This is a genomic window from Arthrobacter sp. Y3222053, from assembly GCF_059092805.1.
Genome location: NZ_JBNHIA010000002.1, coordinates 514,096 through 570,104 on the forward strand (window position 1 = coordinate 514,096; position 56,009 = coordinate 570,104).

The following is a 56,009-nucleotide window of genomic DNA, read 5'->3' on the forward strand; positions in this document are numbered from 1 at the left end:
GGTGGTCAACCACACCTCCGACGAGCATCAGGCCTTCCAGGTCTCCGCCTCCTCACGGCAGAACATCTCCCGGGACTCCTACTTCTGGCGGGAGCCCCGGCAGGGCTTCTCCCCCGACGAGCCCGGCGCCGAGCCCAACAACTGGGGGTCGTTCTTCGGCGGTTCGGCGTGGACCTACGATGCGCGGACCGAGCAGTACTACCTGCACCTGTTCAGCCGCCACCAGCCGGACCTGAACTGGGAGAGCACGCGGGTGCGGACGCGCATCTACGAAATGATGAACTGGTGGCTGGACCGCGGCGTCGACGGGTTCCGCATGGACGCCATCAACTTCATCTCCAAGGTGCCGGGACTGCCGGACAGCTCCGTCCAGGGCACCGGAATGTACGCCAACGGCGCCCCGTACTTCACCTCCGGGCCCAGGGTCCACGAGTTCGTCCAGGAGATGGTGCGGGCCGTGTTCGCTTTCCGGGACGAGGGCTACCTCGCGGTGGGCGAGACCGAGGGCGTCACCGTGGACGAGGCGGCCCTGTTTACCGATCCCCTTCGCGGTGAACTGGACATGGTCTTCCAGTTCGAGCACATGCGGGTGGACCAGGGGCCCGGCGGGAAATGGGAGCACCGCCCGCTGGATCTCCTGGCGCTGAAGGCCGTGTGGAACCGCTGGCAGCGCGGCCTTGCCGAACGGGGCTGGAACAGCCTCTACCTCGGCAACCACGACCAGCCGCGCCCGGTGTCCCGGTTCGGCGACGACGGCCGGTACCGCTACGAGTCCGCCACCCTGTGGGCCACGCTCCTCCACCTGCAGCGGGGCACCCCCTTCATCTACCAGGGGGAGGAAATCGGCATGACCAATGCCGGCTTCACCGAGATCGGGCAGTACCGGGACCTGGAGTCCATCAGCTACTACGAGGAGGCCCTGCGCAGCGGGATCAGTTCCGCCTCCGCGCTGCGGACGCTCGCGCGCAGCAGCCGCGACAACGCGCGGACACCGATGCAGTGGTCCGACGCCCCCAATGCCGGGTTCACGAACGGCACGCCCTGGATCGACGTCAACCCGAACTACCGCCGCATCAATGTCGCGGCGGACCGCGCAGCGGAGAAGTCGATCTTCCGCTACTACCGGCGGCTGATCCGACTCCGGCACAAGTCCAGGGTGGTCTCCCTCGGCGAATTCCGGCTCGTCCAGTCAGCCCACCCGCGGCTGCTCGCCTATGTGCGTTCGCTCCAGGGCGAGGAGCTGCTCGTGCTGGGCAACGTGTCGGCGGAGGACCTGGAGCTTCCCGCCGGCCAGCGCACCGGCCGCCGGATGCTCGGCAACTATGCGGACAGCGGCGACGCCCGTGTCCTGCGCCCATGGGAGGTGCGGGTGGAACAGCTTGCCCCCGCCCCGGCCTCCCCTGACGCCGAAGGGCGGGACGACGTCGGGCGCCGAACCCCGGACGCAGGCGCCGGCTCCTAACCAGCCGGTGCTCAGACGGACGGCCCCGGAAGGGGCGCCGCGGAGCCCGGTCCGCTTCCGGGCTCCGAGCCCAGGTCCAGCGCCTCGGGGACGAGCCCCACGCCCACGGAACGCCGGACGTCGAGTTCCCCGATCCGCAGCCGCTTGACGACGACGTCGCCCAGGGCGGCCCGGCGGATTGCCAGCTTGCCGATCGCGGCTGCCCCAACGGCCAGTCCTGCGAATGCGACCCCGCTGACGGCCAAGCCGCCGATCATCACGCCGCTGAGAAAATCCGATCTGCTTTCCATGACTTCTCCTGTTTCCCTGTTCGTCGGTTCCTCTTCGTTCCGGTGGTATGGCTTTCCCCTGCCCGGGGAGGCAGGAGGCCGTATTCTCCGGCACCCCACGGGCATTGTGCCCCTCGACTGCGCCCTTGCCCACCGCGTCCGTTCTCCCGCCGGGTGGAACCGGCCATCAGGCCGCTGCCGGACGGGTACGCCTAGAGCCGGTCGAACCTCTCGACGCTGGCGGCGGGACCGGCCACCAGCACCGTGTCGTCCGCCTCGAGCACGGTCCGCGGCGTGACGAAGCGCCAGGCTCCCGTCCCCTTGCGGACAGCGACCACCGCGACCCCGTAGCGGTCCAGGATCGCGGCCTGCTGCAGGGGAATATCGCGGATGGCCCGGTGGGGCGCCGTCTCCACCACGGCGAAATCCCCGCCGATCTGCGAGTAGTCAAGCACGCCGCCGCTGACCAGGTGGGCGACCCGCCGCCCCATGTCGGACTCGGGGAAAATCACATGCCGGATACCCAGCTGGTCGAGGATGGTACCGTGCGCTTCGCTGACCGCCTCCGCCCAGATCTGCGGGATCCCGAAGCGCAGCAGCAGCGACGTGGTGAGCACGCTCATGCCGACGTCGCTGCCGATCGCGACCACCACGCGTTCGAAGTCAGGGATGGAAAGGTCGCGGAGGACCTGTTCGTCGGTGGCATCGGCCGTCACAACGTAGGTCAGCCGGCCGTCCAGCGCCTGGATAACCTGGGGGCGATGGTCGATGCCCAGGACATCCGTGCCGTTCGCCATCAGTTCCAGTGCCACCGAGCGGCCGAACCTGCCGAGGCCGATGATCGCGACCGCGTCCGTCCCCGCCATCCGGGCCGGCCGGTTTCCCGGCAGGAGCCTGCGCTTAGCCAATGATCGGCCTCTCTTCCGGCAGCTCGTAGAGGGACCTGCGGCTGCGCAGGGCGAGGCCCGCCGCCAGGAGGAGCGGGCCCAGCCTGCCGATGAACATCAGCACGACCAGCACGGACTGCCCGACCGGCCCGAGGGCGGCGGAGATGCCCGCGCTGAGCCCGACTGTGCCGAAGGCGGAGGTGGTTTCGAGCAGCAGCACGTCCAGCCCGAAGTCAGTCACGGCCATCAGGAACGCGGTTGCGGCCAGGACCAGGCTGACCGCCGCCAGCAGCAGGGTGATCGCCTCCCGCGGTACCTGGCTGCCGAGCCGCTTGCCGAGCATGGCCACGGACGCACCGCCGCGCAGCTCGGCGGCCACGACGTAGACCAGCACCATGAAGGTGGTGACCTTGATGCCTCCGGCCGTGCCGGCCGGGCCGCCGCCGATGAACATGAGGAGATCCATGCCGAGCCAGGACAGTGGATCCATCTCGGCGATGTTGATGCTGGAGAACCCGGCCGTGCGCGTCTGCACCGATTGGAAGAAGGCGGCCAGCAGGCGGGCCGGCCAGCTCAGCGGTCCCAGGGTCCGCGGGTTGCCGCTTTCGACCAGCAGCACCAGCAGGGTGCCGGCCGCCAGCAGCACTCCCGTTCCCAGCAGGACAAGGCGGGTGTTCAGCGACCAGGCCAGCGGCGTGAACAGATGGCGGCGCAGCTGCATCAGCACCGGGAAGCCCAGTCCGCCGAGGATCACCGCGGCACTGATGGACAGGCAGACCACCGGATCCGCCGCGAAGCCCGCAAGGTTGTCGCTGAACAGGGAAAAGCCTGCGTTGTTGAAGGCCGAGACGGCGTGGAAAACCCCGTACCACAACGCCTGCCCAAAGGGCATGCGGTAGGTAAGGCCGAACTGCAGCGTAAGGATCACCGCGACGGCGGCCTCGGTCAGCAGCGTGATGCGGACGACGCCGAGGATCACCGCAGGCGCGTTCACCGGCCGCCCGCCGCCGGCTTCGGCCGCCGCGGTGAGCCTGGTGCGGAGGCTGAGCCGCCTCGCGACCGCCAGGCCGATGACGGCGCCGGTGGTCATCACCCCCAGCCCGCCGATCTGGATCAGCACGAGGATCACGGCCTCGCCGAAGCTGCTCCAGTGTCCCGGGGTGTCGACGACGATCAGTCCGGTGACGCAGAGCGCGGAAACCGCCGTGAACAGCGCCTCGATGAACGCAGCCGCGCCGGGCCCCTCGGTGGCGCCGGGAAGAAGGAGCAGCCCTGTTCCCGCCGCGGCCGCGGCTGCGAATCCCCCCAGCACGGTCCGGGCAGGAGGAGGACGGCGGCGGGGATGTCCGTGGAGCACGCCCGGGGGTCTGGCCACGTTTTGACGCTACCGCGGCCCGCCTCCGCAGTCAGCGCGAGGCGGGCGCTTCCCGTGGAGGAAGGCTCAATCCGTCCCGAGACGGCGCTGCGGCACGTCGAGCGGATCACTCCCGCACGATGCGGTCAAGGGCAGGCCGTAATCTTTGCCGCCGAAGCGAATCCGGGCGTTTCGCAGACCCGCAGCCCGAACTCCCGACCTGACCTGCGACGACGTTTCGAGTATCGTGCAGACGGTACCGCGTCAAGTTCTGAGAGCTTAATAACAAACCCGATATCCAATGGTTATCAAACCGTGATCGATGTGTAGTGTTCTTCAAGTGCCGCTCCCCCAGCGCGGCGCCCTCGGCCGGATACCGAACCTTGCCACCGGTTCCGAGGTCCAAAGATCAAAACCATGGCAGGGGCGGGGGAACCAGTTCCGGGTTCCACGAATCCTAGGGGTTAAGCTTGCCGGCCTTCCGGCAGCCGGGTGACTCCCATCCGCATCCGACAGCTCACCTCGCAGGTACAGGGAGAGGTAACAACATGTCCAATACCCGTGCACGCCACCGCGCAGAGACTTCCGCCTGGCTGACCATCTCCAAGGCCGCCCTCGGCCGCGGACGCACCATCGGAGGAACCGCTGCCGCAGTTGCCGCAGGGTCCGGCCTGATGCTCGGCATGGCCGCCCCGGCCCAGGCCGGCGTCATCGCCAACGATTCCTACACCCCGGCTCCGGCTGCGGCACCCGCCGCTCCCGTGGCCGCCGCACCTGCCCCGGCCGTGGAGACCGTCGCCGCGGAAACAGCGCCGGCCGGCACCCACACCGTGGTTTCCGGAGACACCCTCGGCCAGATTGCCGCCACCTACGGCGTGAGCCTGGACAGCATCTTCAGCCTGAACGGGCTGGGCATGGAGTCCATCATCTACCCGGGCGACGTCATCACCTACGCCGGCGAGGCCACCGCCGCACCGGCAGCGGTCGAGTACGCCGCCGCCTCCTACACCGAGACCTACGCCGCTCCGGCGCCTGCGGCTGCTCCGGCTGACCTGGGCACCTTCAGCACCCAGTCCGTCGACGTGACCCCGGCCCCCGCGGCCACGGCTGCCTCGGCCACCAATCAGGTCATCCTCAACTCGGCCTACGCCCAGATGGGCGCCGTCCAGGACTGCACCGTCCTGGTCGAGGTGGCGCTGCGCGCCGCCGGCCACTCCGTGGGCGACCTGGCCCCGGCCCAGCTGGCTGCCTACGGCACCCCCGTGTCCGACCCGCAGCCGGGTGACCTGATCTACTACGCCGACGGCGGCATGGGCTTCGCCCACATCGCCATCTACATCGGCGACGGCCAGGCCATCCACAGCGGCTGGAACGGCAACCAGACCGTCATCAACTCCGCCAACGTCGGCTCCGGCGCGGCCTACTACCGCGTAGCGTAGCTGCTGCTCCGACGCCCCGGCGCCGGAACAGCAGGAGCAGGAAACGGACATTCGGTCCCTTCGGGGCCGGGTGTCCGTTTTCGTTTAACCGCCGTTCCGGTGCGACCGGCGTTCCGGCTCAACAGCCGTGGGAGCCCCGCCTTCACCCGGCCGGCTCCATTGCCCTGACCGCGTCGAATCACGCCCGCGGCTTGGTGCTGGCCGTCGCCGGCACCGACCACGGGTCCTCCGGCCAGGGATGCCGGGGGTACCGTCCACGCATCTCGGCTCTGACCTGCCGGTACGGACCGTTCCAGAAGGACTCCAGGTCATCGGTGACCGCCAGCGGCCGCCGTGCCGGTGAGAGCAGGTGGAACAGCACCGGGACCCGACCACAGACCAGCCGCGGGGTCCGGGCCCATCCAAAGCATTCCTGCAGCTTCACCGCGACGACCGGCCTCGCCTGCGGGTCCCCGGGCTCCGGGTAGGCGATCCGCACCCGGGAGCCGCTGGGTACCTGAAGCCGTTCAGGCGCCAGCTCGTCGAAGTCCGCCGCCTGCGGCCACGGCAGCAGGCGGCGCAGCGGTTCCGTCAGGTCCACGTCCGCGGCCGTCCGTCCCTGCGCCAGGGCTTCCAGCTCAGGGAGCAGCCAGTCCTCGAGGTTGCCCAGCAGTGCGGTGTCGGAGACGTCCGGCCACGGCGCGCCAAGCTCCCGGTGGAGCAGTGCCATCCTGCGGCACAGGCCGTCGGCTGCCTCCGAGAAGCCGATGATGTCCAGGCCGCCCTCGCGCAGCGCCTGGGCGACGGCGGACCGGCCCTCCTCCCGCGAGGCGCGCACCGGCGTGTCGGACAGGATGATGGCGCCCAGCCTCCGCACCTTCCGGGCGGTCACCCGTCCATCGGTGAAGCGTGCGTGCACCTGCTCGGTCATCAGGGTCCGGGCTGCCGCTTCGGCGTCCGCCGGTTCGATCGGGGCCGCGGCCCGGATCAGGGCTCCGGTGCCGGCCGCCGACCTGCCGGCCGCGCGGCTGACCTCGGCCACGGCCAGCCAGGGCTGCCCGGCGAGGCGGCTGCCGGCAGGCAGGCCTGCACGCGTGCCCGAGGCCAGCAGGTATTGTTCCGGCCCGTCACCAGGTACCCGGCGGGCCACCCGGTCCGGGAAGGCGAGGGCCACCACCCGGCCCGCAGCGTTGCCCGCTGTGGACCGCTGCCCGCGCACGGAGCCGGCAAGGTCCGACAGGCGGCGCACGTCCCCGCGCCACCTCTCGGCTCCCGGTTCGCTGCCGCGCCGGAGGGCCGCCAGCAGTCCGGGCAGGTCGGCGCCGTCCGGGCGGAAGTCCGAGGACACCATGGCTACCACTTCGGCCGCCGCCGTCGCGCCCACCGATGCGGCGCCGTCGAGCAGGGCGCGGGCAAGGCGCGGGTCGGCCGGAACCTCCGCCAGCCGGCGGCCCAGCGGCGTTGCCAGGCCCGACCCGTCAACGGCACCCAGTTCCCGCAGCACGGCCACGGCGTCGGCCATCGCGGCGGCGGGCGGGGCGTCCGGCAGCGCCAGGCCGCGGCCCTCCGGCGTGCCCCAGCAGGCCAGCAGCAGGGCCGCGCCGGCCAGGTCGGCTGCGGCGATCTCCGGCGTCGGGTGGGCCGGGGCTGCCGCGTAGGCCGCCTGGTCGTAGCAGCGGATCACGGCCCCCGGCCCCTGCCGGGCGGCACGGCCGGCCCGCTGGTCCGCGGAGGCCCGGGACGCGGACACCGTGACCAGGCCGCTCATGCCCCGCGCCGCATCCCTGCGCACTTCCCGGGACAGTCCGGAGTCGACGACCAGCCGTACCCCCGGCACCGTCAGGGAGGACTCGGCCAGCGCCGTCGAGACGATGATGCGGGAGGGATCGCCCTCCCCGCGACCGCCGACCGCGCGGTCCTGGAGGGCGGCGGCGACCTGGCCGTGCAGTTCCAGGACCTCGACGGCGCCGGAGGCCCCGCTGCGCAGCCGGGCGGCGACGTCGGCCACCTCGCGCGCACCCGGAAGGAACACCAGGGTGTCAGCGCCCGGCTCAGCGAGGCCCAGCTCTGCGTGCCCGGCCGCGGCCGTGGCAGCCACGTGCGCCAGGAACTCCCGCCGCACGCCGCGTTCATCGAGCCGCGGGCCCCGGCCCGGCGTCCATCTGATCTCGAGCGGATACAGCGCGGCCGGACTGTCAACCACCGGCACCGCCTCGGGCTCCCCGTCGCCGAGCAGCGCGGCAAAACGGGCCGCGTCGAGGGTGGCGGACATCGCGGCCAGGGTCAGGTCGGGGCGCAGCTGGCGGACTTCGCCCAGCAGGCCCAGCAGCAGGTCCGTGTCCAGGCCCCGCTCATGGACCTCGTCAAGTACGACGGCCGACGCGCCGGCCAGGCCGGGATCCGCCAGCAGCCGGCGCAGCAGCAGGCCCGGAGTGAGGAATTCAACCAGCGTCTCCGCGCCGGCACGGTGTTCCCCGCGCACGCTGTAGCCGACCCGACCCCCCACCGCGCTTCCGTCGAGAGCGGCCAGCCGGCGGGCGGCGGAGCGCACGGCCACCCGCCGGGGCTGGGTGACCAGCACCCTGCCGCCGCCGCTGCCCCGGCCTGCTGCGAGGTTCGCCGCCAGCGGTGGTACCAGGGTGGTCTTTCCCGTGCCGGGCGGTGCCTGCACCACGGCTGCTGAACCGGGCGTTCCAAGGGCCTGCGCCAGCTCCGGCAGGGACCGGGCGAAGACCAACCCGCTGCCGATGCGGGGAAGGTCGAAGGGGCCGGGGACGGAGTTAGGCTGCGGGAACACCCTTCCATTCTGCCCGAGGCCGTACGATCAGCCTGGCCGGACGGACCGGCGGGCAGGAGGCACCATGGCCGTGCAGAGCGCCGGAATCCTGTTGTATCGGCTGCGGCCCGACGACCCGGAAGTCTGGCTGGGACATATGGGCGGCCCGTTCTGGGCCCGCAGGCAGGAGCATGCCTGGTCGATTCCCAAGGGCGAGATCCTTCCGGGCGAGGATCCGCTCACGGCGGCCCGGAGGGAGTTCGCCGAGGAGATGGGCCACGCTGCCCCGGAGGCGGACTACGTCGGACTCGGGGCGTTCCGGCAGTCCTCCGGCAAGGTCGTCACCGTGTTCACGGCCCAGGCGGACTTCTCCCCCGCGGTGATCTCCGGCAACACCTTCCAGCTGGAGTGGCCCCGCGGCTCCGGCCGATTCCGCGAGTACCCGGAAATGGACGACGCCGGCTGGTTCGCGGCGGCGGATGCCCGCAGGATGCTGGTCAAGGGCCAGCTGCCGGTCCTGGCTGCCCTGCTGCGCAGGCTGGGCGGATAGCACTGCGGCCGACGGCGGCGACCGGGGCGGCGGCCTCAGTGCTGCTGCAGCATCGCCGCCGTGCGGTTCCACAGGGCCAGGTCGAGGGTGCCGCTGCGCGCCTGCCGGTTCGGCCGGGCCGGCCGGCAGCGGGCGAAGTAGCGGCCGGTGGGGTAATCCTCGCCGGGGGTGCCGTCGGCCAGGAACACCAGTGTCCGGGCGCCCTTCTCCGGGGTGCCGAGCAGCCGGCGCAGCGGCGTATGGTAGGCCGCGTGCATGGCCGATCCGGCCGCCCCGGAGAAGTTGCTCGCAATGACTCCCGGGTGGAAGGCGGTGGAGGTCAGCCCGTGGCTGCGGTACCGCCGGTCCAGCTCGAAGGTGAACATGATCTGTTCCAGCTTGCTGTTCCCGTACGCGCGGCGCGGCTCGTAGTTCCGCTCGGATTCCAGGTCGTCCAGGTCCAGCTTGCCGAAAAGCCGGTTGGCGGTGCTCGAGGTGTTGATGACGGTGCCGCGGGATTCGATCAGCCGGTCGGTCAGCAGCCGGGTGAGCAGGAACGGTGCCAGATAGTTCACCTGGAACGTCATCTCATGCCCGTCGGCGCTCACCTGGCGCTCCCGGCCGAAGATCGCCCCCGCATTGTTGGCGAGCACGTCGATGCGCGGATAGCCGGCCAGCAGGTCCACGGCCAGCGCACGCACTGAAGACAGGTCCGCGAAGTCGGCCAGATGCCAGGGCGCCTCCAGCTGCCCGGCCACCTGCCGTGTCTTCTCCGGGGAACGGCCCACCAGCACCACCCGGTGTCCGCGTCGGCGGAGCTCAGCGGCAGCGGCGGCGCCGATCCCGTCGCTGGCTCCGGTCAGGACGATCGTCTTTGCGGCCATTGACCCACCTCACTGCATTCGACGGCACTTGGCAAGATGCAGGTACGCCCGGCAGGCAGCCGGCAGGTCGGGCTCAGTCCCCGCGGGCCGCCCGCTGCGCCGCCGGCCTGGAGGCGAAGAGGTTCAGCCCAAGCCGGGCGGAGAGGAAACCTGCGGCAAGCTGGCCGCGGACGCTGGTGCCGGCGTCGTCCAGCGGGGCTGAGTACGTGGCAAGCCCGCCCTTTCCCGGTGCCACGGTGACGACGCCGCCGGACACCCCGCTCTTGGCCGGCAGCCCGATCTCGAACAGCCAGTCCCCGCTGGCCTCGTACATTCCGGTGGAGGCGAGCACGGCCAGGGTGTCCCGGGCGACTTCGGGTCCCACCACCTCGTCGCCGGTGACCGGGTTCACGCCGCCGGCGGAGAGGGTGGCTCCCATGGCGGACAGGTCCTCAGCCGTCACGAGCAACGAGCACTGGCGGGTGAAGAGGTCGGTGGCGTCGGCGGCGTCGAAATCCATGCGCCCGTGGCTCTCCAGCAGCCTCGCGATTCCGGTGTTGCGCTGGTTGGCCGCCTGTTCCGAAGCCCAGGCGTCTTCGTCCAGCTCCAGCCTCCGGCCGGCGAACCTGCTGAGCCCGTCCCGGATGAAGGCCCACTTCGCCTCGAGGTCTTCGCCGGGCACCAGCGCGGAGGTCGCCAGCGCCCCGGCGTTGACCATCGGGTTCATGGGGTGGCCGCCGTTCAGTTCCAGGGCCATCACCGAGTCGAACGGCAGCCCGGTGTTGTTCACGCCCACGGTGCTGCGGACCGGCTCGTGGCCCAGCTCCCGGCAGGCCAGCGCGAAGACAAAGGCCTTGGAGATGGACTGGATGGTGAAGGTATGGGCCGTGTCTCCGACGCTGTAGACGTCGCCCTCGATGCTGGTCAGGCTGATGCCGAAGAGGCGGGGATCGGCCTCCGCGAGGGACGGGATATGGTCCGCCACCGCGCCGTCGTCGTCTCCGGCGTATCTGCGGTAGGCCTCGCGCAGGAGGCGGCGGATGGTATCGGCGTCGGGCAGGCTTCCCGTGGAGATGGTTTCGGTGGCCTCGTGGTCATCCACTTCGCCCAGCTCGTCGTGCGCCTGCACTGGGTTATCCGCCACGCCGACCTCCGGGATTGGGAACCTGGTGCCCGAAGTGGGACTCGAACCCACACACCTTTCGATACCGCATTTTGAGTGCGGCGCGTCTGCCAATTCCGCCATTCGGGCGCGTGATGTGGCGCGGATCAAAAAAGGATCGCTGCCGCTCTTACGCAGATCCACTGTACATGGCGATAGGCTGAATGGGAGAAACCGGCGGCAGCGCCGGCCAGTGACGAATCCGCACCTGAGGAGCACCTGTGTCCGAGTCTTCCGAAACCCCCGCCGCCGCGGCGCCGGCCCGCCGCGTCCTCGTCGCCGAGGACGAAACCCTGATCCGCCTCGACATTGTCGAAATCCTCCGCGGCGAGGGCTACGAGGTCGTCGGCGAGGCCGACAACGGCGAGAAGGCCGTGCAGATGGCTGAGGAGCTCAAGCCCGACCTGGTGCTGATGGACGTCAAGATGCCGGTCATGGACGGGATCAGCGCTGCGGAGAAGATCGTCAAGGCCCGCATTGCCCCGGTGGTCCTGCTGACCGCCTTCAGCCAGAAGGAACTGGTGGAGCGCGCCCGCGAGGCCGGGGCCATGGCCTATGTGGTCAAGCCCTTCACGCCGGCGGACCTGACCCCCGCCATCGAGATTGCCCTGTCCCGCCACGAGGAGATCCGTGCTCTGGAGCAGGAGGTCGGCGACCTGAAGGAACAGTTCGCCACCCGCAAGCTCGTGGAGCGCGCCAAGTCGCTGCTGACCACCAAGATGGGCCTGACCGAGCCCGAGGCGTTCCGATGGATCCAGAAGACCTCCATGGATCGGCGCCTGAGCATGCGCGAAGTCGCCGAAACAATCATCAACCAGGTCAACTAGCACCCGCCCCGCTCCTCCGCCGCCGGCGCGGACGCACGAAGAGCCCCGTCCGTAAGGGACGGGGCTCTTCGCGTACCTGCCCTGCCTTAGATGGGGCGGGCCTTGGTCTTCTTGGACGGCCAGGGGCCGACCTTTTCCTTGACCTTCTGCTGGCCTTCGAACCGCTGCCCGGCATCGGCAATGTCGCCGACCTTGTGCACCTTCAGCGAGTTCGTGGAGCCGGCCTGTCCGGGCGGGGACCCGGCGGCGATGACCACCAGGTCATCGAGCTCGACCAGCCCGCCCTCGTAGAGAGTGCGGTCCACCTGGGCGGTCATCTGGTCGGTGTGCTCGGCGAACTCGACCAGCATCGGCTGGATGCCCCAGAACAGCGACATGTAGTTCAGCGTCGACTCCATCGGAGTGAAGGCGAACACCGGCTTGACCGGCCGCAGGCGGGCCAGGCGGCGGGCGGAATCACCGGACTGGGTAAAGGTACAGATGTACTTCGCGTCGAGCTGGTCGGCAATCTCGACGGCGGCACGGGTGATCGCTCCGCCGCGGGTGCGGGGCTTGGAGCCCAGCGGCGGCACCCGGTTCAGGCCGTGCTCCTCGGTGGACTCGATGATGCGGGCCATCGTCTTCACGGTTTCGATCGGGTACTTGCCCACCGAGGTCTCGCCGGAGAGCATCACGGCGTCCGCGCCGTCGAGCACCGCGTTGGCGCAGTCCGAGGCCTCGGCGCGGGTCGGCCGCGGGGACTCGATCATCGATTCGAGGACCTGCGTGGCGACGATAACGGGCTTGGCCCAGCGGCGGGCCAGTTCGATGGCACGCTTCTGGACGAGGGGGACGTCCTCCAGGGGAAGCTCGACCCCGAGGTCGCCGCGGGCCACCATGATGGCGTCGAAGGCGTCGATGATTTCCTCGAGGGCATCGACGGCCTGGGGCTTCTCAATCTTGGCGATGACCGGGATCCGCCGGCCTTCCTCGTCCATCACTTCATGCACGCGGCGGACGTCGACGGCGTTGCGGACGAAGGACAGGGCGACCATGTCGACGCCGCGGCGCAGGGCCCAGCGCAGGTCCTCCTCGTCCTTGTCGCTCAGGGCGGGGACGTTAACGGCCACGCCGGGCAGGTTGATGCCCTTGTTGTTGGACACGGGCCCGGGGACCACAACTTCGGTGACGACCTTGGTGTCGTCGACGGCGGTGGCCCGCAGCGAGACCTTGCCGTCGTCAATCAGCAGGATGTCGCCGACCTGCACGTCCTGGGGCAGGCCCTTGTGCGTGGTGGAGACGATCTCGGCCGTGCCGGGAACGTCTTCGACGGTGATGGTGAAGGTGTCCCCGACGTTGAGGAAATGGGGACCGTCCTCGAACCGGCCGAGCCGGATCTTCGGACCCTGCAGGTCCGCAAAGATTCCGACGGCCTTGCCCAGCTCCTCCGCGGCGCGGCGCACGTTCTCATAAGTGTTGTTGTGGACCGAGTGGTCGCCGTGGCTCATGTTCATGCGGGCCACGTCAACGCCCGCGCGCAGCACGGCCACGGTGTTCTCGTAGCTGGCGATCGCAGGACCGAACGTGGCAACAATCTTTGCGCGTCTCATAGCCTCCACCCTAGTCCGGATCGCGCATTTGTGCAGGCTGTGCGGGGCCCCTCCGGGCGTGTCCGGGCAGTTGCGGCGCCCCGCCGTTCCGGGCCCGGGCAGCACAATTCACGGTCGGCGCCGGGAGAACCCCGGTGCCGGCCGTGATGTCCGCTCCGGCCGGGGCCGAGGAGGCGCAGGCATACGCCTGTGCCTCCTTCGATCCCGTTCCGCCGGTGCTACAGCGGGGCGATGGCCTGGTCGGTCGGCGCCACCGGCGCCGGCAGCCGGGTGGAGCCCATCAGCCACTTGTCGACGGCGGCCGCGCAGGCCCGGCCCTCGGCGATCGCCCAGACGATGAGCGACTGGCCGCGGCCGGCGTCGCCCGCGGCGAAGACGCCGGGGCGGCTGGTCATGTAGTAGCCGTCGCGGACCACGTTGCCGCGGTCATCGAACTCGGCGCCCACCTGCTCCGCCAGGCCGGCCGGCTCCGGGCCGGTGAAGCCCAGCGACAGGAAGACCAGGTCCGCCGGGATGATGCGCTCGGTGCCGGCCTTGGGGAGGCGGCGCCCGTCCACGAACTCGGTCTCGGCGACCTTGACGCCGGTCAGCACGCCGTTCTCCCCCACGAATTCGACGGTGGAGGCAAGGTAGGTCCGCTCGCCGCCTTCCTCGTGGGCGCTGGCGACCTCGAACAGCGTGGGGTACATCGGCCAGGGCTGGTGCGCGGGGCGTTCCAGCGGCGGCTGCTTGCCGATGGCCAGGGTGGTGACGGAGGCCGCCTGCTGCCGGTGCGCGGTGCCCAGGCAGTCGGCGCCGGTGTCGCCGCCGCCGAGGATGACCACGTGCTTGCCCTCCGCGCTGATCTGCCGCTTGACGGTATCGCCGGCGACGACGCGGTTGGCCTGCACGAGGTAGTCCATGGCGAAGTGCACGCCGTCGAGTTCCCGGCCCGGGATGGGCAGGTCCCGCGGAACGGTGGCGCCGGTGGTGACCACCACGGCGTCGTACCGGCGGCGCAGCTGCTCCCAGCTGATGTCGCGGCCGACCTCGACGCCGGTGCGGAACCGGGTGCCTTCGGCGCGCATCTGCTCCAGGCGGCGGTCCAGGTGGACCTTTTCCATCTTGAAGTCCGGGATGCCGTAGCGCAGCAGCCCGCCGATCCGGTCGTCCCGCTCGTAGACGGCGACGGTGTGCCCGGCACGGGTCAGCTGCTGGGCCACGGCCAGGCCGGCCGGGCCGGAGCCGACGACGGCGATGGTCTTGTCCGTCAGCCGTTCGGGGATGTGCGGCTGCACCCAGTCCTCGTCGAAGGCCTGGTCGATGATCGAGACCTCCACCTGCTTGATGGTCACCGGCGGCTGGTTGATGCCCAGCACGCAGGAGGCCTCGCACGGTGCCGGGCAGAGCCGGCCGGTGAACTCGGGGAAGTTGTTCGTGGCGTGGAGCCGCTCGATGGCCTCCTCGCCCTTGTCCCGCCACATCAGGTCGTTCCACTCCGGGATCAGGTTGCCCAGCGGGCAGCCCTGGTGGCAGAACGGGATGCCGCAGTCCATGCAGCGTCCGGCCTGGGCCTTGAGCACGCCCTTGTCCTGTGCCTCATAGACTTCCTTGAAATCCATGATCCGCACGGGAACGGGCCGGCGGGGCTGGGTCTGGCGCTCGCGCACCTTCAGGAATCCGCGGGGATCAGCCACCGGTAACCTCCAGAATCTTGGTCCAGGCTTCGCTGCCGTCGGGGTCCAGCCCCGCGTCCACAGCCGAGGCCCGGGCGTCGAGCACCGCCGCGTAGTCGCGCGGCAGCACCTTGGTCATACGGGACACGGTCTCCTCGAAGCGCTCCAGCAGTTCCGCTGCGAGCCGGGAACCGGTCTCCTCTGCATGCTTGATCATCAGGGCACGGACAATCTCCGTGTCCTCGGCGTCGAGCGGCTGCAGCAGCAGCTCGCCCGAGTCCAGGGCCTCCTTGTTGACCCGGACTTCCGGCAGGTCCAGCACATAGGCCGTGCCGCCGGACATGCCGGCGCCGAAGTTACGGCCGGTGCGGCCCAGGATCAGGGCCTGGCCGCCGGTCATGTATTCACATCCGTGGTCGCCGATGCCCTCGACGACGGCGGTGGCCCCGGAGTTGCGCACCAGGAACCGTTCTCCCACCTGGCCGCTGAGGAACATCTCGCCGCTGGTGGCGCCGTAGCCGATCACGTTGCCGGCAATGACGTTCCGGTCCGCTTCAAAGGTGTTGGCGCGGTCCGGGCGCACAATGATCCGTCCGCCGGAAAGGCCCTTGCCCACGTAGTCGTTGGAGTCGCCGAACAGCCGCAGCGTGATGCCGGCCGGCAGGAACGCCCCGAGGGACTGCCCGGCCTGTCCGGTGAGGGTGACGTCGATGGTGTCGGTGGCCAGGACGTCGGTGCCGAAGGTCTTCGTCACCACATGGCCGAGCATGGTGCCCACCGAACGGTCGGTGTTGATCACGTCCAGGGCGATCCGCACCGGCGCCCGGCGCTGCAGCGCGTCGGCGCTCATCTCGATGAGCTTGTTGTCGAAGTGCGCGTCCAGCTCGTGGTTCTGGCCCACCATGTTGCGCAGCGGGGCGCCCGGATCCACCTCGTGGCCGCGCAGGATCGGCTCCAGGTCCAGCCCGTCGGCCTTCCAGTGGTCCACCGCGGCCTGCACGTCGAGCATCTCGGAGTGGCCGATGGCCTCCTCCAGGGAGCGGAAGCCGAGCTCGGCGAGAATCTCGCGGACCTCTTCGGCAAGGAACTCGAAGAAGTTCACCACGAACTCCGGCTTGCCGGAGAACCGGGCCCGCAGCTCGGGATTCTGCGTGGCCACGCCCACCGGACAGGTGTCCAGGTGGCAGACACGCATCATGATGCAGCCGGAGACCACCAGCGGGGCGGTCGCGAAACCGAACTCCTCACCGCCGAGCAGGGCGGCGATGACGACGTCGCGGCCGGTCTTCAGCTGTCCGTCCACCTGGACCACGACGCGGTCGCGCAGGCCGTTGAGCATCAGGGTCTGCTGGGTTTCCGCCAGGCCGAGCTCCCACGGCGCACCGGCGTGCTTCAGCGAGTTCAGCGGGGAGGCGCCGGTGCCGCCGTCGTGCCCGGAAACGAGCACGACGTCGGCCTTGGCCTTGGTCACGCCCGCGGCCACGGTGCCGATGCCGGCCTCGGAGACCAGCTTCACGTGCACCCGGGCGCTCGGGTTCGAGCGCTTGAGGTCGTAGATCAGCTGGGCGAGGTCCTCGATGGAGTAGATGTCGTGGTGCGGCGGCGGGGAGATCAGGCCGACGCCGGGGGTGGAGTGCCGGGTGCGGGCCACCCAGGGGTAGACCTTCTGCGCCATCAGCTGGCCGCCCTCGCCGGGCTTGGCGCCCTGGGCCATCTTGATCTGCAGGTCATCGGCGTTGGTCAGGTACAGGCTGGTCACGCCGAACCGGCCGGAGGCGACCTGCTTGATCGCCGAGCGGCGTTCCGGATCCAGCAGCCGGTCCACGTCCTCGCCGCCCTCGCCGGTGTTGGACTTGGCGCCGAGGCGGTTCATGGCGATGGCCAGCGTCTCGTGCGCCTCCTTGGAGATGGAGCCGTAGCTCATGGCTCCGGTGGAGAAGCGCTTCACGATGGACTCGACCGGCTCCACCTCCTCCAGCGGCACCGGCGGACGCTGCCCGGCGCGGAAACCGAGCAGGCCGCGCAGGGTCATGAGGTTCTTCGACTGGTCGTCCACGCCGCGCGTGTAGGCCTTGAAGATGTCGTAGCGGCGTTCCCGCGTGGCGTGCTGGAGGCGGAAGACCGTCTCGGGGTTGAACAGGTGCGGCGGGCCTTCGCGGCGCCACTGGTATTCGCCGCCGTTCTCCAGGGCGCGGTGCGGCTGCTCCAGGCCGTCGGACGGGTACGCCTCGGCGTGCCGTGCGGCGGCTTCGGCGGCGATCACGTCGAGGCCGACGCCGCCGAGCTGGGTCTGGGTGCCGTGGAAGAACTCGTCCACGAGTTCCTGGCCGAGGCCGATGGCCTCGAAGGTCTGCGCCCCGCAGTAGGAGGCCACCGTGGAGATGCCCATCTTGGACATGATCTTCAGGACGCCCTTGCCCAGGCCCTTGATCAGGTTGGCCACGGCCTGTTCCCGGGTGACGCCGGGCAGGTCGCCGCTGCGCACGAGTTCCTCGCAGCTTTCCATGGCCAGGTACGGGTTCACCGCGGAGGCGCCGTAACCGATCAGGGCAGCGACGTGGTGCACCTCGCGGACGTCGCCGGCTTCGACCAGCAGCGAGATCTTGGTGCGGTTGGCGCTCTTGAGCAGGTGGTGGTGCACGGCGGAGAGCAGCAGCAGCGACGGGATGGGCGCCCACTGGGCGTTGGAGTCCCGGTCGGAGAGCACGATGTAGTGCACGCCGCGGTTGACGGCGCCGGAGACCTTTTCGCAGATTTCCGTGATCCGGGCACGCAGCTCGGATTCCCCGCCCTCGGGCCGGTACAGGCCGCGGACCTTGAGGCTGAGCTTTTCGCCGTCGTCGCCGCGCAGGTTCACGATCTTGGCGAGTTCGTCATTGTTGATGACCGGGAACTTCAGGGCGATCTGCCGGCTGCGGACCTGTCCGGAGGCGAGCAGGTTGCCGTTGGGTCCGATCGAGGCCCGCATGGAGGTGACCAGTTCCTCGCGGATGGCGTCCAGCGGCGGGTTGGTGACCTGGGCGAAGGACTGCACGAAGTAGTCGAAGAGCAGCCGCGGCCGCTGGGACAGCACGGCGATGGGGGTGTCGGAGCCCATGGCGCCCAGCGGTTCGGCGCCGGTGCGGGCCATCGGGCCCAGCAGGATCCGCAGCTCTTCCTGGGTGTAGCCGAAGGTGCGCTGGCGGCGGTTGATGGACGCGGAGCTGTGCAGCACGTGCTCGCGTTCGGGCAGGTCCTCCAGGGAGACCTGGTTCTCCCGCACCCAGTCCGCCCACGGGTTGGCGGCGGCGACCTCGGCCTTGATCTCGTGGTCCTCGATCAGCCGGCCGGCCTCGGTGTCCACCAGGAACATCTTGCCGGGCGAGACGCGGCCCTTACGGACCACCTTGGCGGGGTCGATGTCGACGACGCCCACCTCGGAGGCCAGGACCACGAGCCCGTCCTCGGTCACCCAGTACCGGGCCGGGCGCAGACCGTTGCGGTCCAGCACGGCCCCGACCTGCGTGCCGTCGGTGAAGGAGACGGCGGCGGGGCCGTCCCACGGCTCCATCAGCATGGAGTGGTACTGGTAGAACGCCCGCCGGGCCGGATCCATGGAGGCGTGGTTCTCCCACGCTTCGGGAATCATCATCATGATGGCGTGGGCGATGGGCCGCCCGGAGAGCATCAGCAGCTCGGCGACCTCGTCGAAGGACGCGGAGTCGGAAGCCCCGGGGGTGCAGATGGGGAACAGTTCCTCGGGGGTCTCGCCCAGCAGCGGGTGGCTGAGCTGGGACTGCCGGGCCCGCATCCAGTTCCGGTTGCCCTTGACGGTGTTGATCTCCCCGTTGTGGGCGATGGTGCGGAACGGCTGCGCCAGCGGCCAGGACGGGAAGGTGTTGGTGGAGAACCGCGAGTGGACGATGCCCAGGCGGGACTTGAACCGCGGGTCGGACAGGTCCGGGAAGAAGGGTTCCAGCTGCGCGGTGGTGACCATGCCCTTGTAGACCATGGTCTTGGAGGACAGGGACGGGAAGTACACGCCGAACTTGTTCTGGCTGCGCTTGCGCACCCGGAAGGCCCGGGCGTCCAGGTCCTCGAGGCCGGTGCCCTCGGCCGGGGCCAGGAAGACCTGGGCGAAGTACGGCATGCAGGCGCGGGACATGGGGCCCACCAGGTCGGCGGCCACGGGGACCTCGCGCCAGCCGAGCACCTGCAGGTCCTCGGATTCGGCGATGGCTTCGACACCGGCGCGGGCAGTGGCCTGCTCGGAGGCCTCGGTGGGCAGGAAGGCGGTGCCGGCCACGTACCGGCCGGCCGGCGGCAGGTCGAAGCCGACGACGGCGCGGAGGAACTCGTCGGGCACCTGGGTGAGGATGCCGGCGCCGTCGCCGGTTCCCTCGTCGGCGCCCACGGCGCCGCGGTGTTCGAGGTTGCGCAGGGCGGTCAGGGCCGCGTCGACGATGTCGTGGCCCGGTGTTCCGCGGAGCGTGGCGATGACGGCGAGGCCGCAGGCGTCCTTTTCGTTTTCGGAGCGGTAGAGCCCGGTATCCGCCGGGTACGCGGCGAAGCGTTCGAACGGTGAAGGCACGGAGCCCCCGGTAGGCAGGGAATCAATCATGAGAGGTAGGTCCTTCCCCTGGGTAAGCACGGGAGGGGACGACGCTGGCCCCGGCGGAGGACGTGTCCTCCGCGGCGTGTTGATGATTGTACGGTCCGCCGGCGGGTCAAAGCCCGGGTTCTGCTTCGGGAACTTTGCCTTCGCTGGCGGTCGCGTGTGCCTGCCTCCGGCCCCTGGTTGTTCGGGGCGGTGTGCAGCGCTCGAGCCACGCCGGTGTGGCGGCCATGTCAGGCCGGGAGGTGACCCGGTACTGCTCTCTGGCGGGCCCGGAGAACCCGGGCGGACGGGGATCCTATGAGTGACGGATCACTTCTCCCCGTTTTTTGTCTCTGCGACATTAGCACGCGGGGTGGCCCCGGACGCATCCGTGGAGGCTTCCGTTTCGGAAGTGTTATCGGCCGGTGACGTGGCGGTTTCCTCCTCCGGAGCGTGGCCGGGCAGGTAGGGGGACGGCTCCCTGCCGCGCCGGGCGCGCAGGGACAGGACGACGAACACGGCGACGGAGACGAGGAACAGCCCGGCGCTGGTAAAGACGTTCAGCCGTTGTGTGACGCCGAGCAGCGTAATCATTTCGGCCTCGTCGATGCGCAGCAGTTCGATCCAGGTCCGGCCGGCGGTATACACGGCCGCGTAGAGCCAGAACAGCCGCCCGCCGCGCAGCCGGAACCGCCGGTCCACGAGGAGCAGGAGCCCGACGCCAGCCAGGTTCCACAGCGACTCGTAGAGGAAGGTGGGGTGGAACAGGGTGCCGGGCAGTTCCCCGGCCGGGAAGTTCGGATTGTCGGCGTCGATCTGCAGGCCCCAGGGCAGGTCGGTGGGCCCACCGAACAGCTCCTGGTTGAACCAGTTACCCCAGCGTCCGACCGCCTGGGCCAGCAGCAGGCCCGGGGCGGCGGCGTCGGCAAAGGTGGAGAGCTTGATCCCGGCCCGGCGGCAGCCGATCCAGGCGCCCACCGCACCGAGCGCGACGGCGCCCCAGATGCCCAGTCCCCCCCGCCAGACCTGCGGGATCAGCGCCAGGTCGCCGTCGGGCCCGAAGTAGGCATCGGGCGAGGAAATGACGTGGTAGAGCCGCCCGCCGATGATGCCGAACGGAATGGCCCAGATCGCGATGTCCCAGACGGCGTCGGCCGGCATCCCGCGTTTCTTCCAGCGGGCGCTGGTCAGCCACAGGCCGAGGGCTATCCCGGCCAGGATGCACAGCGCGTAGGCGTGGATGGTCAGCGGGCCCAGCGAGAAGCTGCTGAAGTCGGCCGAAGGGCTGGGGATCGCGGCGGGCACCATCCCGGAGATCAGGGGCATCAGTTGCTCTTTCGTGTTCCTGTGCTCAGGTCGCGGGCGAGGGCGCCCACGGCGTCGGGTCCGCCGTCGCGGAGCGCGGCGACCAGGGCCGTACCCACGATAACGCCGTCGGCGTAGGAACCGATCTCGGCCACGTGGCCGGCGTTGGAAACGCCCAGGCCCACGCAGACCCGCTCCGCGCCGGCGTCGCGCGCGGACTGCACGACGCCGCGGGCGGCGTCGGACACTGCGGTCCGGGCGCCGGTGACGCCCATGATGGAGACGGCGTAGACGAAGCCGCGGCTCGCGGCCACGGTGCTCTTCATCCGTTCCGGTGTCGAGGAGGGGGCCACGAGGAACACCCGGTCCAGCCCGTACCGGTCGGAGGCGGTGATCCACTCCTCGGCCTCGTCCGGAATCAGGTCGGGGGTGATCAGCCCGGCGCCGCCGGCGTCGGCCAGGCGGCGGGCGAACTCATCCACGCCCATGCGCATGACCGGGTTCCAGTACGTCATGACCAGCACGGCGGCGTCGGTCTCCGCGGTGATTCCGGCGACGACGTCGAACACCTCGCTGACCCGGAAGCCTCCGGCCAGCGCTTCGGTGGTGGCGGCCTGGATGACCGAGCCGTCCATCACGGGGTCGGAGTACGGGATGCCGATCTCGATGAGGTCGGCGCCGCCGCGGGCGAGCTCGATGCCGGCGGCGATGGTGGACTGCACGTCCGGGTAGCCGGCCGGAAGGTAGCCGATCAGGGCGGCCCGGCCGTCGGCCAGGGCCCGGTCGATGGCCCGGGCGGATTTGCTCTGCGGTGCGGCCGGGTTCACAGCTGCTCCCCTTCCTTGCCGATCTCGGCCTCGGCCGAGGGCTTGTCCAGCAGGTCGAACCATTCCGCGGCGGTGGCGACGTCCTTGTCACCGCGCCCGGAGAGGTTCACGATGACGATCTTGTCGCCCGGCTCGCCGTCCTCGGCGGCCAGCCGGCGGCCGACCTTGATGGCGCCGGCCAGGGCGTGCGAGGACTCGATGGCCGGGATAATGCCTTCGGTGCGGCACAGCAGCCGGAAGGCCTCCATCGCCTCGGCGTCGGTGATCGGCTCGTAGGCGACCCGGCCGATGTCGGCCAGGTAGGAATGCTCCGGACCGACGCCGGGGTAGTCCAGGCCGGCGGAGATGGAGTGCGACTCCACGGTCTGGCCGTCTTCGTCCTGCATCAGGTAGGAGCGGGCGCCGTGCAGCACACCGGGCCGGCCGAGGGTGATGGTGGCGGCGTGGCGGCCGGTTTCGACGCCGTCGCCGCCGGCCTCGAAGCCGAAGATCCGCACCGAGGGGTCATCCAGGAAGCCGTGGAAGATGCCAATGGCGTTGGAGCCGCCGCCGATGCAGGCACACACGGCGTCGGGCAGCCGGCCGGCCTGCTCCAAGATCTGGGCGCGGGCCTCCTCGCCGATCACTTCGTGGAAGTAGCGGACCAGGGCCGGGAACGGATGCGCCCCGGCGGCGGTGCCCAGCAGGTAGTGGGTGGAGTCAACGTTGGCGACCCAGTCCCGCAGGGCCTCGTTGATGGCGTCCTTGAGCGTCTTCGAGCCGTTTTCCACCGGAATCACGGTGGCGCCGAGCAGCTCCATACGGGCCACGTTCAGCGCCTGCCGGCGGCAGTCCTCGGCACCCATGTAGACCACGCACTCCATGCCCAGCAGGGCCGCGGCGGTGGCGCTGGCGACGCCGTGCTGGCCGGCGCCGGTTTCGGCGATCAGCCGGGTCTTGCCCATCCGCTGCGCCAGCAGCGCCTGGCCGAGCACGTTGTTGATCTTGTGCGAGCCGGTATGGTTCAGGTCCTCGCGCTTGAGGAAGATCCGCACTCCCCCGGCGTGCTCGGAGAACCGCTTGGCCTCGGTCAGCAGCGACGGGCGTCCGGAGTAGTTCCGGTTCAGCTCCTTCACCCGGGCAGTGAACTCCGGATCAAACTTGGCCTTTTCGAAGGTATCGGTGAGCTCGTCGAGGGCGGCGATCAGCGACTCGGGCATCCACCGCCCGCCGAAGCTGCCGAAGTAGGGACCGGGGGCATGCCGCAGCGACCCTTCCCGGCCCAGGAAGGCCGCGACGGCCTCCTCGTTCATCGCATCTGCTGCGGCGTCCGGCTCGGCGGCTGTGCTGCCGGCGGGCTCCGGGGTCCCGGTCATCGTGGGCTTCCTGTCCTGCTAGGGCCCGGTGCTCCGGGCGGTGTCAAGGCGCGGCGGTCAGCGTGCCGCGGCGGGGCGGGCCGCGATGGCGTCGCGGCCGGCCCGGGTGAAGGCGTTAATGGTGCCCAACGGGTCGTTGTGCCGTACGAGGGCCTCACCGACGAGCACGGCGTTGGCGCCCTCCCGGGCGTACTGCGCGACGTCGGCCGCATCGCGGACGCCCGATTCGGCGACCAGCAGCGGGCCGGCGGGGATCTGCCCGGCCAGCCGCGCGAAGACGGCACGGTCGACGTCGAGGGTCTTGAGGTTGCGGACGTTGACGCCGATGATGCGGGCGTCCACGGCCAGGGCGCGCTCCACTTCCTCAGGGGTGTGGGTCTCGACCAGGGCGTTCATGCCCAGCTCGTGGGTGAGCTCGAGGAAGCCTCGCAGCCGCGCGTCGTCGAGCGCGGCGACGATCAGCAGCACCAGGTCGGCGCCGTGGGCGCGGGCCTCGTGGATCTGGTACTCGTCGACGGTGAAGTCCTTGCGCAGCAGCGGCACGTCCACGGCGGCGCGGACGGCGTCGAAGTCCGCCAGCGACCCGCCGAAGCGGCGGGCTTCGGTGAGGACGCTGATCACGGCCGCGCCGCCGTCGGCGTAGCGGGAGGCCAGGGCCGCCGGATCGGCGATGTCGGCCAGGGCCCCCTTGGAGGGGCTGCTGCGCTTGACCTCGGCGATGACCTTCAGCTCGGCGCGGGCTGGGTCCGTGCCGCCCAGCGCGGCCCAGGCGTCCCGCGGGGCGGGCGCCTGGGCTGCCTGTGCGCGCAGGTCCGCGAGCGAAACCTCTCGGCGGCGGGACTCCATGTCCTCGCGGACGCCGACGATGATGTCGTCGAGGACGCTCACTTAGTGGCCGGAGTTCTTCAGCTTCGAACCGTTGACGCCGTAGCCGGCCTTCTTCATGGCCCAGCCCACGATGAGGCCGGCGCCCATGACGGCCAGGCCGATCACGAACCACAGGACGCTGGCGATGATGTAGCCCACGCTGGAGATGCCGGCGCCGACGATCATGATCAGGACGCAGGTCCACGCGGCCGGGGTGTTGCCGTGGCCGATGGTCTCATCGTGGATGGAAGCGTGGGTGTTCGGCTCCCCGCTGTTGGCAGCCTTCTCATTGCTGGCTTCCAGGTGGCGTTCGGTGGCGTTTGCGCCCATGGTGTTTCTCTCCCTCAAAAAACGGACTGTTCCCATTCTGCCATTAGCTGCCCGGTTCCCGGTCACATGTGTCGGACCGGGTGAGCCGCGGCGGCGGGACGATCAGCGGCCGGTGGGGTCCTCGCCGCGGCTGAGCCGGTCCCAGCTGTCGATGTCGTCGATCGGCTCGCCGTCGGTGTTGCCGGCGGCGGTGCTGTAACGGCGCGAGGCCTTCCAGCCGCGCCCGGCCACGGCCAGCCAGACGGCGGACAGCAGGATCAGCACGCCGGCGGCCAGCGCGAGCCAGGGCATGACGGTCATCTGCACCTCGATCCCGGCGCCGCCGCTGACCCCGGTGGCTTCGCCGATCGCGCCGGCGGCGCCCTGGGCGGGGTCGCGGATGATGATCCAGCTGGCGACAATCACCCCGGCGCCCGCGAGCAGCAGCACCACGGCGATCACGGCGCGCGCGATCCGTCCGGCGATCGATGCGGCGAGGGCGGCCGCCAGCGCCACCAGGGCGAAGGCGGTGACGGACGTCGCGGCGTCGGATCCGGGTACGGCGACCTGCGGGGTCTGCACCGCGGCCTCCGGCAGGGTGACGTCCAGCCAGGTGCGGGTGGTGGTGGCGAATGCCAGGACGGCGGCGGCGACGGCGCCGAGCACTACGGTGCCCTTGCGCTGCCAGGCCTTGACAGGGGTGCTCATCGGAGGGCCTCCTCGGGTGTTGCAGTGGCCGGCAGCGGCGCGTCGGCCGCTGCCGGGTCCGCGGCCGGGGCCGCTGCGGGGGCGGTCTCCGGGGCGGCGACGGCGTGCAGCCCCGCGGCGATCAGCGCCGCGCGCAGCGGCGCGGCGGCCTTGTTCACGGTCTCCTGCGCCTCGGCGTCGAGGTCGGAATCGTTGACGATGCCGCCGCCGGCCTGCACGTAGGCGCGGCCGCCGCGCAGCAGCGCGGAGCGGATGGCGATGGCCATGTCCATGTCGCCGGCGAAGTCGAGGTAGCCGACCACGCCGCCGTAGATGCCGCGGCGGTGCGGTTCCAGCTCATCGAGCAGCCGCAGGGCCCGCGGTTTCGGCGCTCCCGAGAGGGTGCCGGCGGGGAACGTGGCGGCCAGCACGTCGTAGGCGGCCGAGGCGGGCGAGAGTTCCCCGACCACGGTGGAGACCAGGTGCATGATGTGGCTGAACCGCTCCACCTCCATGAACTGGGTGACGTCCACGCTGCCGGGCCGGCAGACCTTGGACAGGTCGTTGCGGGCCAGGTCCACCAGCATCAGGTGTTCGGCGCGTTCCTTTTCATCGGCGAGCAGGTCCTCGGCGAGGGTGCGGTCCTCCTCGAGGGTCTTCCCGCGCGGCCGGCTGCCGGCGATCGGATGGGTGATGACCTCCCGCCCGGTCACCGTCACCAGGGCCTCCGGGGAGGATCCGACGATGGCGAACGGCTCCCCCGCGGCGTCGGTGAAGTTGAACAGGTACATGTAGGGGCTGGGGTTGGTGGTGCGCAGCACCCGGTAGACGTCCAGCGGATCCGCGTCGCACTCGGCCTCGAAGCGGCGCGAGACCACCACCTGGAACACCTCGCCGTCCACGATCGCTTCCTTGGCGCGTTCGACGGCGCGCAGGTACTCGGGGCGCGGCCAGCGTTCCTCCACGCGGGACAGATCAGGCGCGGCCCGGCCGCCGTCGAGCCCGGACACCGGCTGCGCGGTGGGCGCGGCCAGCCGGGCGCGCATCTCCTGCAGGCGGGCGACGGCGTCGTGCCAGGCCTCGTCCACGCGCTCGTCGGTGCCGTCGAAGTTGATGGCGTTGGCGACGAGGGTGACCGTGCCGTCGCTGTTGTCGTGGATCACCATGTCGGTCACCAGGTTCATGGCCAGCTCGGGCAGGCCCAGGTCGTCAGCGGGCGGGGAGGTCAGCCGTTCCCAGTGCCGGACGGTGTCCCAGCCGATGAAGCCGACCAGCCCGGAGGTGAACGGCGGCAGTCCCTCGAACCGTTCGGTGCGCAGCAGCTTAACGGTGTCCCGCAGCGCATCCACCGGGCTGCCGCCCTGCGGCACGCCGGCGGGCGGCTCGCCGAGCCAGTGCGCCTCGCCGTCGCGGGTGGTGAGGGTGGCCCGGGACCGGGCGCCGATGAAGGAGTAGCGGGACCAGACGCCGCCGGACGCGGCGGACTCCATCAGGAACGTGCCGGGGGCGCCGCCGCCGAGCTTGCGGTAGATGCCGATGGGCGTGTCGGCGTCGGCCAGCAGCACCAGCCGCACCGGGACCACGCGGTGGTTGGCGGCCAGCGAGCGGAACTCGTCGAGGCCGGGGGTGATCGTTCCTAGGTCCTGCATGCTGCTCTCTTCGTTAAAGGGTCTGGGCAGGCGGCGGGCAGCCGCCGGTGGCGGACGGGATCAGCCGGCGACGGCGGGCAGGTCCCGGCCTTCGAAGCAGGTCCGGGTGCCGGTGTGGCAGGCGGCGCCTACCTGGTCCACCCGGACCAGCAGGGCGTCTCCGTCGCAGTCGAGGGCGACCGACTTGACCCGCTGGATGTGGCCGGAGGTGTCGCCCTTGCGCCAGTACTCCTGACGGGAGCGGGACCAGAAGGTCACGCGGCCGGTGCTCAGGGTTCGGTGCAGGGCCTCATCGTCCATCCAGCCGAGCATGAGCACCTCGTTGGTGTCGAACTGCTGGATGACGGCGGCCACCAGGCCGGCGTCGTCGCGCTTGAGGGCGGCGGCGATGGCCGGATCGAGGCCGGGCACGGCGGGGGAAACGGGGGCGGGGGTTTCGGAAGGCATCGATACCGATTCTAGTGTCATCCGCCGCCTTGGCGGTCGGTGTGTCAGGGACGCGGCCGCGCGGCGCCCGGCCGGGGCGGAGCCGGCGGGAGGGGCTACCGGGAGAAGCACGCCGTTTGGCGGCCGCAGCGGGCGAGTTCAGGAGCTAAAGCACGGGAAGCATGCTAGTTTCACATTGATGCACTTCGTACAACCCTCCCGTGAAGTCCTGGCCGAGACCCTTCTCGCGGCCGGGCCCGAAGCGCCGACCCTTTGCGAGGGGTGGCGCACCAAGGAGCTGGCTGCGCATCTGTATCTGCGTGAGCACCGCCCGGCCGCTGCCGCGGGCATTGTCTTCAAGCCGCTGGCCAAGCGCGCGGAGAAGGCCGTCCGGGACCTGGCCGAGCGCTCAGCCGACCCGAAGGCGTATGAGAAGCTGGTCCGCCGCTTCCGCTCAGGCCCGCCGGCCCTGTCCCCCATGAACCTGAAGTCCGTGGACAACAGCGCCAACCTGACCGAGTACTTCGTGCATACCGAAGACGTCCGGCGCGCCGGTGACCGGTGGGCGCCGCGGTCCCTGGACCCGGCCTACGCCGACGCGTTGTGGGGAGACCTGATCCGCCGCGCGGCGCTGCTCTACCGCGGCGTCGACCTCGGCATTGTCCTGGTCCGCCCTGACGGTCCGCGGCACGTGGCCAAGCGGGCCGCCGTGTCGGTGGCCATCGTCGGTGACCCGGGCGAGCTGCTGCTGCACGCGCACGGCCGGACGAAGCAGTCGCTGGTCATGTTCGAAGGCCAGCCCGACGCGATCGCCCTGCTGCAGAGCGCCGACATCGGCATTTAGCCGCCCTCGCCCCACTGGCGAAGATCCGCGCCGCTGAGCGAAGCAGTTCATAGCCGCGCCCTCCGCTTCGCACCCACGCCCTCCGCTTCGCTTCAATCCCCTCCACTTCGGGCAGCTCCTCCGGTTGCAGGCGGAGGAAACGCGCGGACTGGAGGGGCACAACCCAAAGTGGAGGAACTCCGGCCGCCGTCAGCCCCACCGGTCCGCCTACGACAAAGGCGCCCCACCGAATGGTGGGACGCCCTTGCCTGCCACGGAACCGTCAGATGGTCGCGGCGTCGATGACGAAGCGGTAGCGGACGTCGGACTTCAGCACCCGCTCGTAGGCGGCGTTGATGTCTTCGGCGCTGATCAGCTCCACCTCGGGGGCGATGCCGTGCTCGGCGCAGAAGTCCAGCATCTCCTGGGTCTCGGCGATGCCGCCGATGTTGGATGCCGCGTAGGAGCGGCGCTGGTTCATCAGGGTGAAGACCGAGACCGGCAGCGGCTCGGGCGGAGCGCCCACGCTGACCATGGTCCCGTCCAGGCGCAGCAGCGACAGGTACTGCTGCAGGTCCACCGGGGCGCTGACCGTGTTGATGATCAGGTCGAACGAGCCGGCCAGCTTGTCGAACGTGTCGGCGTCGCTGGTGGCGTAGTAGTCCTTGGCCCCGAAGCGCAGTCCGTCCTCCTGCTTGCTCAGGGTCTGGGACAGGACGGTCACCTCGGCGCCCATCGCGGCCGCGATCTTCACGGCCATGTGGCCGAGCCCGCCCATGCCGACGACGGCGACCCGCTTGCCCGGCCCGGCGTTCCAGTGCGCCAGCGGCGAGTAGGTGGTGATGCCGGCGCAGAGCAGCGGAGCCGCGGCTTCATAGGAGATACTCTCCGGGACCCGGAGCACAAAGTGGTCGTTGACCACCACGGAGGTGGAGTAGCCGCCCTGGGTGATGCTGCCGTCCACGTCCTTGCTGGCATACGTGCCGACGTTGCCGTTCAGACAGTACTGCTCCATGCCGGCCTTGCAGTTCTCACATTCGCGGCAGGAGTTGACCAGGCAGCCGACCCCGACCCGGTCCCCGACCTGGTGCCCGGTGACCTCGGAGCCGACTTCGGCGACGGTTCCGACGATTTCGTGGCCCACCACCTGCGGATAGGCAATCGGGCCCCACTCGCCGCGGACCGTGTGGATGTCCGAGTGGCAGATTCCGGCGTAGGCGATGTCGATGCGGACGTCGTGCGGGCCGACAGCGCGGCGCTCGATGGTGGTGGGAACCAGCGGGTCGGTGGCGGAGGTGGCCGCGTAGGCGCGTGCAGTGCTCAAGGATTCTCCAGACTGTGGGGTGTCCGTGCCGGTGGGCACTTAAAAGCCAAGTCCGCGCCGGGGCGGTTTATTTCCCCGAAGCGGACCTGGCTTCGACTTTTCTTCGCGTAACCCTTCGACACAACCCCCGCGAGGCCGGCCGGCAGGCGCCTAGCGGACCGGGTGTCCGGCGTCGCGGATGGCCTGCTTGACCTCGGCGATGGCGCTGTCCGGGCCGAAGTGGAACACGCTGGCGGCCAGGACGGCGTCGGCCCCGGCGTCCACGGCCGGCGGGAAGTGCTCGGGCTTGCCGGCGCCGCCGGACGCGATCAGCGGAACCTTCACTGCGGCGCGGACGGCGCGGATCATCTCCAGGTCGAAGCCCTCGCGGGTGCCGTCGGCGTCGATGGAGTTCAGCAGGATCTCGCCCACCCCGCGGTCCGTGGCTTCCTTCGCCCAGGCGACGGCGTCGATCCCGGTGCCGCGGCGGCCGCCGTGGGTGGTGACCTCGAAGCCCGACGCCGTGGCGCCCTCGGGCGCGCGGCGCGCGTCCACGGAGAGCACCAGCACCTGGGAGCCGAAGTGCCGGGTGATCTCGTCGATCACGTCCGGCCGGGCGACGGCGGCGGTGTTGATGGACGCCTTGTCCGCGCCGTAGCGCAGCAGCCGGTCCACGTCCGCGATGGTGCGCACTCCCCCGCCCACGGTCAGCGGAATGAAGACCTCCTCGGCGGTGCGGGAGACGACGTCGAACGTGGTCTCCCGGTTGCCGGAGGTGGCGGTGACGTCGAGGAAGGTCAGCTCGTCGGCGCCGGCGCGGTCATACCGGTGCGCGAGCTCCACCGGATCACCGGCGTCGCGCAGGCCCTCGAAGTTGATGCCCTTGACCACCCGGCCGTTGTCCACGTCCAGGCAGGGAATCACACGGATTGCAACGCTCATGCTCTGCTCCTGTCGGTTTCTGTCCGGGGGCGGGTCAGATGCGGCAGGCGTGGATGGAGCTGACCAGGATGGCGCGGGCGCCGAGCTCGTACAGCTCGTCCATGATCCGGTTGGTTTCGCTGCGCTTGATCATGGAGCGCACGGCCACCCAGGCGTCGTCACGCAGCGGGGAGACGGTGGGCGACTCCAGGCCCGGCGTGAGCGCGGCGGCCTGTTCAACCAGTTCGCGGCGGATGTCGTAGTCCATCATCACGTACTGCCGGGCCACCAGGACGCCCCGCAGGCGCCGGATGAGCACCTCCAGGCCGGGATGCGGGTCCCCGCCCATGCGGCCGATCAGCACGGCTTCGGACTTGAGGATCGGCTCGCCGAAGATCTCCATGCCGGCGGCGCGCAGGGTGGTGCCGGTTTCGACGACGTCGGCGATCGCATCGGCGACGCCGAGGCGCACCGAGGATTCCACGGCGCCGTCGAGGCGGACGACGGACGCGTTGATGCCGCGCTCGGCGAGGTAGGCGCGCAGCAGGCCGTCGTAGCTGGTGGCCAGGCGCTTGCCTTCAAGCTGCGCGACGTCGGTGAAGTCGCCGACCGGGCCGGCGAAGCGGAAGGTGGAGGCGCCGAAGCCCAGGCTCATCAGCTCCCGGGCTTCGACCTGGGCGTCGAGGAAGAGGTCACGGCCGGTGATGCCGACGTCGAGGGTGCCCGCGCCGACGTAGACCGCAATGTCGCGGGGGCGCAGGAAGAAGAATTCGACGTCGTTGTCCGGGTCCACCATGACCAGCTCGCGGGTGTCGCGGCGCTGGCGGTAGCCCGCCTCGGAGAGCATCTCGGAGGCGGATTCGGAGAGGGAGCCCTTGTTGGGCACGGCTACACGGATCATGGGTCAGGCTTTCTGTTCGCTTGAGGGCTGGGAGGACAGGCTGCTGCCGGGCCACGCGCGGGGCGCGTGGCTACAGATGCTTGTAGACGTCCTCAAGCGTCAGGCCCTTGGCGATCATCAGGACCTGCAGGTGGTAGAAGAGCTGGGAGATTTCCTCGGCCGTGGCTTCGTCGGATTCGTATTCGGCCGCCATCCACACTTCGGCGGCTTCCTCGACGACCTTCTTGCCGATGCCGTGGACTCCGGAGTCCAGCTCGGCCACGGTCCGCGAACCGGCGGGCCGGCTCGCTGCTTTCTCGCTCAGCTCCGTGAAGAGGTCTTCGAAGGTTTTCACAGGTCAAGGGTACGCTGTGGCGCCGGTTGCGGCGGAATCGGGGTGGCGGGTGTGACGGATCGTCCTTCAGCAAACGAGCCCGGGCGGCGCCGCGACGGCCGAGTCAGGAGTTCCTCAAACCGCGACCGCAATCGGGGCGATTAATGTGACCGGGTACGACCCCCGCCCTCGATCATGGCGCGGGCCTGGGTATTCTGTGTTCGACTCATCCCGGCTTCCGACCGCCGGTCCTGCCACGGTTGCCAGCTGCCTCCAATCTTTATTGGTGCGCTCCACAATCAAGTCATGCTCGAACTCGGCCACCGCCGCGAGCACGTGAAAGACCAATCGCCCACCCGGCGTCGTCTTATCGATCCCCTGGACAACGCGCGCAGCCCAACACGCCACCGGTCTTCCCCCGCCGTCGTGCAGCCGGTCCTCGACGCTTTCGAACCGGTCCACGAGAAGCGGCGCATCGGATCGCTGCTGGGCGCCGTCACCGACAAATACGGGCCGTCCGCACTGGGCCTGGGTCTGGCCGGCATTCGCTACAGCACAGAATGGGCAGTACCTGCCCGGAACGAAAAACGGGTACCCGCTACGCGGACGAATCCGGTCAACCGAGGCATAGCTTCCCCTCATCCGGACACTTCCGTCCGGTGCTTAGTCTCGCACCCGGGGGATCCAATGACGCTATCGGCCTTATCCCGCCGTGCCCGCAGGGCCGGTCCTCTTACTGCAGCTGCCACGGCGGCCGCGCTGATCTTCGGGCTCGCCGGCCCGGCCCAGGCATTCGCTCCGACGGCTGTTCCAGGCATACCGACAGGCGCCCAGTCCACCATCGGGCTGCTGGGCAACAGACCCGGCGCGACCAGCCTTCCCGTTCCGGTCAACGACTCGGTAAACGCCGCCGTCGACGTCGGCACCGGCAACCTCTCCGTCACGGTCAATGCCCTGCCGCTGCCCGGGGTGAACGGGGACACTGCACTGGGCATGGTCTACAACTCCCGGGCCACCGATGACGCCCAGAGCTTCGCCGGTCCACGCTGGACCCTGGCTCTGGCTTCCGCCGGGAAGCTCTCCACCACGTCCAAGGGCGTGCTGTTCACGTCCGGGGACGGCTACTCGGCCCTGTTCACCCCGGTATCGGGTTCCACCACCGCCTTCACACCTCCCAAGGGCGTGAAGGCGGACCTGGTGAAGACCTCCACCGGCTACACGCTCACCTCCCGGACCTCCGCCGAGGTGCAGACCTTCGACGCCGACGGCAAGGCCGTGTCGATCGCGGACCGCAACGGCAACAAGACCACGCTCACCTACAACGGCGCCCGGCCCACCAAGGTCGTCGGCACCCGCGGTACCGCCGGCGCCAAGACCGTCGACCTGACCTACGGCTCGGCCTCGGGCCTGCTGGAGCGGATGAGCCAGTCCAGCTCCGGCGCCACCCGCTACGCCGAATTCACCACCGACCCGTACGGTGAGAACACCATCGAGTTCCGTGACCTGGCCGGGAAGGTCACCAAGTTCGGCTACAGCGGCAGCCTGCTCACCCGCATCACCTCCCCGACCGGCTCCCAGGTGAACTTCACCTACGACGGCCAGGGCCGGGTCACCAAGATCGACCGACCCAACACCAGCGCCGGGTCCCCCGGCAGCTCCATCACCCGGATGAGCTACCCCTCGGCGACCCAGACGCTGCTGGCCGGTCCGAACACCAACCAGTCCGCCGCAGTGAACACCGTCCCGAGAACCACCTACACCCTGGACGGCAACGCCCGGGTCACCAACGTCGTGGACGCTGCCGGGCGCACCCGGTCCAAGACCTACACCGGGGACTTCGACACCCTCACCGCGACCCGCGGCACCGGCACGGACGCCTCAACCACGACCAACACCTACGGGTCCAATGCCGGGCAGTCGCTGACAGCCTCGGCCTCCTCCACCGGAGCCACCGGCAAGGCCGAGTACGGCAACACGGCCGCGAACACCAAATACCTGGCCACCTCAACCACCGACGACGCCGGGAACAAGAGCACCTACACCTTCAACGGCGCCGGCAACATGCTTTCCTCGACCGATGCGCTGGCCGCCCAAGCAAAGCTCACCTACAACGCCGACGGCACCGTCGCCACGGCCCTGGCCCCGGGCAACGGGTCCAACACCACCAGGTACACCTACAACGCGGACAAGCAGCTCACCCGCGTCACTCCGGTCACCGGCTCGTCCCTGGGGGTCAAGGACTTCACCTACGACCAGTGGGGCCGGGTAAAGACGGCAGGCGACGGCAACGGCAACTCCGTCTCCTACACCTATGACGCGATGGGCAGGGTCACCGGCGAGTCCTACTACGACCGGAACGTCACCTACGCCTACGACGCGGACGGCCGGATGACCAAACGGGTGGACCCTGCGGGAACCACCACCTTTGGCTATGACCAGCTCGGCCGGCTGACCTCCCGCGCCAACACCGCCGGCGGCGGGACCATCGCCTACGGCTACGACAAGGCCTCCAACCTGGTCTCCACCACCGACAGCCGCGGCACCACCACCTACACCTTCGACGACGCCGGCGTCCCGACCGCGCTGAACTACCTGCACAACGGCGTGGTCAAAACCCTGGCGTTCGCCGTCGACAACAAGGGCCGGCGCACAGACTCCTGGATGCAGGCCAGCACCGACCGCACCGTCTGGGCGGCCCGGACCCACACCGACTACGACAAGGCCGGCAAGGTCACCCGCGTCACCGCCCACACCGGGCCGGGCAACAACGACAACACGCCCGTCATGGACCTCACGTACTGCTATGCAGCCGGAACCAGCGCCGGCAACTGCAGCACGACGGCGGCCAACGACCGCTCCAAGGTCCAGTGGGTCAAGGACAACCTCACCGGGGCGGTCAGCACGTACACCTACGACAAGGCGGGGCGGCTCACCAAGGCCGTCGTTACCGGCGGGCCATCGCCGGCCACGTACACCTACACCTACGATGCCCGCGGCAACCGACTTACCGCCGGCGGCCCCGCAGGGACCCAGACGCTCACGGCCAATGCGGCGAACCAGATCTCCAGCAACGGGTACACCTTCGACGGCGCCGGGAACCTCACCAACGACCCCTCCGGGGCGTACTCCTACAACACGGCCCAGCAGATGACCCGGGTCACAAAGGGAGATAAGACGTACAAATACACGTATGCCGGCTCGTCCCAGGTCGAGGTGCTGTCCCAAACCACCCCGAACGGCGACTACCAGCTCACCTACGGCCGCACAGACGCCCAAGGCCTCCCCATCGTCGAGCAGCTCACCCGCATGGGGCAGACAGCCTACGTCGAGCACGACCCCGTCACCGGAGAGCCGCTGATGCTGCGCACCAGCACCGGGATGCAGTCCCTGTACGTCTATGACGGGACCGGCAACCCAGCCGCCCTGCTTACCAGCGGAGAGTACGCCGCGTTCGTCTACAACTACGACCCCTACGGCAAACCCACCCTCACCGAAGACTCCGGCGGCCTCGGCGTCCCGCAAAACCCGTACACCTTCAAAATCGGGCTGCAGGACCGGGCCACCGGATGGGTAAAGTACGGCCAACGCTGGTACAACCCCGACACCGGACGATGGACCCAAATGGACACCCTCGATGCACCACTGGACCCCGCAAACGCCAACCGCTACGCCTACGCCGCCAACGACCCCATCAACAACTCCGACCCCCTCGGGCTGAGTGTCTGCACTGTCACAGTGGGCGGCATCACCCTCGTGGTGTCATCGGCTGTCGGCGTCCTCAATCCACCCGCTGGATTCCTGATCGGCGCTGGGGGACTGCTGGCGAGTGAAGTCGGTTGTGGCTTTGACCCAGAACCTCCTGTGAACCAGGTTGATCCCCCAGATGCCAACGGTTGCCAAGTGAGTCCTTCAAATGGCTCGCGCTGGTGTTTCTAGGAAGGATGCATGCCAATGCGTAAGAGAATTCAGAGGGGTCTATGGGGTGGCATAGCGGCTCTGTCCGCCATGTCTATGGGTTTTGGCATAATCCGTCTCGTAGACCGCGGCATCCCTACTGGGGTCGCAGTCAGCTTTCTCGTTGTCGGAGTTGGGCTGCTCGTCTTGTTCGTCCTCTGCAGGAGCAAATGGATGAGCAATGAAGAAGGCTGAACAACTCTGACACCGGCAGCGCTGCGGATGCACGACCGTTGGGGTTTCCGTGACGCTTGGCTGAGCACAAACAAGGGCCAGGTCGCCCGTATTCGGGCGACCTGGCCCTTGTTCGTGCCGGAATGACCGCACGAAATCCGGCTGCCGGGAGACCACGAGAGGCGTGACGGTGTCGTTGCACTGCTGTGTGCCTCTCCCGCGGATGCCCCCTCCCAGAACCCGTGGAGCTTGATTCCCCGGGAGCGGCGGTCCAGGGACCGCTCGAAGGCGGCGTCGGCGAGGCCCGGCGTGTCGGCGCCGCAGTCATGAATGCCCAAAGGCTCCAAGTCCAGCGGCAATGACTTCCCCGGCTCCAGCCGGCGCAGCCGAGCAGCAGCAGGGGCCACACGAGGCGGGCCAGGACTGTTCGACGGGCCGCCACGGCTACTTCTTGGTGGCCGTGGCGCTCGGGCTCGGCGAAGCGGACGGATCTGTATCGGCCGGGAAGGCGATCAGCCATTCCCCGTCGACGAGGACCAAGTCCTGCAGGTGGGCTGCGAGCTCATCGTTGTTGTCGACTTCCTTGCCGTCCCGGGTGATGGAAACCGCTTCCGCCGGGATCTGCGCAGCCTCGTCCTTGACCTTCACCTTGGCTTCGTCGATGGCGATGGCCAGCTTCTCCATCATGGAGTTCGACTCCAAGGAGAGCTTCCTCGCCTGGCTGACGTCCGACTCCTTCAAGGCCTCGCATTTCGGACGACCGGGTGCCGGGAATGCAGGCACCCAACACAGTCGCTTCCTACACTGTCATTAAGGACACCGCCGCCTAGGACGGCCGACCCCCGGGAACGCAGCGGGAGCTGCCGGCACGGTCCGCCGCTAGCCGTCCTCACCCTCCGAGAACAGGGCAATGAAGGGGGTCCCGCTGGCCTTCAGCTGGCCGAAGAGATCCGAGGCGACAGGCGTCGTCACTGCGGCGGAGGCATCCTCGTAGCTGTCGAAGTAGAGGTCAAGCGTCCGATGGGCAGGCGTGGGCGACCCGTCCTCCTTCGGCCAGACCTTGCCGGCCTCGTACCGACGCCGGCCGGCGGTTTCCGGCGGGCCGGGCCGGGTTTCGCTGATCGTAGGGCAGGCAGGCATCACGTGCCAGAGCGGGCCCGGCGGCTTCTTATACGGTTAAGGGGTACGCCGCCACGACCCGGCGCGGCAACGCAGGCGCCACGCCGCCGCGACACCACCCGTACAGCCACAACCGGCGCAGAGACAGAGGCACCACCCATGAGCACCAATCCGGACGTTCCCGGCCGCACCCTCACCGCGTGGGAAGACGGCACGGAGCTGGACTTCACCTTCGCCGACTGCATGAAATACCACGGACCGGGTTTCCCGGGCGGAGTCGCCCATGCCTTTGCCGCGCTCGGCCGGGCGCTGCCGGAGCTGGCCGCCCGCACCCCCGGCGGCCGTGTGGAGCGCCGCGGAATCCGCGTCCGCACCCCGTTCGGCGGCCCGGGCGCCCGGGACGCCTTCGAACTGGTGACCCGCGCGGTCACCGGGGACCGATACACCGTGCTGCCCGAGCTGGCCCGGCCCGAGCGCGGCAGCACCCTGGCCCGCTACGTATTCGAGATCAGCGCGGGCGACGCCACCGTCACCTGCGTGCTGCGCGACGACGGCATCGTCACAGACGAATTTATCGCGCTGGGCGCCAAACCGGATAAGACCGAAGCGGAGCTGGCCCACCTGGAGGTCCTGAAGGCCGAGATGCGGGACCGGATTCTGGAGCGGAACCCGGCACAGGTGTACGACCTGGAGGGCTGAGTCTCCGCGGGGCTGAGCACCCATCGTCCCGGCACCGTTACAGGTCGACGACGCCGGTGAGCACCAGGATCGGAAAGACCACCGCCGGGGAGCTGGTCATCAGGTTGACGAGGAAATGCGCGATGGTGATCGGCAGCAGCCGGCCCTGGCGGCGGACAATGAGCGCCGAGCCCAGGCCCCAGACGGTGAAGGCGACAACGTAGACGATCATCGCGTCCGCGGTGGGGGCGAAGAAGGCATGCTGCAGGCCGAACACCGCGGAACAGGCCAGCATCGCGGCCCAGGGCGGCCAGGCCGCCGAGAGCCGTGACTGGGAGTAGCCGCGGTAGACGGCTTCCTCGGCCGGAGCGTTCAGCGGCGCGAAAGTCAGGACGGCCACGACGCCGAGCACCAGCGCCCACATGGGCGAGGCGACAGTCGCGGCGTCGGGATCGAAGAACACGGTCTCGAACGCCTCAAACATGCCCGCTCCGTGCAGCAGCCACATCGTCGCCATGACGGCCAGGACAAACGGAACGTAGAGAACCGCGATCCACAGCAGACCCCAGGCCGCATCCCGCGGCACGGACCGGCCCGGGGCAAACAGATCCCGGAGGCTCTGCCCGTCCGCCGTCAGCAGCCGCGAAATCAGCAGCAGCGAGAGAACGTTCACCGGCAGCAGGCCGAGGGACAGGAGCATCGGCGTCGGCGGGAAGGACGCGCCGCCGTCGAGCGCGCGGGCGGCCAGCCAGACCCCCACCGTCGCCACGGCGACCAGGCCCAGCCGAAAAACCAGCAGCAGGCCGACCCGCCGCGCAGCCCGGGCAGCGCCCGTGCCGCGCAGCGGATGAAGCACCTCGGAGGGAGTCATGCCCAGAGGCTAGCAAGGGACGACGTCGAATGGTCCGTGGACTCAGCGTGCAGTACGGGCACCCGAGTCGATGATGCCCCTGTCGCTGTTCGGAGCGCGCAATTTCCGCGTCGGAAGTCTGGTGACGGCGGCCGCGTACGCCGCGATTTCCCTGGGTTCCTTCGCCGTGACCGTCTTCGTCCAGGACACCGCCGGGTTCACCGCCGTTCAGGCCGGGCTCATCTCCCTGCCGCTGCCGGCTGCGCTGCTGCCCGCCGTCGCCGGCGCCGGGTTCCTGCTGATGCTCACCGTGCAGCCTCCGGTGCTCTTCCTCCCCGAGCTGCTGCCCGGACTGCTGCTGTTCGGCATCAGAATGGGTGTGATGGTCGCACCGCTCACCGCGGCAGTGCTCGGAGCGCTGACCGAGGACGACGCCGGAATCGGCTCGGCCGTCAACAACGCGGTGTCCCGCGTGGCCGGGTTGATCTCCGTGGCGCTGGTCGGCACGATCTCCGGCGGAGCGCTGGGCTATCCGGGCTTTCGGCAGACAGCCCTGGTCACGACCGGGCTGTTCTTCGCCGCCGGGCTCACCGCGCTGCTCGGGATCAGGAATCCGGAGCGGCAGCGGCCACCGCGCTGACCCGCCGCGCCCAGAGCAGCACCGGCAGCAGCGCCACGGCGAGGGCGCCGCCGGCGAGGGCCAGCACCGCGAAGCCGGCCGACGCCATCACCACCCCGGACAGCGAACCGCCACCGGCCCCGGCGAGTGCCACGAAGACATCAATGCGGCCCTGCACCCGGGGCCGGATCGACGGGGCGGTGCAGTCCACCACCAGCGCAGTGCCGGCGATGAGGCCGAAGTTCCAGCCGAGGCCCAGCAATGCGAGGGCCAGGATCAGCAGGCCCAGCGACTCCGCCGGCGCCAGCGCGGCTGTCACCCCGGCCAGCAGCAGGGTCACCCCGGCGGCCGCGGCCATCGGGATGCGGCCCACCCGGTCCACCAGCACGCCCGTCACCAGCGACGGCAGGTACATGGCGCCGATGTGCACGCCGATGACCAGGCCGACGTCGGCCAGGCCGTGGCCGTGGGCGCGCATGTGCACCGGGGTCATGGATGATCGCCACCATCGCGATCTGGGTCAGCACCATCACCGCGGCGCCGACGTAGACGCCGGTGCCCGGCCGCGGCACGGCGCCGGCAGCCTTCTCGCTTCCCGAAGCCGCCGTACCGGCGTCGGCCTCCAGCCGGCGGGCCAGCAGGAACGAATCGGGGCGCAGCAGCACCAGGAGCACGACGGCGGCGGCCAGGAACGCGGCACCGGCCAGCAGGAAGGGCCCGGCCAGCGGAGGAATGCCCAGCTCGGCGGCGACACCGCCCATGGGCATCACCAGGTTCGGCCCGGCGACGGCCCCGAGCGTGGTGGACACCATCGCCACGCTGATGGCCCGGCCCCGGCCCGACGGCGGGGCGAGATCCGTGCCCGCATAGCGCGCCTGCAGGTTCGTCGCCGTGCCGGCCCCGTAGAGCACCAGCGCCGCGAAGAGCAGCACGGGACTGTCGATCACGGCGGCGAGGACCACGCCCAGGGCACCCGTTCCGCCGACGGCAAAGCCGGAGCCGAGCCCGATCCGCCGTCCCGCCCGCTGGGTGACCCCGCCGACCAGGTAGGCGGCCAGCGCGGAGCCGAGGGTGATCAGCCCGGCGGGAAGGCCGGCGAGCGAGGCCGAGCCCAGCATCTCCTGGGCCAGCAGGGCGCCCACCGTGACGCCGGCCGCGAGCCCGGCGCCGCCCAGAACCTGGCTGAGGACCACCACGGCGAGAATCCGCCGCTGGACGCGGGCCGTTCCCGCACTATCGGGCGGTTGGATGTTTCCTTGTGCCATGGGGCGCCTTTCCGTGGCTGGTCCGGGATGGGCTGTACCGGGCCGTCCCGGCCGGCCGGCGTCGGCGGCCTGTCGACGCGGCCGCAGCCGCCCTCCCCCACCGACAATAGCCACGGGAGGCGGCGCTGCGCGCTGCCTGCAACCGGCGCGGTGCGGGACGACGACGTCGCACCGGGCCGACCGCAGGCAATTGGGTTTCGGACGTGTCGGTTTCAGCCTTTTCCCCGCGCTGGCCGGCCCTGCCGGGGTATACGCTGCCGCCATGACACGACGTCGGTCGGGTGCTGTGCTGTGGATCCTGTGCCTCGTTGCCTTCCCGGCCCAGCTGGCCGCCGCCCTCCAGTGGCCGCGGCCCTACTCCTGGCGTGCCAATACCATCAGCGATTTGGGTGTCACCGGCTGTGCAACGTTCGACGCCGGGACCCGGATGGAACGGTACATCTGCTCGCCTGCGCACGTGCTGGCCAATGCAGGCACCGTTGCCAACGGTGCGCTTCTGGCCCTGGGAGCCGTCCTGTTGTGGTCGGCCTGGCGGCACCAACGGAGCGGTCGGGCGGCCATGGCGCTGCTCGCCGTGAGCGGGGCCCTGCTGATGCTGGTGGGGTTCTTTCCGTGGGACCTTCAGCCCGAAGCGCACAATCTGGCCGCCCTCGCGCAGGCTCCGGTGCAGTGGGCCGGGATGGTCTTCCTGATTTTTGCGCTCAGGGGAAGCTCCGCCGCACGCTGGGCGACGGCCTGGACCATCCTCTGCCTAGTCGTTTCGATTGCGGGGCTGGTGCTGTTCATCGACGCGATCGGCGGCGGCCCCTCGGCCGCGGTCGGCGTGGGGGTCGCCGAACGGCTCTCCTTCGACACGCTGACCCTCTGGACGGCAGGGCTCGGCCTGTATCTGCTGTTCTCCCGCCCCCGCGGGAGCGCCGACTGACCGTACTCATGCTCACGTATCCGCCTGTCAGCCGCGTGCCGGAAAGGGCAAACGGGCGCGGTGGCGGGTTTCGGCCCGCAGGCCCAGATAGGTCCCCGCAACGATCAATGCTGCGCCGAGGAAACCGAGCGGCGCCAGGGCCTCCCGGCCGAGGGTGAGTCCGATGAGCACCGCCCAGATGGGTTCGGTCCCCATCAGGAGGCTGGCCCGGGCGGCGGAGGACTGCTGGATCGCCCAGGTCTGGACGAGGAAGGCGAAGACGCTGCAGACCAGGCCGAGGTAGAGGACGGCGATCCACTCCCCCGGGTCGAAGGTCCGCACTGCCTGCAGCACGCCCCGATGGTCAGCCAGGGTATAGATGAGGGCACATACCGCACCTTGGATAAGGGTCAGGTTCAGGGCGCTGTAGCTGCGCCCCCGGGTCAGGCCGGAGACAGCGGTGACGTGGACGGCGCGGACCACCGCCGCTCCGAGGACAAGCAGGTCCCCGCGGCCGGGTGCGGCGAATCCGTCGCCCGAGACCAGCAGGCAGACGCCCACCAGGGCGACGACGCCGGCGCCGAGTACCGCCCGCGGCAGCCGCACCCGAAAGGCGATGCTCTCGGCGACGGGGGTGAACACGATGACCAGGCTGATGATCAGCCCGGCGTGGTGGCGCTGGTGCCGGCAATGCCGTGGGTTTCCAGGAGAAGCACGCCTGCCTGGGTACAGCCCAGGACGATGCCGACCACGGTTTCCCGGCGTCCGGCCCGCCGTCGGGCCCGGAACAGCCAGATCGCCGCCAGGGCGGCCGCGGTGATCAGAAAGCGCAGCGAGAGGATGACCGTGACGCCGACGGTGTCGGTCAGGGATTTCGCTGCCAGATAGCTGCTGCCCCAGGCCGCCGCGACCAGGAGCAGGAGGAGGTCGACCCGGCGTTCGGCCAGGGACGCACCGAGTGCTGGTGGCTGCAGCAGCGAGGGTCCCCGTTCAGGGGACAGAGGCTGCAGCGGACATCAGTGTCGCGATGAGCTCGGCCGAGCAGGCCGTCAGCCGGTACGTGCAGGACCCCGCAGCGACGGTGAGCGTCGCCGGATTCAACAGTGCCGGCCTGACCTGGTTCGGCCCCTTGATCCGTGCATTGTCGGATGAGGGCAATCCGCGGGTGGTGTGCCACGACCGGGACGTCGCACAGGAGACGTTTCCGGCCCTGACCGCTGACTTCGACCTGGTCATAGCGCACCGCCTGGCGCACAGCGCACCGTGGCCGACGAGCATCAGGGCGACACCGCTGATCCGCGAACCTCTGGACGTTGCCATGTCGGAGCAGCACGTGCTGGCCGCCGAAGCCGAAGTGCGGGTCCGGTATCTTGTCGACGAGGAATGGGTTTCGGTGCAGGACGGGTTTCCGCTCATCCAGGCGCTGCAGGCCGTGGCAGTCCACGCCGGCCGGCCGCTCAACGTCACGCACCGCATCAACGAGTTCTTCATTGCCGGCACGCTTGTCGCCGCGGGCGCCGCCGTGGCGCTGATGCCCCGCTGCACGGCAGCACCCCAACCCGGCGCCGGACTGGTCCTCAAGCCGCTGAGCGACCTGCACCTGGTCCGGTGCGTCGATATTCTCTGCCGGCCAGAAGCCCTGCACCGGGCGGCCGTCCAAAAGGTCATTGCCGCCCTCCGGCAGTGCTCGCCGCCCGACGCTTCCTGAGGCACCAGCCCAGATCCAGCCGCCTGGCCGGACACCGTTGAGCTGCACCTGCTTAAAACGATTCCGGCAGCCCTCAGGCGCCGGCGCCGCGCAGGGCTGCCACGGTGTTCACCGCAGCGGCGAAGGCCTCGTAGCCCTTGTCCTCGCTGGACCCCTCGAGGCCGGCACGGTCCAGGGCCTGGTCCTCGGTGTCGCAGGTCAGCACGCCGAAGCCCACCGGCTTGCCGGTCCGGATGCTGACCTCGGTCAGCCCCGTGGTGGCTGCGGAGCACACATAGTCGAAGTGCGGGGTGCCGCCGCGGATGACGACGCCGAGCGCCACCACCGCGTCAAAGTGCGGTGCCAGCCGGGAGGCGGCGACCGGCAGTTCGAAGCTGCCCGGCACCCGGACCAGCTCGATCTCCAGCCCGGCGTCCTCGGCGGCGCGCAGGGCGCCGTCGATCAGCCCGCCCATGACCTCTTCGTGCCAGGACGCGGCGACCACCGCCACCCGCAGGTGCAGGCCCTGGGCCTTGATCGAACTGACGTCGTTGGCCGGTGCTCCGTGCCCGCTCATGTGGTCTCCTCGTGTTGTGGGAATGTGCTGTGTGGTGCCTGCGCACCGGTGCCGGCTGCGGCCTTCCGGCAGGTCAGCTTTGCTGGACCGGCTTGCTGCGCAGCAGGGACAGATGATGGTCCATCCGGTCCCGCTTGGTCTGCAGGTAGCGTTCGTTTTCCGCCCGGACCGGCACCTCGGAGGGCACCATGGCCTCGACGTCGATGCCGAACCGGCCGAGCCAGTCCCGCTTGGCCGGGTTGTTGGTCAGCAGCCGGATCCGGTGCAGGCCCAGCTCGTGCAGGATGGCGGCGGCGGCCCGGTAGTCCCGGGCATCGACGGGCAGGCCTAGCTGTTCGTTGGCCTCCACGGTGTCGGCGCCCTGTTCCTGCAGCGCGTAGGCACGCAGCTTGTTCGCCAGCCCGATGCCGCGGCCCTCCTGGCCGCGCAGGTAGAGCACGGTGCCGCCGTGCAGCTGCACGAGTTCCAGCGCCTGTTCGAGCTGCTCGCCGCAGTCGCAGCGGTAGGACCCGAACACGTCACCGGTGAGGCACTCAGAGTGCAGGCGCACCAGCGGGGCGGCGTCGGCGGCGTCCGGACTGGTGCCGGGCGCGCTCAGGCTCATGTGTTCGGTTCCGGTGGCAGGGTCGGTCCACGCCTGCGCGGTAAAGTCGCCGAAGGCCGAGGGCAGGCGCACCTCCGGACCGGCCAGGATGCCCGCCGGGACCTCCCCGCCGGCCGGCACCGCGTGCAGCGCCTCACTCATCGCCGGCCTCGCGTGCCGCCCCGGAGCCGGTGCCGCCCGCGTCCAGGTGCCGCACCAGGTCCTCGATGCTGATCAGCACCAGGCCCTCGCGGTCTGCGAACTCCCGCAGCGCGGGCAGGCGCATCATGTCGCCGTCGTCGTGCACGAGCTCCGCAATCACGCCCACCGGCTGGCAGCCGGCCAGACGGGCCAGCTCGACGGCGGCCTCGGTGTGCCCGCGGCGGGCCCGGACGCCGCCGTCGTGGGCGCGCAGCGGAAAGATATGCCCGGGCCGGGTCAGCTGGCCCGGAGCGGTGCCCGGATCGGCCAGCAGCCGCGAGGTCAGGGCGCGGTCGGCGGCGCTGATGCCGGTGCTGATGCCTTCGCCGGCGTCGCAGGAGACCGTGTAGGCGGTGCCCTTGGCGTCCTCGTTGACGGCGGTCATCGGGGGCAGGCCCAGCCGGTCCGCCCGCTCGCCCGGCAGCGGCACGCAGACGACGCCGGAGGTGTGCCGGATGGTCCACCCCATCAGCTCCCGGGTGGCGTGCTCGGCGGCGAAGATGATGTCGCCTTCGTTCTCGCGGTCCGCGTCGTCCACCACCACCACGGGCCGTCCGGCGGCGATCGCCGCCACGGCGTCGGTCACGGCGTCGAGCCGGATGTCGTCCTGCACTTCGATTGCGCTCCTCACTGTCCGTTCCCCTGTCCGGCGGGCGCGGCGGCGAAGGCCAGCAGCCGCTCGGCGTACTTGGCCAGGACGTCCACCTCCAGGTTCACCGGCGCGCCGGGAGCCAGGGCCCCGAGGTTGGTTTCGGCCAGGGTGGTGGGAATCAGTCCGACTTCGAACCAGGGCTCGACGGCGGCCGGCTCCGACACCGCGCTGACGGTGAGCGAGACGCCGTTGACGGCGATGCTGCCCTTCTCGGCGATGTACCGGGCCAGCGGACCGGGCACGGCGAAGCGCAGGCGCTCCCAGCTGCCCAGGTGCTCGCGCTCCAGCAGCGCGCCGACGCCGTCCACGTGTCCCTGCACCACGTGCCCGTCCAGCCGGCCCCCGGCGGGCACGCAGCGTTCCAGGTTGACCCTGCTGCCGGGGCGCAGGGCGCCGATGGTGGTCCGGGCCAGGGTTTCGCCCATCACGTCCACGGTGAGCCGGGTCCCCGCGGGGACGGCGGCGCCGGGTCCTACGGCGGTGAGGCAGACGCCGTCGACGGCGATGGAGCCGCCGGGCTCGAGTCCGGCGGCGGCGCGCGGGACGTCGATGATGAGCACGCTGCCGGTTCCGGCGGCGTCCGGGGCCAGGGACACCACGGTTCCCTGTTCTGCGACAATTCCGGTGAACATCATTTTCCTTACGTTTGGCGGGACGTTTCGGTGTCCTCGGCGGGCGTGTTCCTGGTCTCCCCTGCGCCGGGAGCCGGGGCCGGCTCAAGCCGCAGCACCAGGTCCTCTCCGGCGGCGGCCACTGCTCCCCCGGCCCGGGAATCCCAGCGCCAGCGCCGGGCTGCGGAGAGGGTGGGCACGGTGAGGTCGGCGGCCGGGAGCCCGTGGCCCAGCAGCAGCGGGGCGGTGCAGCAGACCAGTTCATCCACCAGGTCCGCGGCCAGGAACGCACCCGCGACGGCCGGCCCGCCCTCGACCAGCAGGTGGCGGACTCCGGCGTCGTACAGTTCCCGGGCGGCGCGGAGGGGATCGCGGTGCGCCAGCTGCAGGAAGCGCCCGTCGGTGCCGCGGACCGCAGCCCCGACGGGCACCTCCCGGGTGCCGAGCACGACGCGCAGCGGCTGGGTGCCGGCCTCCTCTCCGGCCGGCGTGCGGGCGGTCAGCCGGGGATTGTCCGCCAGGACGGTGCCGGTGCCGGCCAGCACGGCGTCGGCCCGGGCGCGGATGGCGTGCCCGTAGGCGCGGGCCCGGGGCCCGGTGATCCACTGGCTGGTGCCGTCGGTGGCCGCGGCCCGCCCGTCCACCGACTGGGCGGTTTTCAGGGTGATGAAGGGCCGGCGCTGCCGGGCGGCTGCGCTCCAGCGGTGGTTCAGGTCCGCGGCGTCGGCGGCCATCGGCCCGGCCTCCACGTCGACGCCGGCAGCGGCGATCCGCGCCGCACCGCCGGCCGCCGCGGGGGTGGGATCGGCCGTGGCATACACCAGGCGGGAAATGCCGGCGGCCAGGACGGCCTCGCTGCACGGCCCGGTGCGCCCGCTGTGGTTGCACGGTTCCAGGGTCACCACCATCGTGGCCCCGGCGGTGTCCCGGCCGGCGGCGCGGGCGGCGGCGAGGGCCGCAGCCTCCGCGTGGGCGGTACCGGCACCGCGGTGAAACCCGCTGCCGAGCACGGCGCCGTCGGATCCCAAGACCACCGCGCCGACCAGCGGGTTGGCGCCGCGCACGCCGCGGCCGGCAAGCTCCAGGGCCAGTGCCATGGCTTCGGATTCGGTGAGCCGGGCCGGCGCTTCGCCCGGCGGCACCGGCGCGGCGGCGGCCTCGGTGCGCCCGGCACCGCTTCCGCCGAGCCTGGAGGTCCCGGCGGACATCAGCGCACCGTGGGGTCGGGCATCAGCGTCTGCACCTGGGGCTTGGCGTTGTTGTGCGCCCGCCACCAGACGAAGAAGCCGACGAGGGTGAAGGCACCGTAGAAGATGTACATGAAGGCCGTGGCGTAGTAACCGGCGCTGAAGAGCAGCGGCACGCCCACGATGTCCACGGCCACCCAGATCAGCCAGAACTCCACCCAGCCGCGGGCCATGCCGTAGGTGGCCAGCAGCGAGCCGACGAAGGTCCAGGCGTCGGCCCAGACCGGCTCGTAGGAGCCCAGGATCCGGAACAGCGGGGTGAGCGCGGCGGTGCCCAGGATCAGCGCAGCGACCAGCCCGATCCGGGCCTTGGTCGAGGCCCACTGCGGCGTGACCGCGGATCCGTTGCCGTTGCGGGCGCTGCGCCAGCGCTGCCAGCCGTAGACCGCGACGGCGATGAACATGATCTGTCGGCCGGCCTGGCCGAGGAGGTTGGCGGTGTCGGCCCCGCCGAACATCGAGCCGAGGAAGACGGTCAGCAGCAGGACGTTGCCGACGATGCCGACGGGCCAGGCCCAGACGCGGCGGCGCATCCCGCCAAGGGCGCTGAGCAGGCCAAAGATGTTGCCCAGTACTTCACGCAGCAGCAGCGAGCTGCCGCCAACCGGGATCTGGGCTTCGAAGAGCCACCGCAGAAATTCCAATGTCGTTCCCATCCGTGAGCGGCGGCTCCGGGGGTACGAGCATACGGTGCACGGGTGCCGACGGGGGACGCCGAAAGAGGCGTCCGCGCAGGCAGCCGCGAACAGTACGTGCTTCTCCCATCCAGACTTTAACTGTCGGTACCGGAATTCCACCGGTTCAACCGAGCCTCCGTTCCGGATGGGAACGGGAGCTGCGGGTCGCGGACTATAACCGCCGGTTCGGACTTACACCGACCCCGGAGCACGTTGTTTTGCTAGGAACATTCTTGCACACGGGACAGGCCCCGGGCGCAACTCAACGTGACCTGCGTAACATTCCGTTCGGTTCCCGGTTCCCGGTGCGGGCGCACCGTCCAACTCCGGGTGCCGGCACAGAAGCGCTCCTCGGGCAGTTACGCCGGGGGCGCAGCGGCCTCGGCCAGCGACCGCAGCTTGGTGACGGCCTCAGCGGGATCCTCCGCGCCATACACGGCGGAACCGGCCACGAACACGTTGGCGCCTGCCTCCGCCGCCCGCTCGATGGTCTCGGCGGAGATCCCGCCGTCGACCTGCAGCGCCAGCGGCAGGCCCGAGCCGCGGACCGCGGCGGCGGCGCGGCGGATCTTGGGCAGGGTGATGTCCAGGAACTTCTGGCCGCCGAAGCCCGGTTCCACGGTCATGATCAGCAGCATGTCCAGCTCGGGCAGCAGGTCCAGGTACGGTTCCACCGGGGTGGCCGGGCGCAGCGCCATGCCGGCCTTGGCTCCGTTGCTGCGCAGGTCGCGGGCCAGCTTGACCGGAGCGGTGGCGGCCTCCACATGGAAGGTCACCGACGCCAGGCCGGCCTCGGCGTAGGCCGGAGCCCACCGGTCCGGATCCTCGATCATCAGGTGCGCGTCCAGCGGCAGCCTGCTGACCTCCTGGATGCGCTGCACCACCGGCAGTCCGATCGTCAGGTTCGGGACGAAGTGGTTGTCCATGACATCCACGTGCACCGCGTCGGCGGTGCCGATCCTGGCCAGCTCGGCCTCAAGGTTGACGAAGTCGGCCGAGAGGATGCTCGGGTTGATGCAGCACTTTCCCAATGGATCTCCTAGATCTTGCGGCGGATCAGCGCCAGGAACATGGCGTCGGTCTGGTGGATGTGCGGCCACAGCTGCGCGGTCTTCCCGTGCCCGGCCTCCAGCGCGCCGGGCAGGCTGACCGCGTCGAGGGCGGCGCCGGCGTCGAGCAGCTCCAGGTCGTTGCGGCGCCGGAGCACGTCGTTGACGACGGCGGTCGTCTCGGCGGGGTGCGGGGAGCAGGTCACGTAGGCCACCACTCCCCCGGGGCGCACGGCGTCGACCGCGCCGGTGAGCAGCTCCCGCTGCAGCGCGCCGAGGTCGCCGACGTCGCTCGGCCGGCGCCGCCAGCGCGACTCCGGCCGGCGGCGCAGCGCGCCCAGGCCGGTGCAGGGGGCGTCGACGAGGATGCGGTCAAACTCGTCCGGGTGCTCCGCGGCGAGGGTGCGCCCGTCGCCGGTGCGCACCCGCCAGGTGCCCCCGGGCACGGCCTCCAGGGCCTGGTGCACCAGCCTGGCACGATGCTCGGCGGGTTCATTGGCCAGCAGCGTGGCGTCCTGCTGCCGGGCCAGGGCCGCCAGCAGGGCGGCCTTGCCGCCGGGGCCGGCGCACATGTCCAGCCACTTTTCGCCGCCGACGCGGCCGGCCGGCAGCACCTCGGCGGCGCCCAGGGCCCGGGCCACCAGCTGGGACCCGACGTCCTGGACGCGGGTGGTGCCGCTGCGCACGGATTCCAGGCGCCCGACGTCGCCGGCGGCGTACAGCGCCGAGTCGGCCACCAGCTCGCCGTCCGCGGCACCGGCCGCCCGTGCCTCGTCGAGGCTGCCCAGCCCGGGCAGCGCCACGAGGTTCACCACGGGGGCGGCGTTGTCGGCCCGCAGCAGGTCATCGATTTCCTCGACGCCGCGGCCGTGGGCCACCAGGGACTGGCGCAGGGCGCGCACGATCCACTCCGGGTGGGCGTGCTCGACGGCGGCGCGGGCGACGGCGTCGGTCTCGCCGCGGGTGAGCTCGTCGGTCCAGGCGGCGAGGTCCCGGGCGGAGACCTTGCGCAGCACCGCGTTGATCAGGGCGGCCGGGCCGGCGCCGATCACCGCGCGGGCCAGTCCCACGGTCTGGTCCAGGGCGGCATGGGCGGGGACCCGCATGGCCAGCAGCTGATGGGCGCCCAGGCGCAGCGCATCCAGGATGGCCGGGTCCAGCTTCTCCAGCGGCCGGTCCACGCAGCGGGCGAGGATCGCATCATAGGTGCCCTGGGCGCGCAGCGCCCCGTAGGCGAGTTCGGTGGCGAAGCCGGCGTCGCGGCGGTCCAGCCGGTGCTTTCGGATGGCCTTGGGCAGCACGAGGTTGGCGTAGGCATCCTCCCCGGATACCGCGCGGAGGACCTCGAAGGCAGCCAGCCGGGCCGGGTCGGCGCTGCGGCTGCGCCGGCTGGGCGCGTTTTCGGAAAAGTGCCTTTCGCCGGAGCGGTTGCGTTCACGGCCCTTCTCGTTGCGCCGGGACGCGCCCTGCCGTTCGGTCCGGCCCGCACCGCCGTCGCCGCGCCTGTTGCCCGCGCCGCCGCTGCCGCCGTTCCTGCCCGGCCGGCCGGGGCGGCTGCCCGGGCCCCGCCCGGCGCCGGATCCGTTTTCCGCCGCACTCACTCGAACACCACTTCCTCACGGGCCAGTCCGCGAGCCCAGTCGGGGCCGGCCATCATCTTGCGTCCGGCAGGCTGGACCTGCCGCAGTTCCAGGGCATGGGAGCCGGTGCCGACCAGCGGTCCGCTTACGGTGCCCGCCCGGACCCGGCCGGGAGCCAGGTCGGTGACCTCGGGCCGGTCGGCGACGCCGCCGATCTTGAAGCGCTGCCCGTCCAGGGTCGTCCAGGCGCCGGGCTCGGGGGTGACCCCGGCGATCCGCCGGCGCAGGGCCAGGGCGGGCTGCCGCCAGTCCAGGCGCCCGTCCTGAAGCGTCAGCTTGGGCGCGAAGGTCGGTTCGCCGTGCTGCGGTTCGGGCCGGGCGGTGCCGGCCTCGACGGCGTGCAGGGTCTGCACCAGCAGCACCGAGCCGCTGTGCGCCAGCCGCGCCAGGAGGTCTCCGGCCGTGTCATCGGGGCGGACAGCCTCGGTGAGCTGCCCGAACACGGGCCCGGTGTCCAGGCCCTTTTCCAGCAGGAAGGTGGAGGCGCCGGTGACGTCGTCGCCATTGATCAGGGCATGCTGCACGGGGGCGGCTCCGCGCCAGGCCGGCAGCAGCGAGAAGTGCAGGTTGATCCAGCCGTGCGCGGGGATGGCCAGCGCGGCCTCGGGAACCAGCCCGCCGTAGGCCACGATGGCCGCCACGTCGGGGGCGGACGCGCGGATGGCCTCCTGCGCGTCGTCGTCGATCCGGGCGGCGCGGATCACGGGCAGGCCGAGCTCCTCGGCGCGCGCGGCGACCGGCGACGGCGTCAGGACGCGCTTGCGGCCAAGCGGCGCGTCGGGGCGGGTGAGGACGGCCACGACGTCGAAGCCGGCCTCGATCAGGGCGTCGAGGGAGGCGACGGCGACGCCGGGGGTGCCGGCGAACAGTACCCGCACTGGGTCAGGCTCCCGTCGGCTGGCCGAAGCTGCCGACGGCGCCGGTGCCGCCGAAGCTGGAGCCCACGCTGCGGGCGCGCTCGGCGGTGGTCCGCTCGGCGACGGCGTCGTAATCGCTGTTCCGGATGGCGCGCAGGGCCGCCTTGCGGTCCTCGCCCTTCAGCCGGTCGATGTAGAGGATGCCGTCCAGGTGGTCCGTCTCGTGCTGGAAGCACCGGGCGAGCATGCCCTCGCCTTCGATCACCACCGGGTTGCCGGACTTGTCCTGTCCGCTGACCCTGGTCCAGCGGGCCCGGGGCACGGGGAAGCCGAGGCCGGGGATGGAGAGGCACCCTTCGACCTGGTCCGGCTGCAGGTCTTCGCTCAGTTCCAGCACCGGGTTCACGATGTGCCCGGCCTGTCCGTCGATCCGGTAGGTGAACACGCGGAGGCTGACGCCGACCTGCGGCGCGGCCAGGCCGGCGCCGTCGACGTCCTCCATGGTCTCTTCCATGTCGGCGACCAGCTTGGCCAGCTCCGGACCGAAGTCGGTCACTTCCTCGGCCCTGGTCCGCAGGACGGGATCGCCGATGATCCGGATGTTCAGGATTGCCATCTGGGGTGTGTTCCTCACTGTCGCTTCGGTGGCTCGGTCATCCAGTCTAGTTCCGGACGGGCGCCCGGGGACACGCCGGAGCTGCGGTCAGCGGGTCCCGGCTGCAGCTTCCGGCGCCGCCGGTGCCGCCGAGGGTGCCGGCGCCGGCCCGGGTGCGGCGTGGGCGCCGCTGGGGAATGCCGCGTGCGACGGCGCGGGCGGCGGTGCGATGGGCAGCAGGGCCGGCCCGGCCTGGGCGGCTTCGATGCTGGTCTGCCAGACCCGGCGCAGGGCGCAGAACTTGTACCAGTGCTGCGGCAGCACGGCCGGGTTGGCCCGGACGGGACGCACTTCGGTCTGCCCGACGGCGACCCCCAGCAGCACGGGCGCGTCGCCGTGCGCCCACGGCTCCCAGGTGCCGGCGGCGGCGTCGACCAGTGATTCCTCGGCCTTCAGGCCGGCGACCAGCTGCATGACGACCTTCTCGTCGAGGGCCTTGACCAGCCCGTCGCGGTCGGTGTTCTTGGTCTTGTAGTCGATCAGGCAGACCCGGCCGCCGATCCGGGCGACCAGGTCGAGCGTGCCGGCGTAGCCCAGCTGGTGGTTCCACACGGTGATTTCAGCGGCGATGGGCTCCACCTGGTACAGCTGCCACCATTCATCGAACCGGTCGGCGAACTGGTGCTCGCCGTGTTCGCGCAGGGATTCCCGGGCCAGCTGGACCTGCTCGGGCAGGCCGAGCGCGCGCAGCGCGACCTGTTCGCAGTAGTAGTGGACCCGCGTACCGCGCTCGGCTGCCTCGTCGCGGTACCGCTCGGAGGCGCGGCTGGCCTCCTTGACCAGGGTGCGCAGCTGCGGGGGGCTGCCCAGGGCCGGTCCGAGGCGGGGATCCTTCACCACGGCGTTGGCCGCCATGTAGCTGTGCCAGCCGCCCAGGTCACTGGAGGCCTGGGAGATCACGGTGGTGATGGATGGGACCGCCGGAGGTTCACTCAGCGAGCGTGAATACATCCGCCCGAAGTCCGTTGCGTGCGCCAGAGCCGGTTCAGTCATGTCTTTAGTCTGTCACTGTCCGCTGACAGAACCGTTGCCGCCGTCGGCGCGGCCTGCGGCAGGCGGCTCGCCGGACTCAGGCCGTCGCGGCGGGCGCCTGCTCGGGAGCCGGGGTCAGAATTTCACGATGCCGCATCGTTTCGACCAGGTGCCGGCTCTTCCAGCCCTGGGCCGTCTGCACGAACGTGTGATCGTAGTAGCCGTAGTGGTGCGAGGTGCCTTCGACGCCGGTCAGCCTGCACGGGTTGTGAAAGAACGCCCTGACGTGGCACTCACCACCGTCGAAGCGGTAGCTGACGTTCGTGATGTAGTGCTGTGTCCAGGGCATTGACTCGAAGATGGGCGCAAAAACGGCCACGATCTCCGCCGGAGTGCCCCGCAGGGGCAGCGAGTTGGTGTAATCCACGTCCGCGTCCTCGGTGAACACCGACCGGTACAGCTCCCAGTCCTGGAAGTCCACGCCGTTGGCGTAGTTGGCCAATTGCTGCTGGATCTCAAGGCGGGCTGCTGCTTGGCTCGGGTCCATCATCCACTCCTCGTATCGGTTTTGTTGGCGGCAAAGCTAACAGGACCCGGACTCCCCCGCAACGCTCCCTAGACCAAATCTTTGTTCCATGGTTCGATGATCCCAGCTCCATTCACGGGGACGACGGTCCCAGTCAGGAAAGCAGGATCACCATGGACATAGACCTCACGCCGGACCAGAAGGCCTTCCGGGACACCACTCGGAGCTTTCTGGCCAAGACCGCCGGCAGCGAGGTTGCCCGCGGGCTCGCCGACTCCGGCGAGGGGCTCGACCGGCCGTGGTGGGCCCGGGGTGCAGAGCTGGGCTGGACCGCGATGCTGGTCCCCGAAACGCTGGGCGGCGGAACGGTGTCGGGCAATCCAATGACCGATCTCTGCCTCGTCGCCCGTGAGTTCGGACGCGCGTGCGCTCCGGGCCCCCTTCTGAGCACCAGCGCGGTCCTCGCCGGCCTGACGTCCTCGGGCGAAACCTGGGCCGAAGAGATCGAGTCCATTCTTGCCGGTGAGCTCCTTGCCGGCTGGGCCGTCTATGAACCTGACCGCGGCTGGGTTTCCTCCAACCCGGCGACCACAGCCACCCCGACCGCATCCGGCGGTCTCCTGGTGTCCGGCACGAAGGACCGCGTGGAAGAGGGAGACTCGGCAGACCTGTTCCTGGTGACTGCCCGTTCTCCCGACGGCCCCGTCCAGGTGCTGCTTCCCCGGGACACTCCGGGGTTGACCGTCAGCAGGTCCTGGTCTCTCGATGCGACCCGCCGCTATGCCTCGGTCCGGCTCACGGACGTTCACGTGCCGGCCGAGCGGGTGGTCCACCGGGGCCCGGCGGCGCTGGCGGCCATTGAAGCCCAGCGGCGATGCGCTGCGCTGCTCGCCGCCGCAGAGATGACCGGAGCAGTGGAGGTGATGTTCGACGTCACCGTCCAATGGATGGCGGACCGCTACGCTTTCGGGCGGCCGCTGGCTTCCTACCAGGCCCTGAAGCACCGGATGGCCGACAACAAGACCTGGCTGGAGGCCTGCCTGGCCGTCACCGCCGGAGCAGCGCGCGCTGTGGACGCAGGAGCGCCTGGAGCCGCCGAGCTGGTCCATGCGGCAAAGGCCTACGTGGGCGCAAAAGCCCCGATCATCCTGCAGGACTTCATCCAACTGCACGGCGGCATGGGCGTGACCTGGGAGCACGACCTGCATTTGTACCTGCGGCGGGCTGTCGGCGACCGCGCCCTGTATGGAACTCCCGAGGAATGCCACGAAGAAATCATCGTGATGCTGGAAGGAAAGGACGCGGCATGAGCACTGCAACGAACAGGCTGGACGCCGGAGCCGAAGTTGAGTCCGTGGAAGACTTCCGGCGACGGGCGCGCTCGTGGCTGCAGGAGAACATGCCCCGGGCCGCCGCCCTGCCGCACGGAGACGACGACGCCGCCTGGGAACGGGCGCGCACCCTGCAGGGGATGCTGCACGCGGGCGGCTTTGCCGGCATCTGCTTTCCGGTCGAGTACGGGGGGCTCGGGCTCACGCCGGCGCATCAGGCTGCCTTCAGCGAGGAGGCTGCGGCCTACGAGATGCCGACCGTGCTGAACATCCCCAATTTCTCCATCTGCGGAGCAACGCTGCTGGAGACGGGCGCCGAGGCCCAAAAACAGAGGTTCCTGCCCCGCATCATCAGCGGAGAGGATGTCTGGTGCCAGCTGCTCTCCGAACCGCGCGGCGGCTCCGATCTTGCGGGCGTCATCACCAAGGCCGAACGCGACGGCGGTGACTGGGTGCTGAACGGCGCCAAGATCTGGAGTTCGGCCGCCTACGCCGCAGACTACGGTTTGTGCCTCACACGATCGAACTGGGATGTACCCAAGCATGCGGGACTCACCATGTTCGCCCTGCCCCTTAAGGCGCCGGGGGTGACCGTTCGACGGATTCGGCTGCTCAGCGGATCCACCGAGTTCTGCGAGGTGCACTTCGACCAGGTCCGCCTGCCTGCCGACCACGTCGTCGGTGCCGTGGACGAGGGCTGGGCAACAGCCTCACGGCAGCTGTTTCACGAGCGCAATTCCATGGGCGGCGGTTCACCCTTCATCAGCGGGCCGCGGTTCAGGAAGGGCAGCCAGGGGACCGATCTCCTGCAGCTCGCCCGGCGCACCGGTCGGCTGGAGGACGCCCGGGTCCGCTCTCAGATTGCCGAGGCCCGCATCATGCAGGTCGTCTCCGAGCAGCTGATTCGCCGGATCGGGGCGGGCATCGCATCCGGCGCCATGAATCCCCAGGCCAGCTCCATCCTTCGCCTGTTCGAAGCCGAACGCGGTTGGTTCGATCATGATGCCGCCCTGTCCATCGCCGGCGCGAATGCGGTCACCGGCCCCGCCCCGGAGGACGCCGGACCCGGACGAACGGGTCACCGCTTCCTCTCACGCCAGGCTGCAAGCCTGGGCGGTGGAAGCACCGAAATTGCGCGCAACATCATCAGCGAGCGGGTGCTCGGGATGCCCCGGGAATTTGCTGCCGACCGGGGAACGGCCTTCAGGGACGTGGCACGCAGCGGATCCTGAAACGCGCCCGGCGCAGCCGCCTGCGGCAGCGGCGCCGGGCACCACCGTGCGCTAGTATTTCCCCGATATACTGTCCCGAGCTGGAGGCCCGCACATCCTGTGCCTGACGTTCCCGGCGGGCCGCTCCACGTGTGAGGACCTCAATGCCCAGGCAGATTGAAACCACCGCCGCCCCCGGCATGGCGTCGAGCCCGCGGGCCGAGCAGATTCGGGCAAGCGCCGGCGAGCTGTTTTCGTCCAAGGGTTACGCAGCCACGACCATGCAGGACATCGCGGACGCCGTCGGCATTCTCCCCGGGAGTCTCTACCACCACTTCACGGCGAAGGAAACCATCGCCGTGGAACTGTGCGAGGCCCTCTATGCCGCTCTGCTTGACGTGGCCGTCCGGTCACGCCGTCCGGAGAATGCGGCACGCCCGCCGGAAGAACGGCTGCTCCGCCTCGTCGCGGACGTCTCGCTGGTGGGACGCCGGCACGCTCCGGCGGTGGGTCTGCGCGTTTTTCAGGCGCCCGCCGTGGCCACGGAACGCCTGCACGCGACAATCAACCACCGGCCCCTGGCCCTGCAGCGGGTCTGGCGATCGGTGATCAGCGACCTCGCCGAGCAGGCTCCCTCGACCGCCATGGACCAGGAGATGCTGGCGATTGCGCTGCAGGGCCTCTCGATCCATCCCGGGGCTGCGGCCGGCGCCGGGCTCGACGTGGAGCAATCCTCACGACTGCTTTGCGACATGCTGCTGCATGGCATAGTTGCAGATTGTCCCCCTGACCGTGTCCTCGACGCATCCGCCCCGATGGCCGCGGTCAGGGACGCCATTGAGGACTACGTCGCGCCCGATCCGGGCGATGAGACCCGGGCCGGGATCGCAGCGGCCGCCCGGCAGCAGTTCGCGCTT

At 70.3% G+C, this 56,009-nt stretch carries 53 protein-coding genes, 1 tRNA gene, 1 pseudogene and 2 riboswitches (2 of these 57 only partly in view); of the genes and pseudogenes, 13 read left to right on the forward strand and 42 right to left on the reverse strand.

What is annotated here, in order from left to right:
* On the forward strand, nt 1–1,462 hold the 3' portion of the coding sequence (locus tag AC5RUW_RS06585) for a glycoside hydrolase family 13 protein (RefSeq protein WP_494159941.1). It extends 308 nt beyond the left edge of the window; the window shows 1,462 of its 1,770 coding nt (coding positions 309–1,770); its start codon lies beyond the left edge, outside the window; it ends in the stop codon at nt 1,460–1,462.
* An 11-nt stretch (nt 1,463–1,473) separates the two neighbouring features.
* On the opposite strand, the gene AC5RUW_RS06590 is transcribed toward AC5RUW_RS06585, so the two are convergent.
* The 3 genes from AC5RUW_RS06590 to AC5RUW_RS06600 all read right to left on the reverse strand — a co-directional run bounded on the left by AC5RUW_RS06590 (nt 1,474) and on the right by AC5RUW_RS06600 (nt 3,993).
* Nucleotides 1,474–1,752 carry a hypothetical protein gene (locus AC5RUW_RS06590; protein ID WP_494159942.1) on the reverse strand — a complete coding sequence of 93 codons (279 nt, stop codon included), beginning with the start codon at nt 1,750–1,752 and terminating at the stop codon, nt 1,474–1,476.
* A 191-nt stretch (nt 1,753–1,943) separates the two neighbouring features.
* Entirely contained in the window at nt 1,944–2,639 is a 696-nt protein-coding gene (locus AC5RUW_RS06595; protein ID WP_494159943.1) for a potassium channel family protein, read from the reverse strand.
* A complete protein-coding gene (locus AC5RUW_RS06600; RefSeq protein WP_494159944.1) occupies nt 2,632–3,993 on the reverse strand; it encodes a TrkH family potassium uptake protein in 1,362 nt (453 codons plus the stop codon). The genes AC5RUW_RS06595 and AC5RUW_RS06600 overlap by 8 nt, the downstream gene beginning before the upstream one ends.
* A gap of 377 nt (nt 3,994–4,370) precedes the next feature.
* Nucleotides 4,371–4,517: riboswitch (cyclic di-AMP (ydaO/yuaA leader) on the forward strand.
* A gap of 3 nt (nt 4,518–4,520) precedes the next feature.
* Between AC5RUW_RS06600 and AC5RUW_RS06605 the strand changes: the two genes are divergently transcribed.
* The gene (locus AC5RUW_RS06605; RefSeq protein ID WP_494159945.1) at nt 4,521–5,411 is read left to right on the forward strand and encodes a LysM peptidoglycan-binding domain-containing protein; all 891 of its coding nucleotides are present in this window, start codon (nt 4,521–4,523) and stop codon (nt 5,409–5,411) included.
* A gap of 178 nt (nt 5,412–5,589) precedes the next feature.
* Here AC5RUW_RS06605 and hrpB read toward each other — a convergent pair whose 3' ends face one another.
* On the reverse strand, nt 5,590–8,187 hold the full coding sequence (gene hrpB / locus AC5RUW_RS06610) for an ATP-dependent helicase HrpB (protein WP_494159946.1): 2,598 nt from the start codon (nt 8,185–8,187) through the stop codon (nt 5,590–5,592).
* Between the two features lie 64 nt (nt 8,188–8,251).
* Between hrpB and AC5RUW_RS06615 the strand changes: the two genes are divergently transcribed.
* Nucleotides 8,252–8,716 carry an NUDIX hydrolase gene (locus AC5RUW_RS06615; RefSeq protein WP_494159947.1) on the forward strand — a complete coding sequence of 155 codons (465 nt, stop codon included), beginning with the start codon at nt 8,252–8,254 and terminating at the stop codon, nt 8,714–8,716.
* Nucleotides 8,717–8,751: 35 nt separating this feature from the next.
* On the opposite strand, the gene AC5RUW_RS06620 is transcribed toward AC5RUW_RS06615, so the two are convergent.
* The 3 genes from AC5RUW_RS06620 to AC5RUW_RS06630 form a co-directional block, all read right to left on the reverse strand.
* On the reverse strand, nt 8,752–9,579 hold the full coding sequence (locus AC5RUW_RS06620) for an SDR family NAD(P)-dependent oxidoreductase (protein WP_494159948.1): 828 nt from the start codon (nt 9,577–9,579) through the stop codon (nt 8,752–8,754).
* Nucleotides 9,580–9,652: 73 nt separating this feature from the next.
* Nucleotides 9,653–10,702 carry a glutaminase A gene (gene glsA / locus AC5RUW_RS06625; protein WP_494159949.1) on the reverse strand — a complete coding sequence of 350 codons (1,050 nt, stop codon included), beginning with the start codon at nt 10,700–10,702 and terminating at the stop codon, nt 9,653–9,655.
* Nucleotides 10,703–10,725: 23 nt separating this feature from the next.
* Nucleotides 10,726–10,810, reverse strand: a tRNA-Leu gene (locus AC5RUW_RS06630).
* A gap of 131 nt (nt 10,811–10,941) precedes the next feature.
* Between AC5RUW_RS06630 and AC5RUW_RS06635 the strand changes: the two genes are divergently transcribed.
* The gene (locus AC5RUW_RS06635; RefSeq protein WP_494006889.1) at nt 10,942–11,547 is read left to right on the forward strand and encodes an ANTAR domain-containing response regulator; all 606 of its coding nucleotides are present in this window, start codon (nt 10,942–10,944) and stop codon (nt 11,545–11,547) included.
* Between the two features lie 86 nt (nt 11,548–11,633).
* On the opposite strand, the gene pyk is transcribed toward AC5RUW_RS06635, so the two are convergent.
* The 11 genes from pyk to hisI all read right to left on the reverse strand — a co-directional run bounded on the left by pyk (nt 11,634) and on the right by hisI (nt 26,813).
* Nucleotides 11,634–13,136 (reverse strand): pyruvate kinase, encoded by a 1,503-nt coding sequence (pyk, locus tag AC5RUW_RS06640; protein WP_494159950.1) that lies wholly within the window; start codon nt 13,134–13,136, stop codon nt 11,634–11,636.
* A gap of 218 nt (nt 13,137–13,354) precedes the next feature.
* Nucleotides 13,355–14,812, reverse strand: coding sequence for a glutamate synthase subunit beta (locus AC5RUW_RS06645; RefSeq protein ID WP_494159951.1), 1,458 nt, complete (start codon nt 14,810–14,812; stop codon nt 13,355–13,357).
* On the reverse strand, nt 14,805–19,391 hold the full coding sequence (gene gltB / locus AC5RUW_RS06650) for a glutamate synthase large subunit (RefSeq protein WP_494159952.1): 4,587 nt from the start codon (nt 19,389–19,391) through the stop codon (nt 14,805–14,807). The genes AC5RUW_RS06645 and gltB overlap by 8 nt, the downstream gene beginning before the upstream one ends.
* A 306-nt stretch (nt 19,392–19,697) precedes the next feature.
* On the reverse strand, nt 19,698–20,693 hold the full coding sequence (gene lgt / locus AC5RUW_RS06655) for a prolipoprotein diacylglyceryl transferase (RefSeq protein ID WP_494159953.1): 996 nt from the start codon (nt 20,691–20,693) through the stop codon (nt 19,698–19,700).
* Nucleotides 20,693–21,499, reverse strand: coding sequence for a tryptophan synthase subunit alpha (trpA, locus tag AC5RUW_RS06660; protein ID WP_494159954.1), 807 nt, complete (start codon nt 21,497–21,499; stop codon nt 20,693–20,695). The genes lgt and trpA overlap by 1 nt, the downstream gene beginning before the upstream one ends.
* The gene (trpB, locus tag AC5RUW_RS06665) at nt 21,496–22,791 is read right to left on the reverse strand and encodes a tryptophan synthase subunit beta (RefSeq protein ID WP_494160207.1); all 1,296 of its coding nucleotides are present in this window, start codon (nt 22,789–22,791) and stop codon (nt 21,496–21,498) included. Before trpB ends, trpA begins: the two co-directional genes overlap by 4 nt.
* A 120-nt stretch (nt 22,792–22,911) precedes the next feature.
* Nucleotides 22,912–23,742: an indole-3-glycerol phosphate synthase TrpC gene (gene trpC / locus AC5RUW_RS06670; RefSeq protein WP_494159955.1), complete on the reverse strand. Its 831-nt coding sequence runs from the start codon at nt 23,740–23,742 to the stop codon at nt 22,912–22,914.
* A complete protein-coding gene (locus AC5RUW_RS06675; protein ID WP_494159956.1) occupies nt 23,743–24,051 on the reverse strand; it encodes an HGxxPAAW family protein in 309 nt (102 codons plus the stop codon). It abuts the gene before it with no gap.
* A 102-nt stretch (nt 24,052–24,153) separates the two neighbouring features.
* Entirely contained in the window at nt 24,154–24,738 is a 585-nt protein-coding gene (locus AC5RUW_RS06680; RefSeq protein WP_494159957.1) for a Trp biosynthesis-associated membrane protein, read from the reverse strand.
* Nucleotides 24,735–26,366 (reverse strand): anthranilate synthase component I, encoded by a 1,632-nt coding sequence (locus tag AC5RUW_RS06685; RefSeq protein ID WP_494159958.1) that lies wholly within the window; start codon nt 26,364–26,366, stop codon nt 24,735–24,737. The genes AC5RUW_RS06680 and AC5RUW_RS06685 overlap by 4 nt, the downstream gene beginning before the upstream one ends.
* 60 nt (nt 26,367–26,426) lie before the next feature.
* Nucleotides 26,427–26,813, reverse strand: coding sequence for a phosphoribosyl-AMP cyclohydrolase (hisI, locus tag AC5RUW_RS06690; protein WP_494159959.1), 387 nt, complete (start codon nt 26,811–26,813; stop codon nt 26,427–26,429).
* A 178-nt stretch (nt 26,814–26,991) separates the two neighbouring features.
* Here hisI and AC5RUW_RS06695 point away from each other — a divergent pair, with 178 nt between their 5' ends.
* The gene (locus AC5RUW_RS06695; RefSeq protein WP_494159960.1) at nt 26,992–27,636 is read left to right on the forward strand and encodes a TIGR03085 family metal-binding protein; all 645 of its coding nucleotides are present in this window, start codon (nt 26,992–26,994) and stop codon (nt 27,634–27,636) included.
* Between the two features lie 262 nt (nt 27,637–27,898).
* On the opposite strand, the gene AC5RUW_RS06700 is transcribed toward AC5RUW_RS06695, so the two are convergent.
* The 5 genes from AC5RUW_RS06700 to AC5RUW_RS06720 all read right to left on the reverse strand — a co-directional run bounded on the left by AC5RUW_RS06700 (nt 27,899) and on the right by AC5RUW_RS06720 (nt 31,695).
* Nucleotides 27,899–28,939, reverse strand: a complete 1,041-nt coding sequence (locus AC5RUW_RS06700) for an NAD(P)-dependent alcohol dehydrogenase (protein WP_494159961.1) — start codon at nt 28,937–28,939, stop codon at nt 27,899–27,901.
* Between the two features lie 150 nt (nt 28,940–29,089).
* Nucleotides 29,090–29,860 (reverse strand): imidazole glycerol phosphate synthase subunit HisF, encoded by a 771-nt coding sequence (gene hisF, locus AC5RUW_RS06705; protein WP_494159962.1) that lies wholly within the window; start codon nt 29,858–29,860, stop codon nt 29,090–29,092.
* Nucleotides 29,861–29,894: 34 nt separating this feature from the next.
* Entirely contained in the window at nt 29,895–30,740 is an 846-nt protein-coding gene (gene hisG / locus AC5RUW_RS06710; RefSeq protein ID WP_494159963.1) for an ATP phosphoribosyltransferase, read from the reverse strand.
* A gap of 70 nt (nt 30,741–30,810) precedes the next feature.
* Nucleotides 30,811–31,074, reverse strand: coding sequence for a phosphoribosyl-ATP diphosphatase (locus AC5RUW_RS06715; protein WP_494159964.1), 264 nt, complete (start codon nt 31,072–31,074; stop codon nt 30,811–30,813).
* A gap of 114 nt (nt 31,075–31,188) precedes the next feature.
* Complete coding sequence (locus tag AC5RUW_RS06720; protein ID WP_494159965.1) at nt 31,189–31,695, reverse strand: recombinase family protein; 507 nt, start codon at nt 31,693–31,695, stop codon at nt 31,189–31,191.
* Between the two features lie 45 nt (nt 31,696–31,740).
* Here AC5RUW_RS06720 and AC5RUW_RS06725 point away from each other — a divergent pair, with 45 nt between their 5' ends.
* Nucleotides 31,741–34,989 (forward strand): RHS repeat-associated core domain-containing protein, encoded by a 3,249-nt coding sequence (locus AC5RUW_RS06725; RefSeq protein WP_494159966.1) that lies wholly within the window; start codon nt 31,741–31,743, stop codon nt 34,987–34,989.
* A gap of 636 nt (nt 34,990–35,625) precedes the next feature.
* Here the strand turns inward: AC5RUW_RS06725 and AC5RUW_RS06730 are convergent.
* Together AC5RUW_RS06730 and AC5RUW_RS06735 are read right to left on the reverse strand one after the other, a co-directional pair.
* On the reverse strand, nt 35,626–35,883 hold the full coding sequence (locus AC5RUW_RS06730; protein ID WP_494159967.1) for a hypothetical protein: 258 nt from the start codon (nt 35,881–35,883) through the stop codon (nt 35,626–35,628).
* 177 nt (nt 35,884–36,060) lie between these two features.
* Nucleotides 36,061–36,321: a hypothetical protein gene (locus tag AC5RUW_RS06735; RefSeq protein ID WP_494006867.1), complete on the reverse strand. Its 261-nt coding sequence runs from the start codon at nt 36,319–36,321 to the stop codon at nt 36,061–36,063.
* 138 nt (nt 36,322–36,459) lie between these two features.
* Between AC5RUW_RS06735 and AC5RUW_RS06740 the strand changes: the two genes are divergently transcribed.
* Nucleotides 36,460–36,999 (forward strand): hypothetical protein, encoded by a 540-nt coding sequence (locus tag AC5RUW_RS06740; protein ID WP_494159968.1) that lies wholly within the window; start codon nt 36,460–36,462, stop codon nt 36,997–36,999.
* Between the two features lie 37 nt (nt 37,000–37,036).
* On the opposite strand, the gene AC5RUW_RS06745 is transcribed toward AC5RUW_RS06740, so the two are convergent.
* Entirely contained in the window at nt 37,037–37,849 is an 813-nt protein-coding gene (locus AC5RUW_RS06745) for a CPBP family intramembrane glutamic endopeptidase (protein WP_494159969.1), read from the reverse strand.
* A gap of 121 nt (nt 37,850–37,970) precedes the next feature.
* Between AC5RUW_RS06745 and AC5RUW_RS06750 the strand changes: the two genes are divergently transcribed.
* Entirely contained in the window at nt 37,971–38,468 is a 498-nt protein-coding gene (locus tag AC5RUW_RS06750) for a hypothetical protein (protein WP_494159970.1), read from the forward strand.
* On the opposite strand, the gene AC5RUW_RS06755 is transcribed toward AC5RUW_RS06750, so the two are convergent.
* On the reverse strand, nt 38,434–38,940 hold the full coding sequence (locus AC5RUW_RS06755; RefSeq protein WP_494159971.1) for an MFS transporter: 507 nt from the start codon (nt 38,938–38,940) through the stop codon (nt 38,434–38,436). The genes AC5RUW_RS06750 and AC5RUW_RS06755 overlap by 35 nt on opposite strands.
* A gap of 178 nt (nt 38,941–39,118) precedes the next feature.
* Nucleotides 39,119–39,976, reverse strand: a pseudogene (locus AC5RUW_RS06760) (MFS transporter); the annotation flags it as partial.
* Here AC5RUW_RS06760 and AC5RUW_RS06765 point away from each other — a divergent pair.
* A complete protein-coding gene (locus AC5RUW_RS06765) occupies nt 39,975–40,637 on the forward strand; it encodes a DUF998 domain-containing protein (RefSeq protein ID WP_494159972.1) in 663 nt (220 codons plus the stop codon). The pseudogene AC5RUW_RS06760 and the gene AC5RUW_RS06765 sit on opposite strands and share 2 nt — an antisense overlap.
* 27 nt (nt 40,638–40,664) lie before the next feature.
* On the opposite strand, the gene AC5RUW_RS06770 is transcribed toward AC5RUW_RS06765, so the two are convergent.
* Together AC5RUW_RS06770 and AC5RUW_RS06775 are read right to left on the reverse strand one after the other, a co-directional pair.
* Nucleotides 40,665–41,258 carry a DMT family transporter gene (locus AC5RUW_RS06770; protein WP_494159973.1) on the reverse strand — a complete coding sequence of 198 codons (594 nt, stop codon included), beginning with the start codon at nt 41,256–41,258 and terminating at the stop codon, nt 40,665–40,667.
* 17 nt (nt 41,259–41,275) lie between these two features.
* Entirely contained in the window at nt 41,276–41,626 is a 351-nt protein-coding gene (locus tag AC5RUW_RS06775; RefSeq protein ID WP_494160208.1) for an EamA family transporter, read from the reverse strand.
* A gap of 17 nt (nt 41,627–41,643) precedes the next feature.
* Between AC5RUW_RS06775 and AC5RUW_RS06780 the strand changes: the two genes are divergently transcribed.
* A complete protein-coding gene (locus tag AC5RUW_RS06780) occupies nt 41,644–42,324 on the forward strand; it encodes a LysR substrate-binding domain-containing protein (protein WP_494159974.1) in 681 nt (226 codons plus the stop codon).
* 73 nt (nt 42,325–42,397) lie between these two features.
* On the opposite strand, the gene ribH is transcribed toward AC5RUW_RS06780, so the two are convergent.
* From ribH to AC5RUW_RS06840, 12 genes are all read right to left on the reverse strand, one after another.
* On the reverse strand, nt 42,398–42,880 hold the full coding sequence (gene ribH, locus AC5RUW_RS06785) for a 6,7-dimethyl-8-ribityllumazine synthase (RefSeq protein WP_494006860.1): 483 nt from the start codon (nt 42,878–42,880) through the stop codon (nt 42,398–42,400).
* Between the two features lie 73 nt (nt 42,881–42,953).
* Nucleotides 42,954–43,625, reverse strand: coding sequence for a GTP cyclohydrolase II (gene ribA / locus AC5RUW_RS06790; RefSeq protein ID WP_494006859.1), 672 nt, complete (start codon nt 43,623–43,625; stop codon nt 42,954–42,956).
* A complete protein-coding gene (gene ribB, locus AC5RUW_RS06795; protein ID WP_494159975.1) occupies nt 43,618–44,295 on the reverse strand; it encodes a 3,4-dihydroxy-2-butanone-4-phosphate synthase in 678 nt (225 codons plus the stop codon). Before ribB ends, ribA begins: the two co-directional genes overlap by 8 nt.
* Nucleotides 44,292–44,948, reverse strand: coding sequence for a riboflavin synthase (locus AC5RUW_RS06800; RefSeq protein ID WP_494159976.1), 657 nt, complete (start codon nt 44,946–44,948; stop codon nt 44,292–44,294). The genes ribB and AC5RUW_RS06800 overlap by 4 nt, the downstream gene beginning before the upstream one ends.
* Nucleotides 44,949–44,956: 8 nt before the next feature.
* Entirely contained in the window at nt 44,957–46,135 is a 1,179-nt protein-coding gene (gene ribD / locus AC5RUW_RS06805; protein WP_494159977.1) for a bifunctional diaminohydroxyphosphoribosylaminopyrimidine deaminase/5-amino-6-(5-phosphoribosylamino)uracil reductase RibD, read from the reverse strand.
* On the reverse strand, nt 46,135–46,818 hold the full coding sequence (gene pnuC, locus AC5RUW_RS06810; protein ID WP_494159978.1) for a nicotinamide riboside transporter PnuC: 684 nt from the start codon (nt 46,816–46,818) through the stop codon (nt 46,135–46,137). Before pnuC ends, ribD begins: the two co-directional genes overlap by 1 nt.
* A 105-nt stretch (nt 46,819–46,923) precedes the next feature.
* Nucleotides 46,924–47,066: riboswitch (FMN riboswitch) on the reverse strand.
* Between the two features lie 144 nt (nt 47,067–47,210).
* Complete coding sequence (gene rpe, locus AC5RUW_RS06815) at nt 47,211–47,882, reverse strand: ribulose-phosphate 3-epimerase (protein ID WP_494159979.1); 672 nt, start codon at nt 47,880–47,882, stop codon at nt 47,211–47,213.
* Between the two features lie 8 nt (nt 47,883–47,890).
* Nucleotides 47,891–49,501: an RsmB/NOP family class I SAM-dependent RNA methyltransferase gene (locus AC5RUW_RS06820; RefSeq protein WP_494159980.1), complete on the reverse strand. Its 1,611-nt coding sequence runs from the start codon at nt 49,499–49,501 to the stop codon at nt 47,891–47,893.
* Nucleotides 49,498–50,418: a methionyl-tRNA formyltransferase gene (fmt, locus tag AC5RUW_RS06825; protein ID WP_494159981.1), complete on the reverse strand. Its 921-nt coding sequence runs from the start codon at nt 50,416–50,418 to the stop codon at nt 49,498–49,500. Before fmt ends, AC5RUW_RS06820 begins: the two co-directional genes overlap by 4 nt.
* Before the next feature lie 4 nt (nt 50,419–50,422).
* A complete protein-coding gene (def, locus tag AC5RUW_RS06830) occupies nt 50,423–51,013 on the reverse strand; it encodes a peptide deformylase (protein WP_494159982.1) in 591 nt (196 codons plus the stop codon).
* Nucleotides 51,014–51,100: 87 nt separating this feature from the next.
* Nucleotides 51,101–52,045 carry a cytochrome gene (locus tag AC5RUW_RS06835; RefSeq protein ID WP_494159983.1) on the reverse strand — a complete coding sequence of 315 codons (945 nt, stop codon included), beginning with the start codon at nt 52,043–52,045 and terminating at the stop codon, nt 51,101–51,103.
* A 76-nt stretch (nt 52,046–52,121) separates the two neighbouring features.
* Nucleotides 52,122–52,571: a nuclear transport factor 2 family protein gene (locus AC5RUW_RS06840; RefSeq protein ID WP_494159984.1), complete on the reverse strand. Its 450-nt coding sequence runs from the start codon at nt 52,569–52,571 to the stop codon at nt 52,122–52,124.
* Nucleotides 52,572–52,723: 152 nt separating this feature from the next.
* On the opposite strand from AC5RUW_RS06840, the gene AC5RUW_RS06845 reads away from it, so the two are divergent.
* The 3 genes from AC5RUW_RS06845 to AC5RUW_RS06855 form a co-directional block, all read left to right on the forward strand.
* On the forward strand, nt 52,724–53,860 hold the full coding sequence (locus AC5RUW_RS06845; RefSeq protein ID WP_494159985.1) for an acyl-CoA dehydrogenase family protein: 1,137 nt from the start codon (nt 52,724–52,726) through the stop codon (nt 53,858–53,860).
* Nucleotides 53,857–55,113: an acyl-CoA dehydrogenase family protein gene (locus AC5RUW_RS06850; RefSeq protein ID WP_494159986.1), complete on the forward strand. Its 1,257-nt coding sequence runs from the start codon at nt 53,857–53,859 to the stop codon at nt 55,111–55,113. Before AC5RUW_RS06845 ends, AC5RUW_RS06850 begins: the two co-directional genes overlap by 4 nt.
* 143 nt (nt 55,114–55,256) lie before the next feature.
* Nucleotides 55,257–56,009, forward strand: partial view of a TetR/AcrR family transcriptional regulator gene (locus AC5RUW_RS06855; RefSeq protein ID WP_494159987.1) — the 5' portion only. The gene runs 522 nt beyond the window's last position; only the first 753 of its 1,275 coding nucleotides appear in the window; the start codon lies at nt 55,257–55,259; the stop codon falls past the right edge of the window.

Bases quoted from the DNA above. Each gene is read 5' to 3' on its own strand.
- AC5RUW_RS06590 (WP_494159942.1), bottom strand. From the start codon at position 1,752: ATGGAAAGCAGATCGGATTTTCTCAGCGGCGTGATGATCGGCGGCTTG.
- AC5RUW_RS06605 (WP_494159945.1), top strand. From the start codon at position 4,521: ATGTCCAATACCCGTGCACGCCACCGCGCAGAGACTTCCGCCTGGCTG.
- AC5RUW_RS06615 (WP_494159947.1), top strand. From the start codon at position 8,252: ATGGCCGTGCAGAGCGCCGGAATCCTGTTGTATCGGCTGCGGCCCGAC.
- AC5RUW_RS06620 (WP_494159948.1), bottom strand. From the start codon at position 9,579: ATGGCCGCAAAGACGATCGTCCTGACCGGAGCCAGCGACGGGATCGGC.
- pyk (WP_494159950.1), bottom strand. From the start codon at position 13,136: ATGAGACGCGCAAAGATTGTTGCCACGTTCGGTCCTGCGATCGCCAGC.
- gltB (WP_494159952.1), bottom strand. From the start codon at position 19,391: ATGATTGATTCCCTGCCTACCGGGGGCTCCGTGCCTTCACCGTTCGAA.
- lgt (WP_494159953.1), bottom strand. From the start codon at position 20,693: ATGCCCCTGATCTCCGGGATGGTGCCCGCCGCGATCCCCAGCCCTTCG.
- trpB (WP_494160207.1), bottom strand. From the start codon at position 22,791: ATGAACGAGGAGGCCGTCGCGGCCTTCCTGGGCCGGGAAGGGTCGCTG.
- AC5RUW_RS06675 (WP_494159956.1), bottom strand. From the start codon at position 24,051: ATGGGCGCAAACGCCACCGAACGCCACCTGGAAGCCAGCAATGAGAAG.
- AC5RUW_RS06680 (WP_494159957.1), bottom strand. From the start codon at position 24,738: ATGAGCACCCCTGTCAAGGCCTGGCAGCGCAAGGGCACCGTAGTGCTC.
- AC5RUW_RS06685 (WP_494159958.1), bottom strand. From the start codon at position 26,366: ATGCAGGACCTAGGAACGATCACCCCCGGCCTCGACGAGTTCCGCTCG.
- hisI (WP_494159959.1), bottom strand. From the start codon at position 26,813: ATGCCTTCCGAAACCCCCGCCCCCGTTTCCCCCGCCGTGCCCGGCCTC.
- AC5RUW_RS06695 (WP_494159960.1), top strand. From the start codon at position 26,992: ATGCACTTCGTACAACCCTCCCGTGAAGTCCTGGCCGAGACCCTTCTC.
- hisF (WP_494159962.1), bottom strand. From the start codon at position 29,860: ATGAGCGTTGCAATCCGTGTGATTCCCTGCCTGGACGTGGACAACGGC.
- hisG (WP_494159963.1), bottom strand. From the start codon at position 30,740: ATGATCCGTGTAGCCGTGCCCAACAAGGGCTCCCTCTCCGAATCCGCC.
- AC5RUW_RS06720 (WP_494159965.1), bottom strand. From the start codon at position 31,695: ATGAGGGGAAGCTATGCCTCGGTTGACCGGATTCGTCCGCGTAGCGGG.
- AC5RUW_RS06725 (WP_494159966.1), top strand. From the start codon at position 31,741: ATGACGCTATCGGCCTTATCCCGCCGTGCCCGCAGGGCCGGTCCTCTT.
- AC5RUW_RS06735 (WP_494006867.1), bottom strand. From the start codon at position 36,321: ATGCCTGCCTGCCCTACGATCAGCGAAACCCGGCCCGGCCCGCCGGAA.
- AC5RUW_RS06740 (WP_494159968.1), top strand. From the start codon at position 36,460: ATGAGCACCAATCCGGACGTTCCCGGCCGCACCCTCACCGCGTGGGAA.
- AC5RUW_RS06745 (WP_494159969.1), bottom strand. From the start codon at position 37,849: ATGACTCCCTCCGAGGTGCTTCATCCGCTGCGCGGCACGGGCGCTGCC.
- AC5RUW_RS06755 (WP_494159971.1), bottom strand. From the start codon at position 38,940: ATGACCCCGGTGCACATGCGCGCCCACGGCCACGGCCTGGCCGACGTC.
- AC5RUW_RS06765 (WP_494159972.1), top strand. From the start codon at position 39,975: ATGACACGACGTCGGTCGGGTGCTGTGCTGTGGATCCTGTGCCTCGTT.
- AC5RUW_RS06780 (WP_494159974.1), top strand. From the start codon at position 41,644: ATGAGCTCGGCCGAGCAGGCCGTCAGCCGGTACGTGCAGGACCCCGCA.
- ribH (WP_494006860.1), bottom strand. From the start codon at position 42,880: ATGAGCGGGCACGGAGCACCGGCCAACGACGTCAGTTCGATCAAGGCC.
- ribA (WP_494006859.1), bottom strand. From the start codon at position 43,625: ATGAGTGAGGCGCTGCACGCGGTGCCGGCCGGCGGGGAGGTCCCGGCG.
- AC5RUW_RS06800 (WP_494159976.1), bottom strand. From the start codon at position 44,948: ATGTTCACCGGAATTGTCGCAGAACAGGGAACCGTGGTGTCCCTGGCC.
- ribD (WP_494159977.1), bottom strand. From the start codon at position 46,135: ATGTCCGCCGGGACCTCCAGGCTCGGCGGAAGCGGTGCCGGGCGCACC.
- def (WP_494159982.1), bottom strand. From the start codon at position 51,013: ATGGCAATCCTGAACATCCGGATCATCGGCGATCCCGTCCTGCGGACC.
- AC5RUW_RS06835 (WP_494159983.1), bottom strand. From the start codon at position 52,045: ATGACTGAACCGGCTCTGGCGCACGCAACGGACTTCGGGCGGATGTAT.
- AC5RUW_RS06840 (WP_494159984.1), bottom strand. From the start codon at position 52,571: ATGGACCCGAGCCAAGCAGCAGCCCGCCTTGAGATCCAGCAGCAATTG.
- AC5RUW_RS06845 (WP_494159985.1), top strand. From the start codon at position 52,724: ATGGACATAGACCTCACGCCGGACCAGAAGGCCTTCCGGGACACCACT.
- AC5RUW_RS06850 (WP_494159986.1), top strand. From the start codon at position 53,857: ATGAGCACTGCAACGAACAGGCTGGACGCCGGAGCCGAAGTTGAGTCC.